The following is a 57,671-nucleotide window of genomic DNA, read 5'->3' on the forward strand; positions in this document are numbered from 1 at the left end:
CACCGAAAACTCAACGCATCGATCATTCTGTCGTGGGCGTTCGGCTACATCAATGTCCTGCTCGAGTTTTCTCCTCTTCTCCCGCCTGCGCTCAGAGATTGGAATAGATCCGATCCTCTGTGACTTATCTCCTCTTTTCTTTGTTGCGCGTCTGTAAGTCTTCTCGATGCCGCCATACTTCTTGATGGTGGATGACATTTCGTCAGGAGCGATCTCTTTCTCTTCCAGATAGGCGAGGACTTTCCCCCGCTTCAGCGCCAACTTTCGATCGCTATCGCTTTTCGCACCTGCGATATACGCCATTATTTCTACAAGCGGATTGGGTGGCTTTGCGCGACGTTTTGTTCTTACCCCCGCCTCCTGATAGAAAGCGGCAAGTTGACGAGAGTCAGATTGTAACCGCAGAAAAATTCGATATGCGCTAACCATCAGCTCAACCAGCCGCTGTCGATGTCCCTTTCTTTCCTGATCGTAGGCGTCCCGCGCGGCCGTCAACATCGCGACCAGATTAACTTTTGACTTCTTTCGACCCATCATTGGATTCTCCTCGGTTGGTGAGGAGGCAGTCATATTCGGTGCGCTGTCGCCCACGATTGTCAATCGCTGAAAATTTTGACAACTCCGTCAAATGCTCGGCTACGAAGAACGCTAGTTTGGGCAAGTGCTGCAGTTTGTCATGGGTAGTTGTCAGCGAGGCTCATCGCAAACTCAGTAGTTGTAAATAAGCGTAGTCGATACTGCCGTCGAGTCCCGGTGCATCCGGGCAGGACTTAGAATCGTTACGAACGCTATGGCCGATCGCTTGCTCTCTGCAGTTACCCGCGAGCAATACCGGTCAAACGAAATCGATCATGCGCGTATGTAGGACGGTAGCTGCTTCGCAGACTCTTCGGCGCATCGCGATCAGGGCATTTTGGAGACTACGATAAACGTTACTACGCCTCTGTCGCACGCTAATTTTCTTGTAGAAAATCAGAGTTCTCCGTAGCCGCAACGCACGCTGCGTGCACGCTTCTTATGCCTGTGCCGCGCACGGACTGTACCGATATTCAAGCGACAACTATGATGGGTGGATTAGCCATAATCGTAGGGTCGCAGATATAGCGTCACCAATGAAGCTTTTCCAAGCTTCATATGAACTATCTATGTCTTCTTATCTCTACTCATTTCTATCCCCTGATACATGCATCAAATAAGCAGATATGGAATCTCCAATATAGACAGTAGCGCATTCGCGCTTCCTGAGAATTGTAAATCAACGCTGTCCACTCTCATCAAGAGGTTCAGCGATGAAGTATTTTCTCGGACGCAGTCTGCTGCCATCGCAGATTGAAGCTCTTCATAATTGGGTCGTGCGGAAAGGCCGCTTTCACGAACGAAACTGGCATCTGAACTTTATGTTCAAGCAGCTTCCCGGGAAGGAAAAAGCAATAAAGGCAATCATGCGGGATGAAGTCGAGCGGGTGTATTCAATCCTGCTGACTCGGGAGGTAAGGCGGCCGCATTCGCAGCTGGCGGAGCGTCAGATGCCAATCTTCGTAGGTTGTCCCGATCTGCCCGTTCCGAAGCGCGACAAGGTCACCCGTAGGCTTGTCGTTGCCAATGATGGATGGCATTTCAACGGCGTCCTTGTGCTGTCCTCCTTTAGCCGCGGTAAGTTTGATCCGGGCATTGATTTCGAACGGTTGCAGGATCTCTTCTGTCCAGCTGAGCGACCATTGGAGCGCATTTGCGCAACCCGGATCGAGTACGGTTCAATGGTCGACTATTCGATGAAGGCGTTGATAGCGGGGCGTATCGGCTGGGATGACATTTTAATCCTGCCCAAGTCGCAATCGGAGTTTTAGACCGGGCGTAGGAGCGGACGCGCGGGGCTGCCATACCCGTCATCTTGAATGCGAACCATCCTCACCGAAATAGCGAGTTCTCTTAAAGAGAACTCGCGGACGACGCGGTGCGGCAGCTCAACTTGATTGTGTAAATGCTCCTCACCAACGAGCATCACGCTTGCTGCTTTGGAGGACATGGAATGAAGAGGACGTTCAAAGACAAGTTCGAAGGGCTCAACGGCCGGATAGTGGATACTTGGAAGCGGAAAAACGGAGATAGAGTCTTGCTGAGTATTCAGCGATATCACGGCAAAAAGGGAGCAGACTTGCGGATCTGGTGCCGGACCGAGAAGGACTTCCACCCGTCGAAGAGGGGCCTCAGAATCTATTGCAACGAGCTGCAAAGCCTATTCGCGGCGGTCGCAAGATTGCGCGAATTGGCTGATGACGACGAATTCTAGGCGGCCCCCACGTATGTGGATCCCTTCGTTTGGCTTGGTACGGATTCCCTAGGAGCTCCACATTGACCAGCCTCGCGCAGCTCGTGATGGCGTCATCGGCTTTCCGAAACGACGTCATGTTCGTCCGGCTCGATTTCCTGATGGCACAAGTTTTCCGCCGACGTGATTCCTCACTGGTTTGACCGCAAGCCCAGACCATGCCCAGGTAAAATGAAGGCACGATCTAAAGGGCGACGAGGCGAAGCCCGTTTCGGTCGGGTTTTGCTCGCCATATCAGCGGTTCCCGCAATTCCGCCGTTTGCTTGGAAAAACTTGGGTAGCTCATCAGGATCGATTTTGCTTGCGACGGCGAATTCCAGTGCCCGAGTCCATCGGCTCCGCATACGAACGTCTGGCTGTACGCACGTTGCGTCAATGATGATCCGTAATGGATGCCAGCCTGCTCGTACTGGCGTCATGAGCACGCTTGGAGAGATTTCACTGAGGCGTGGCAGCAGGTTTTCGTCTGAGAAATAGTCATAGGCGCGCAGTACCGACCGTAGGTACCGATAGTCGGCAAACCGGCGTTTACTCTTTGACGCTCGGCGGGCTGCGTTTCGAACCTTTGCGATTCGCTCGACAATTTTCTGCTCCGACGTTTTGAACTTCATCCGCACAACTCCTGAGGCGATGCTCTAAATTAGCGTCGAGCGTATCGCTTTCGCCTAGGGTTCCGGAGACAGTCTCACAAAAGCGAAGATCCTCCGGCGATGAGTGCGGCGATACATGAGGCGAAAAACCAGAGAGATTCGTTGGTCGGCGGCTAATCGAACGCGTGATGAGAAATGCCGCGGATTTCAGCTGCGGAGTTGCCCGGATCAAACGCATTGTGCTCGGTTTCGGCTGGTTGCCCGCAAGGGAAAGGAGAGGATGCTCAGCCCACGTTTCAAGCAATCCGCTTGGTATCCTCGAATTCCCCGCGTGGAACGTCGTCGGGTCTCTGTCATCCCGGTGCACGGCCCTGTGCAACAATACCCGCCCCTGACAAGGTCCGGGGCCTCGTTGAGCGAAATAGAAGCTCAGGCGTATGCTGAGGCGAAGTTTCAAGCGAACTTCGCCGGAAATTGTATCGCAAACTGCTTCTTCTTGAAAGTCAGAGAAACAGTAGTTTCTCAGCTGAGCGCGAGACGTTTTCGAACAAGCGGGAATGGCAAAGCCTCCCGTGGATACTCTGCGCACCGATCGTCGACAAGCCCGCATGCGCCACTCTCTATCAGATTGGTTTCCGCAGAGACCTCGCTGGCCCGATGAATGGGCGCGTTTAGCACCATCGGTGGTGGAAATGAAACTTGTAAAGAGCCCGACCGTGACCGGTGTCTCGGGCAGAGCGATGCTCTGAACTTTGGAGATTTGTGATGGGTGAAAATTCGAAAATAGAGTGGTGCGATCACACATTCAATCCGTGGATTGGCTGCCAAAAAGTCTCGCCAGGATGTGACCATTGTTACGCTGAAGCAATGATGGATCACCGATATAGAAAGGTTCGATGGGGCGCGCACGGCGAGCGCAAACGGACGTCAGAACAAAATTGGAAAAAGCCTGTCCAGTGGAATGCGCAAGCCCGCACGTTTAGAAAGGAGCACGGCCGTCCACCGCGAGTATTCTGCGCTTCGCTCGCCGACGTCTTTGACAATCAGGTTGATTCTTCTTGGCGTAACGACTTGTTCGCCTTGATCCGCAAATGCAATAAATTGGATTGGCTGGTGCTTACGAAAAGACCAGAGAATATAGAAAAAATGCTGCCGTCCGATTGGCGCCATGGGTATTCCAACGTGTGGCTCGGAACAACGGCCGAAGATCAGGCACGGTTTGATTCTCGGTGGAAGCGTCTAAAGAGGGTGCCTGCCGTTATTCGCTTCATTTCCTATGAGCCTGCGCTTGGGCCTGTGCGGTTGCCGTCCAGCGGATCTTTGCCGGATTGGCTGATATCTGGGGGAGAAAGCGGTGCGCACGCCCGTACATTGAGGCCGCAATGGGTTCGCGATGTTATCGCCGATTGTCGCCGCTTTGATGTTGCGGCATTTCACAAGCAGTGGGGATCGTATCATAGTAACCCGCTTGTGGTGGAGGACGGCATGACAGCTCGCGAAGCCCGAGAAATCGATGCAGAAGGAAAAGGCGGCGGTTTGGTCGATGGCAAACTCGTTCGTGAATTCCCAGATCCGAATTGAACCCGATTAGTCCTTAGCCGCTCGTCACGTGACGGTCTGTCGCCCGGCAAGGGCTCGCAAACCGCAACTGATAAGGAAAGTTGTCTTTTCTTATCAGTTCGGCAGCCTTTGCTTGGATAGAATTCGGCGTTTTTTCAGATCATGAATTTGGCCGGGCCGCGCAACTGAAAGGCGGAGCACCGTTAGACTGCTTCGCCTTTCACTGCACTCGCGGCTATCTAATCATCCGCGGGAGGGCGCGCAGCTCTTGATGACTTCCTGGATTTGCGGTGCGTACAGCGGAATCTTGATGAAGAGTTCGCCTTTGTCCGTTGGGATCGATGCGAAGATTCGCCAAGAAGTCTCGTCCGACAACGAAGCGCCAATAACTTCGCTTATACTTAGAGCATTTTCCGATCACGTTGCGTCGTAACCAGCTGCGACGAGATAATTTTGACATTCCTCGGGGGAGAAGCGTTTGAGAGCGTTGGCGATTGCTTGCCAGAGATCGGGCATGGTGCGCGCTGCCGCGGCCCGCAACAGCGCCTTCAATTTGGAGAAGGCCATTTCGATCGGGTTGAAGTCTGGACTGTAGGGCGGGAGATAGAGAAGGCTTGCTCCGACCGCCTGGATGGCCTCTCGAATGCCATGGACCCTGTGAGCGGGCAAGTTGTCCATGATAACGGTATCGCCCGGCCGCAGCGATGGGGCGAGCGATTGTTCGACGTAGGCCAGGAAAGCGTCGCCATCCATTGGACCGTCCAGAACAAGCGGCGCGATCAGACCGTCGGAGCGCAATCCAGCGGTGAATGTCGTCGTCTTCCAATGTCCGTGTGGGACAGCTGCACGACATCGCTCGCCGCGCGGCGAGCGCCCGTAAAGCCGCGCCATTTTGGTGTTGGCGCTGGTTTCGTCGATGAAGACGAGGCGGTCAGGATCAAGATCGATTTGCCCTTTGAACCACTCCTCACGAGCGGCATTTATATCGCCGCGCCGTTGCTCGGCGGCGTGCGCTGTCTTTTTTTAAGTGTGATCTTTCTGCGCTGGAAGAAACGCCAGAGCGACGCGATGCCGGCCGATATTCCGCGATGTTTCAACAGCTCGCGTAACTCGGCGAGCGTGATATCCGGATTCGCTGTCACCGCGTCCAAAATCAATTGTGCATGTGCTTCGATGCGCTGCGATTTGCGGTCACCGCCCTGGCGTTTAGGAACGATACCGCCAACTTCCTTGAGGCGACTGCGCCAGCGAATCGCGCTGGCCGCGCTGACACCAAAGCGCTCGGCAGCCTGTCGACAGGACAAGCCGCCGTCGATCGCGGCTACCACCCTTTGGCGAAGATCAACCGAAAGCGCCCTGGTCATGCATGCTGACCTCCTTCGCCAGCATGCAGCTTGAATCTGACTCGCGCCGTTTTGGGAATCCCCACCCGATTCATTCCGGTCGGAAAATGCTTAGCTCATTCCGGAAGCCGTTCGCTGGCAAGAACCAGCCTGGGGTCGGGGCGTCATCATTGACGCGGACTTGGCCAATGACCGCGTTGTCCGGCCTTCCGCCCAAGGTTGGCAGCTCCACGGTGGGTTTGCCGGCTTCATCGACGATCAATGCGGTAATAGAGAGACGCGAGGCGGCACAGACGATCTTCACTTCTGCGATGACGCCGGACCCGCCTTGCCTCGAAAACGCCGTCAGAGTCCGCTTGTCGTTCATTTGGTCGAGCTTGGAAGAGACGGACCATTCGGTTTCATGCTTGTTTGCATACTCGGGACCCTTCGTTGCCGCGATTTGGCGCAATTCCTCTAACCGCGCTTGCGCGGCTTTCTGGCTGGCCGCCGCTTGGTCGATCAGAACTTGCTTCTTTGTCAGTTCAATCGCTTCGAGGCGAAGGCGATCCTCGGTCTTCTTGTTGTCTAGTCTCCGCAGCTCGTCCTGTTTTGCCGCAATCTCGGTCTGAAGCGTCTGGTCCGCTTGATCGAGCAGAGCTTTCAAGGTTGGCCGCTCCTCCGCCATGGTCAACATCAGAAAGTTTTCGGACGATTTGTCCGTTCTGGTGGTGTCGATCCGCGTCGAGCCGATGCACCGGAGCTGGAATTGCCGTTGTTGTGGCCTTTCGCTGGTCGGAGCCCAGTGGCCGTCGGAATCGGAATGTGCGAGGTCGAAACAATCGGCATTCAGATTGGGGATGAGAATCCGCTTGACCGCAGCCAGAGCGTGAGCGTTCGTGGCGGCCAGCTTCTGCAGGCAAACTCGAAGGTTGGCCTCTGCTTTCGCCGCCGTTTCGTTGTCGATTTCCGAGGTGAATTGAGGCGCACGGGCTTCGGGAGGAAGGTGGCCAATAATCCACTGCTTGCCCGAATGATCCGGATCTAAATCGTCGATTGATTTCCAGTAGCCGGTCTCGACTTCGTCATGCGAGAACAACGGGTGGTTCAAAGATAGCGTCGGATGAGGCGAGGGTACCAATCACAGTCCTTGATCGGATCCGGACTGATGGACCGAGATAGAACGGCTCTGCGGTCTGAGTTGACGCTGACCGAGAATTGTCGGCTTCCCTGACGATCCCATTCGATGGTGGCGGCGAAGTGCCTCCGGTATCGGCCTTTGACTCGACAGTCGTCTGGTCGACTGGCGGAATCTGCCTGGTGAATGATCTGGCATCGACGGCCGCAAAGCGGAGATGGCCTCGCCCATTCTGATCGAAACTGGCAGACCAGACGTAGCCGCTGCCGCCGTGAATCCAGAAGACCGCCAGGCTATTCTGCGCGGATCGCCGGAAATCTCCGAAAAAGTCGAACGGAATTCGGTCGCGCGGCAGTCGGCCGGCGGCTGCAAGCTGAAGCTCTGGTTCGGTCAGCGGCGTCAGAGTGAGCTCGCCGAACGTTGCAATGACGGCCTTGGCGGCCGTGGCAGGATCGGTCGCGCGCCGGACGTCGGCCGGCCCGTACTTGGCCGCGAGGCGCACAATCTCGGCTTCAGCGTCGGGTTCGCTCAAGAAGCCAGGCTTCAAGAACCGATTGATGTAAACCGCCGTGCCGTCTGCTGCATGGAGGATCGAGGTTGCGGCCGTAACTGGCTCCTTCGGGCCGGGTTCTCGCTTGGCCTTTTGGCACCAGGTAAATCCTGGGAACGCATTGCTGTCTTGGCAGTCGTACTGAGCATAAGCCGAGCTTTGGAACGCGACTTTCGTGCCTAGCGCAAGGCCGTCGACGGCATAGGCGGAGGGCTTGGGGAGGGGAACGAGGCCTTCCGGTGGTGGCGAACCGTTGGCCGATCGGCAACGGTTGCGGATTTCGGCAAGCCTCGGATCAGTCGGCTGCAGGTTTGGGATGATCAGGGAAAGGCTGGAGCCGCTGCTCTGGAGCGCTTTGTCGATGCAGACGAGCTCGGTCGTTGGTAGCCGCTCCCGACGGGATTGATTGGCCCCTGGCCGATGACCGAATTTATGGTCCGGTCGAACCGACGAACGAGGTCAGGCGGCAATTGTGCATGCGCGGTAGCCGGCGGAACGGCTAAAGCCAGGGCAAAAAGTCCAAATAGCCTACGGAGGAAAACTCGAGAATTCACAGACATCGATACGCCTTTCTAAATACATCACCGTGCCGCAATGCAGGATTGGAGGGTGGTGCCACTTGGAATGTTCGGACAACCCTTCGACAGCGTCCGATGTGGAAAGCGAAACGGCGTGAAGCGCAGTCGGGAATATCTAATTTTCGGATATTATCCGTTTTTTAGATTATCCGGAAGCGGGATTATCTGTTCGCCCCACTGTTCGGTGGGCGGACCCATGTCACGTACCTTGCAGTCGACGCGGCACGACGCGCTTCGGCTGTTTCTGATTGAAAAGAGAAAGAAGGCCGGCCTCACGCAGGCCGCTGTTGCCGCGAAGCTAAAGCGGTACCAGTCATTTGTTGCCTCGATTGAGACCGGCCAGAGGAAGGTAGACGTTGTGCAATTGATTGCTCTTGCCGAAGCAATTGGTTTCGATCCTCGGGAAGCCATCAAGCGCATGATGGCGAACAAGGACGATTGATTCAGTACTAGTACTCTTCAGCCAACATTAACGTGATCACGCGCTCCGTGACCGTCGGGTCCGCTGGATTGGGCGAGTGTCCGGTCATTGACAGGTTGTAGTAGTCAATCTTGAAAAAGACTCTGGCTCCTTCGAAATCAAAGGCGCCAAAATCATGCTCACTGTGCGGGTCATTTTCGGTACAGAAGTCGTCGAATACGGCGATGGTCTGGACCAGCCGCAGGACTGCTTCAGCGCCGAGCGAGGCAATCCCGGCCGTCATGACGGCGCCTCCACCTAGCAGATGGCGGCGTAGGTCATCATTGAGCGCGCGAATCCGCGCCTTGTCGTTAGACATGGCTTGCTCCTATCAGATGCAAGATTTTGGGATGTGAGATGAAAGAATGGCGTGGCCGAAGCCGCGCCATTGGAGAGCGATCTAGTTCAAAGTTTCGTGGCCGACGGACTTAGAAGTGCAACGGCTCGGTGGTGCCTGTAGAACCGCGGTACTTTCGGATAGTCACGGTAGCGGAGGGTTAGGAGGTCATCTTTCCGCTCCACGACGACCGCCTCTGCCCAGCCGTGCTCCTGGGATTCCTGGGCGACCACGAGATGCCCGGGTCCGATGGTCTCCCAGCTTTCGGGAGGTCCCTTCTGAGCCGGCAAGGGCCCGTCCACCTTGCCACACGGCACAGCGTCCGCCTCCACCGCTATCCACGAGACGAGCTCGCTGTAGAGGGCTTGGCGGATCTCGGGCACGGCGCCGCGGCCGGCCAGCGGAAGTTTGCCAACGGGAAGCGGCTGGACCCAGCTGATCAGATCGGCGGACCGCATTTCATAGAGACACAAGTTCATTTCCGCCGCGGCACTGACCAGCTGATCCTCGTTCCGGCTCAGGTACCTCGCGCCCCGCGGTTTGAGGCGCTCGTCAAAGCCGAGAATGACATAGACTTTGGCACTCGTTCTTGTCGCCTCGGCTGTCACCTTTGGGCCCGCTTTTGTATTGGCGGTTCGTGCAGTCGGCGAGACCGCAGTTGCGAGCTCATCGTACAGCTCGCGTTTGATGAACGGCAGGAAGGCCTTGCCCTGAGCATGAAGGCGGCCAACCGGGATCTTGGAGGCGATCTCGATTAGCTTGGGCCGATTGACGTTGCAGACCGCCAGCTTCAACACCAGTGCGGCTTTCCTCGCCAGGTTGGCGTGTTTCCCTGGAAATCGGCCGGCCTTCGGCTTACCGGCCGGATCCAGGCCGTAGACAATGACCGTGGGGCTCAAAGGGGCGGACGGTTTGGAAGATTTAGGCTTGGTCATCAGGGCCTCCCTCAAAAGCAGAAGGGCCCCGATTAGGGGCCCTTGCTGCGACGACCGATCCATTCTGGCTCCGGGAAGGCCCGGACAATCTAGGTTTTGGCATCTGTCTGTCTCCTCGTTCTGAAGATCACGAGACATAAATATTCAGTCTCGCAGAAGTATATTCTGTCAATTTTGCGAAAATATCAATCAAATCAATACTTTATTTTAGTCTATATAACTTCTATTTATACAATAATTACTTCATCTTTAAGGCATTTCTGCCGCAAATACTATAGACATTACACGAATTGTGCTCGCAAGACTTACGATCATCAATATTGTTGCCGTTGCAGATGTTTAGGCCGCTGCCGGCGCAGTACTGCCAAAGCGCATGTTGAATAAAACGCGGAAAATTCGCGGGAAAGCTGGCATCGAATTGCCGCGCGTCGATCTCGGCCGCGACGCGCCGCAAGATATCGGCGCAGCCGTTCTCGCCGTAGCAGCGTTGGCCGTAACCGTGGCTCGCGCCAAACCTTGCCAGGATCCCGGTGCGGACGAGCAGATGATGGACAAGGCGGTCGATGACGACCATCTGGCTGCCGACATCAAACCAGTCGGGCCGGCGTTTTCGGTCGGCCATCAGCACCGATGAAAGCGTCATGGTGAGGACCTTGTCCGATACGCCGAATACCTGGCGCATCGGTCCGATCAGCGACTCTTGTGCGGACAAATTGCCAAGGTCGGTCGCGGTTGCGAGCTGGTCATCGATCCACCCGAAGAGATTTGATCCAGCTAGATCTCTGATGAAAAGGAAGAAGCTGAATGCGGTTTGGTTGAGGCGGCCGTTTCTCAAGGGATGAGTAGGGACTGGACACCCGCGAAAGTGACGCCGGTGACTACATGTTCGCTTGGTCTTATCGTACCGGCAGCCCTCGTAAGTCCAGTAGCTCCTCAGGAGCGAACAGGCCGAATCGTGGCCAATCTCAGCATTGATCTGATGCCACGTGATACTGCCGTGAGCCGCAAGATAAGACGCAGCGGCACCGTCGGAGATTCCCTGAAAGTTGAAGGTCTCGACCATCCAGTCGAACAGGGCTGGTGTATCCTTGGATCGGACGATTTGACGTAAGGCGGGATCAGGTGAAGCGACGGTCACTTGGCCTGATCTCGACCATCTGGCGGTCTCTCGTGCGATCGCTTCGACGAGCCTTATCGCGAAAGCAGTGGGGTCCTCGCGCGGCTTGTTCCGCACCAAGACCGGACTCGTCGATTTTCCTAGATCAGGGATACCAGTCTCCTTTGTGCATCACTGTCGCCGTCGATATATCGCTGCGTTGTCTGAATCGAAGAGTGGCCTGCCAGGAGTTGGACATCCCTGAGCGAGCCGCCGGCTTCATGGACCAAACGAGCTGCGCGCGTGATGAAAGTTCGACGTCCGGAATGAGATGAGCAGCCGTCTAGTCCGGTTGCGCGGAACACGCGATTAAACCAGACCACGATGCTTAGCGGCGTCATAGGACCGCCGCGCTCGGATCGAATGACCGGTCCTTCACCCTGCGATCTCTTGCGCCAAACGATCAGCGCCTTACGCAAGTCGCTTTGAATCGGGACGCGGCGACCATGTCTTTTCTTCGCGATGGCGTCTCGTAGCTCGATCGTTGCGCCGATGTCACCATCGGCGGTCTCGACCATATCCCAAGTCAACTTGGCGATTTCAGCCGCGCGCAAGCCAGCCTTCAGCGACAATAAGACGATAACGCGATTTCTATCCGGGTGTCTCGTCGTTTCGGCGAAGAGAACTAAGTCTCGCGCCGCTTGAGCAGAGAGAATTTTGGCTTGCTTGCCTGCCATCTCGATCAAACCGACTGACGAGATTCTAATCGCTCAGCCTTTCAATGCAACAAAATATAATCTTATCAGTTCAGCTTCGATTTGCGGATGCATTCACGAAGCTGCCAGTCGCGTCGATTGCCGGATCGAATCCGACTGGTAGTCCTCTTCGCCTTGCAAGAGTCTGGCTTCCTATTGTCTGAAGACATTGGAAGGAAAACATGGCTCTGCTTCGGTCCTGAGGCTAAGCACCTGGACGAGGGGCTGGCCGAAGACAAATTGCAAGAACTCGCGGGGCATCGGATTGAACTCAAGCTGAAGAGATCGGAAATGTCGCGTTCAATCGAGTTGTCCAAGCTCTATCGTGCCAATCTTGATATGAGCGTCGTGGAGAGCAGCTGGAGTGGAGTAGGAGCGATCATTGACTATATAGTAGGAGGCGCTCTACGCTTAGTGGGTCCCGAATTCGAGCGTGGCTTGATAGTCGAGCACCTCGATCGGTCCACATCAGAGGAAAAGTGTTACGTGTGGTTCTCGCTAGGCGACAAGACTCAAAAAGAGCCGTTCATGGTGGACCTCGCACAGCCAATAATCAAAGAGAGCGGACACTGGTTATTTCCGATATGCGCTCCGGTCCCACCATCATTGCACGAACGATCCTTCGCAACCTTCTTGGGAGTTCCTCTGAATTAATCCGAGCGTAATGGTGCGTTGTCTTCGAAATAACCTGCCATCGGAAAATCGTGATAAGCGATCCGCTCGCCATTTCTGTGGGCGGGCGGATCGTCATCTGCGGTCATTATAGGCTAATCGACCTGAATACATGATCGCCGGCTCTAACACGGTTCGGCTGCCGACTCTTCAGTCAAAACTGCAGAAACCCTTAAGCTGCTTTTCTCTCTATATCAGTAGCTCGTTAATGGTCCCAGTCTCAGAGACACAGCCAGAGCTACGAGATTCGCTGGGCGTCGCTGCCCACACCCGCGTCTTGCGGCTTCAACTTTCCGACGACGGTCCAAGAGCCGGCAGAGATCAGCCTTCGACACCGATAAGGGAGAAAATCGGTGTCGCTTATGCACTAACGAAGCGTATCGGCTTTACTTAGCCGGGCGCCGGAGCCGATGAGAAATGTGTTGAATGCAAGAGAGAGCATAGCATGGCACATTCATGCAAAGATCGACCGCAGTGGGTGTGGAAGCAGGTGTACCCGATCTTGGTTCATGAGGAGGGCAACGACTCTGCGGGCTCGCGACAGAGCGACGTAAAGGTCAGTTACGAAGCTTGAGTTGTAGTCGCTGAACAGAAGGAGGGCGCCATCAGCCTCAAGGCCCTTGAATGAGGCGACGTTCATGATCCGAATCTTGTCTTTGCCGAGTGCGCCGGGCTCTTGCGTAAACTGAAAACAACGGGGCTTCGGTAGTTTTTCAGCCCAATCATCCTTCGCAAAAAATAACGCAATTTCATAGGGTTTTGGCTTCGGTTCTCTTTGACTGAACCGAAGGCGCAGTTTTCCTGACTCAACAGACCAGCCCGCGTGACCAGCCGCGGTCATCATCCGATGCTGATATTTTCCTGTCGCGATGGGGATATTGATCTGCCTTGCGAGACGGCAGACGAGGCTCACATCCGCAGCGTTTGGATGTGGCTCGTCACTCAGATCTGCCAAATTTCTTTGCAGTGATCGTTCTGACTGTTCAGCAACCGTCTCTCCCCGGGCCGGATAGACACTACCAGCATCGAGCAAATAGCGTCGGACGCTATCTTGCCATGCCTCGGTGAGACGTACTGGCACGGTTAAGTTTCGGAACGGCGAGGTCTGTAGATCCCGTGGCCCTCCGACCAGCGCGACCATTCCTGTATCGTAACCGGCCTGGAGGATTCGTCCCATTACATTTGCTGTAGCTCCGCGCTCTTCGCCGCTACGAAACCCATGAGCGAGAACCATTCCGTGGTTCTGCAGTCGAATCTCAGGCTCCGGACTCTGGGGTCGGAAGACCCTCAGCACTTTATAGATTTCGGCAGCGTTGCGGCAGTTTCTGGAGAGGTCAATGACGGGATTGTCGACCGAATAGCGTGACCTGTATGGCAATAGCGCTTGATGATCATCGTGGAAAACGTAGAGAATACTGCGTTCGTGATTTTCCAGCGCAGCATCGAGAAGAGGCCACCATTCCTCGCGGAAATCTTGCCCCTCGTCGACGATAATGGCGGCGTACGTGATGCCTTGATGCACGATTTCGTCGAATGCTCGGAAAAGGGTTTCGGTGTCGGGTTCCTGGTAGTGCGTCCACGACAGGGGGGCTTCGTCCATATAAGGCACGAAGCGAGCCACCCAATCTTGAAACGAGGTCACGTCGACATCTGTTCCCAATACTAACGTGCGTAGATGCTCCGCTAACGTCGGGTTATGGCACATCAAGAGTGTCTTGACGCCGCCGCGCGCGAGACGGATTGCTTTCTCGGTTGCGACAAGTGTCTTGCCTGACCCTGCACAGCCAGAAATTCGAACCCGATTGATCAATCGGAGTTGATTGATAGCGCGATATTGTTCCGACGTAAGCTCTTCAATGGCTCGGTTCAGCTGGGCCATCCGTCTGCGGATGCTTTCGGAGAATTTCCGACTATTGTTGTCGGCCGGTGACTCAACCGTGACCGGTTCTTTCTTCGCCTTTAGCGGGGAAGAGCTTGTCTGTGTTAGCTTGGTTTTGGACTTGCTGCGCGACGAAGGTGAAGTTTTTGGAGGGAAGGGGGGACGATCTTTCGGCTTTGATCTGTAAGTTGGATCCAGGGCCCGCATGATGCGATCCATCAAACGATTTTCGGCCTCGTCTTCATCACAGTTTGTCAAGTCGGCGCATTGAATTGGGCCCAATATGCCAGCGTCCGTCAACGAACCGATCCGAACGGGAATGATACGATCTTCGCGCGACGCGGGGTCTTGCGCATATCGCGCTGTCCATTCACCTAGCGTGAAGGCCGATCCGAAGTAATGATCTGAAAGAACCGCGATTGTTCGTTGACAGGTACGGTGCGCACGATCCATGTGCTCAACGAAATTGCCTCGGAAATCCCAATCTTGAAAGTAGACTTTGTAGCCGTGTTCTTCAATGACGTAGGCGATCCATTTCGCGCTTTCCCGGTCGGCGCGGTTGAAGCTGATAAAGAAATCTCGAAGCTCCCTGGGCTCGACCATTCGGTGTTCCTACCAACAAACGATCAAACCTAAACCATTCACGACGGTTGATCCAGCTTAGCCGGTGGCCGCGATCGTGACAGGGGAAAAACCAAGATCTGGCATAGCTTATGACCAATTACGCGCCGTTCATCCCGTTGATGCGCGCACTGATAAGGTTTTCGCAGAAAGCTTATCAGTGGAGGCGGCGGAGTTGATTTGCGTTACATTTGAGTGACGCATATCCGGACGGAAACGGTAGGCGATTTGGCGGCGCAGCCCGTTAGTTTTGAGTGGGATCGGCTCGAGCGGCAGGCCGAGCGAAAATTGGCCGCTAGTGATGTTGTGAGTGTATTTGAGTTCAAGCCCCCCACGAACGTAAGTTCCGCGAACGCTGGCGTGTCTTAAGCGACGAGTTGGGCTGCGTCTTTTTTCGCGCCGCGTTCGATGATCGCGAGCGCTCCGTGGTTGAAATGCCAGGGCAGGATAATGCAGAGGGTGCCGCTTTTCATGGATGAACTATCGCGCTTACTGGGTCGGGTGACAGCCGGCATTAGACCAGAGTATATCCGCTTGCCCATCGATGGTGGGCCGGCCGTCTATCGTGAGCGCGTTTATTGTTATGAGCTCTACCATCAAATGCGGTTGGAATGGCCTGACGATGGACCGTTTCGATTGAATGGCGAAGTCGATAAGGCGGGCCACCCTCGTCTCGGCCCGCTGGGCGCAAGCCGATATAAGCCCGACTTATTGGTCCATGGCCCAGGGAATATGGGATTCAATCACGCGGTTATTGAAGTCAAATCAATGATGGCGAACGCTACTGGAATTAAAAAGGATCTCAATACACTCCGACTTTTTCGCCGCGTGGTCGGCTACGAGCGGTCAATCTCCTTGATCTACGGAGAGCCGCCGATGGATCGGGTCATTGAGCGCGTCAACAATGCGGCAGTGGGATTACCGGAATTGCCGCACATCGAGGTGTGGGTGCATTGCGGCCTTGGCGAACCAGCAGAGCACTTGTTTAGTCTAGGGCGTCCGTAGCGTGAGGCTCTCGGCGTGACGATCAGGTGTGGCGTCGCAGTGGGTGGTCTGCGAGCTGGCGCGAGTGGGGCGCGGCGGTTGGCGGCGCGGCAGCGGAGGGCGTGAACAAGGTCGTCTCCGCGATCCAAAGCCTGATCGGCTTCTTCGGTTCGGCCATCGACAAGGGCATGAGTCTTGGCAGCGCAATCAAGGGCATCTTTACCGGCGGCGGCAAGAGCCCGGTGAATGCGAGCCCGGCCCCGATTGCCGGTGCTCGCGCCTTGGGTGGTCCCGTGACCTTTGGCAAACCGTACCTTGTCGGCGAACGTGGCCCCGAGCTTTTTGTGCCCGGCATCTCTGGCCGCATCGAGTCCAACGACAAGCTGCGGCGCCTGACCTCGGATGGCGCGTCGGCTGTTGCGAGTTCTAGCGAGGGCAGCACGGCCGACGGCCCGACCACGATCACTAATAACTGGACGATCAACGGAGCCAATGATCCGCGGGCAGTAGCAAGCCAAGTCGATCGCCAATTCGGTGAGTTGATTCGGCGGCTCTAGTCTGAGCAGCGGGAGCTCCTGAGCGATTAGGGTCATCGCCGGTCGCGCCGACTATATGATGATGCATCCTCCGCGCAATCGCATCTTCGGGACGCAAATCCCCAGACAATTGAACAAGGATGTTGCCTCAGAGCGGGAAAAAACCTAGACAAAACAACCCTCGATTGCTTCGTTCGATTTCAGAGCAACGCATTATGCCCTATCGACCGCCCCGTTACGATCGCCTCATTCTTGCGCTCGACGACGATGAGCTTGAGACGTTTGTCACAGAGTGGGCCAAGAAGAAGCCGGAATATCTGTCTGTGCAGTTATTCAGAGGCACCGGCGATATGGGGCGTGATGTCGTTGGCTTCCATACAAAGGAGCGCCACGAAGGATCCTGGCACAACTACCAATGCAAGCAGTATGGAAAGACCCTCCAAACAGGAGTGGGCCTGAATGAAATAGGAAAGCTACTTTATTATAGCTTCAAGGGCGAGTTCACACGTCCAACCGCCTATTTCTTCGTAGCACCGCGGGGGGTGAATCGAAACCTGAAGAAGCTCATCGCTAATCCCAACCTGTTCCGCGATGAACTGTTCGCAACGTGGGACGAACATTGCGCCACGAAGATTATCGACAAGAAAACGATCCCACTCGATGCTGACTTGAAGGCGTTCATCGAGGAGTGGGACTTTTCTTGTATCACCGCGATTTCGCTCGATGAAATTCTCGCCGATCCCGTGATCAGACCTGCGCTATACGTATATTTTGGCGCCGATCCCGGCCCACCGCCGGCTGGGCAAGTACCGGTAACAATCGAGTCTCGCGAGATGCCTTACATTGGCGAACTACTCGCAGCATACGGCGAACGTGAAGCGACCGTATTTGCGGATTACGCTAGCCTGAAGGCGCACGCTAGTCATGATGAGCACCTGATGCTCCAACGGGAACGCTTCTTCGATGCCGACGCGTTTACGCGCTTCTACCGCGACAACACGATGGATGAGGAAATTAAGTTACTTAGGCGAGAAGTCCGGCATGGGGTAATCGATGTGCACCGTGCTCATCATCAAGATTCACTAGCTCGTGCGAATGCCGTCATGGTTCAAGCAGCAAACCTCCAACCTTCGGGCGCTTTGGCCAAGTATGCTGGCCCTCCAGTAAGGCAAGGCATTTGCCATCAATTCGTAAACGAAGGTGAGATCAAATGGCTGAAATCGTGAGCGATGACGGACGCCGAGAGGTCACGCTTTTCAACAGCCCTCTGGAAACGGGGATTCGGGCAACTGTAGTGCTCGACGCTCTCTATCCAAAGGCATTCGACCTCGCGCATCTGACCTGGTTTGACCATCTTGTTGTTCACACGCAAGACATTGGCGGACCAGCGAGCTTACACCCTGATATTCCTCAGCGTACAGGTGAACTCCTGATACGGCGGCGAATTGTTGAAGATGGTTTGAAACTGATGCGGCAACTACACCTAATTGACGCGTCAACGACCCCGCAGGGCATAGTTTATCAAGCGCGCGAGGAAGCTACAGCAATTATTGACTCGATGAGGTCAACATATGCGCGCGCTCTTAAAGATCGAGCAAAATGGCTTGCCGAGTATTTATCCTCAGTTCCCGATGGGGCTGTTCGCGACTTGATCATCGAGCGCATCGGTCGTTGGACCGTGGAATTTCAACACCAGAACCCCTCCCCGAATTGACTTCAGGGTTGCACTTGCCGTGACATATCAAAACCTGACCCTCAATGAACTACTGTTCACAGGCACCGACACGTCTTCGGTCAGCTGGACATTGCAGCCGGGCCTCAATGTGCTCTACGGCGCTTCAAACGCAGGCAAATCGTTTGCGGTCAAGACCATTGATTTTTTGCTGGGTAGTTCACGCCTTCTTCCCGACATTTCTGAAAGGAGGACTTTTGACCGGGCTTGGCTCGCGATCAACGGAGCGGTTAGCGGGGATGTCACACTCATGCGCGCACTCGCCGGCGGAGCACTTGAATTGCATGGTGGAGATATCGATCTCATCAAGCAACGCAAGAGTAATGGCCGCCATCTATCTGCCCGACATGATCATGCGAGCCCTGACAACGTCTCGCAGTTTCTTTTAAATGAGATTGGCTTAGGTTCGAAGTTCATCGCGATTGATGTGAATGGAAAGAAGCGAAGTCTAAGCTTTCGCGATTTGGCGAGATTCTGCATCACCGACGAAACTGCAATTCAGGCAGAAACATCTCCGGCCGAATCCGGACAGTATGCCACCTCTACGGCAGAACGGAGTGTCTTCAAGCTACTGACAACAGGCGCTGACGATAGCGCGATCGTTCCTGTATTGGATCGAAAGTCCTTCCGAACATCCACAGCAGCGAAGTTGGAAGTTGTGGATGAAATGTTGAATGCAGTGAACGAGGAATTGACGGCAGATTATTCCCAGGCCGAGGAATTGCCTGCACAGTACGAACGGATTGAACGTACGTGGGCGGCCGCTCAAGAACAACTGCAACTTGCACAGCAATCAATACGATCGCATTTGGCAAGAAAGCGCGAAATCGCTCAGTCGATTTCACGATTTGAACAACGACGAGAACAAATCGCCATTAATCTTGGCCGTTTCGAGCAACTCGAAGAGGTTTACCGCTCGGATATCGAGCGTCTTGAGGCAGTTGAAGAAGCGGGATTTTTGTTGACCTTGGGAGAAGGCAAGGAGTGCCCGCTCTGTGGAGCTCCAGCAGACGCTCAAAAGCACGTTCACAGCTTACACGATATCCAGAACGCGACCGACGCTGCGAAGATCGAGATCGATAAAATCGATCGTCAGCGGGTTGATCTTGCCGAGACAGTCGCAAATTTGGGCGCAGAGGGCATACGGACACAGGCCAAATTAACTGAGTTGGATAGTGAGCTTCAGGCTACGGAAATGCAGCTGAATCAACTCGCACCGAAAGCCAACCAAGCCGAACAGCAATTGGCTGAGCTAATGTCCGTAAGAGACCAAGTTCGCAATGGCCTAACGCTGCTTGAGCAGCGTAAGAACCTTAGCTTACGGCGAGATGAATTAACCGCACTCAAGCCGACACCTAAAGCCGAGCGACCGCGACTTGGCGTGCCGACGTCGACCTCTCATGATTTCGCACAAGTCGTTAGCCGCGTCTTGGAAGCTTGGCAATTCCCTGGAAATCGTCACGTTTCGTTCGACGACGTTACGTACGATTTACGAATCGACGGCAAAAATCGCCGTGACAACGGCAAGGGCGTTCGAGCGATTACGCACGCCGCCTTCAAGGTTGCCCTATTGTTGTTCTGCCAAGAACGCGATCTTCCTCACCCGGGATTTGTTATTCTTGACACACCCTTACTAACTTATCGAGATCCAATTCATTCCGACGCAGGCGAGCTATCGCAAGACGAACAAGAGCTGGCCAATACTTCACTCAAGGATTTCTTTTACGAACACCTCGCTGAAGCTGGTCCGTCAAAGCAATTTATTGTCGTGGAAAACGTCGATGTCCCGGCATCTATTACTAGCAGCGCAAACATTGAGCGCTTCACGGGAGACTCTACCGCGGGCCGCGCTGGCCTATTCTGATCAATTGCCGCTATTGGACCGACGAGAACGGCATGGCGGCCCAGCGCAATGTCCACTGAACGCACTCCCCGAAAGCCAGAGACTTTCAGGCGGACAAGCGTCTTCCATAAGTATTGCGATATTGTGCGCTTTGTCGCTCGCGAACTATGACTTGACGCACTTTGCGTTGAAAGACCTTTCATATGGACTTGGACCCCGGCATTAACTTCATAATCGTGATTCCGGATGGCGATCCGACTCTAGCAACGCCGACTCAAGGCTTCGCGTGGAGCCTCGTTGAGATGAGATGGGCCATACGAGCCGCATCTCTCCTTCCAACTAATATCTTTGATTTAACCGACGAAGGCCGTGAAGTGCTCCTGGCCAAGCGTGTCTCGGGCATATCGCCTGTCAGTTGGTACGGTCAGTCGCCTCGCGCGATCCGGTCTATGCCCCTTCCTGCTTTCGCCCCCTTCACGGTTATCGTTCTGCCGGAATCCGAGAGCCCTCAAGACTATGAAGAGTGGGCCAAGTCCTCTCCCGTGCGGCCAACAATCGCTGCGAAATCCGGTGGTGACTTGTCGGACCTTTCATTCGACGCAGTTCAGGCTCAATTTCTGAAGATATGTGATCGCATCCCCGACATGATTAGCAAGCACTCGGTTGATGCCGCCAGAACGGCAATCTCGGAGTGGAAGCCTATGCCATCACGTAGTCTTGGTTATCAGGTTGGAGGACACAATACGATTGTCCCAAACCTGATCGCGCTCTCGGTTGCTGGATACGATGAAATGGTGTCGGGGCGATTTCAGGAAGTCGGTGCTAACCCGAAGCCGTATGTTGAACAGATCGTAAGGACGAGCAATAGCATCTTCGATGAACGTGCGAAGCTCGGCGAACGTGATATTCAACGTATATTCAGGCGCCCACCCGATCTGAATCTGTTTGCGCCAGCGTTCTATCCAGACTTCTTCACTACTCCGCTTCGGTTGGATATGGATAAAGCGCTGCGTCGAAGCACCCTCATCGTTCGACAAATGTTTGAACGTCAAACCGGATACGGCTTCAACTTGACGACGGAAGCTCAGAAGTCGGCTATGGTCGGGAATATCGTCCAGGGAAGCGATGGCCAGATTTCCGTCCAATCTCACCCTCTGACGTTGGCAAGGACCTCTGAACTAGATCTTAATACAGAGCTTATCTCAGCTTTGACCGCGTCGGAGTTTTCTGTCGGCGCACGCTTGCCCAATGAGATAAACCGGACCATCGGCAGCGTGCGGAGCTTTGCCCAACAGTATCGAAGCAAAGAACGAAGTCCGCGAAAGAGGTTACTTGCATTTCGTCAGGTGCAGGCACGTCTGGCGGGCGCTGTCCCCGCAGAGTTTATGAGTCTTATTAAGCGCAGCGAGTCCGGTATCCGGATTATATCCGACGCTCATCTTGAATGGCTCGACGTGGATGGCCTTCCACTGTTCATCAGAAAAAACTGTAGCCGCATTCCCGTCACGCCTGGCAATCTTTTCGTCGATCATCTTGCGAGCAAGAGACGGGTTCATCTTGCGCCGGGAGACTTCTCATCTGTACTCGTCTTGAGCGCTCTGAAGCGCGAGGACCCAATAGCCAGTCTTCTGGAGATGGCGTTCGGAGTCTTCGAGCCTCGATGGCGCGATAATCTTACCGTGATCTACAAGATAGTAACGAGTGAAGCCGAGCTTGTTGACGCCCTGAACGGATTCGAAGGCCCGATGGTAATTTTCGATGGTCATGGAAGCCACACAGCGGATGAGTCGGCTAAGCTTCATCTCGGCAACGAGGCGGTCGATGTGTGGGGCCTGCGGGATCGCATTCACAACATTGCGCCGATCGTCGTCTTAAGTGCATGCGATACACATGCCGCCGATCGCAATCACGCGACGACCGCGAATGGATTTATGAGCCTTGGGGCAAGAGCTGTGCTGTCGTCGGTCTTTCCATTAAACGCTGTCGATGCAGCGTCATTTGCCGCGAGGCTGGTGTACCGTGTAAGCGAGTTTATTCCCAGTGCAATCCGAGCGTTCGACCGAGCCATTACCTGGACAGAAGTCATCTCGGGTCTCATAAGAATGCAATTGCTGACAGACTATTTGAAGTTGTTGCTGGCCAAGAAATCTATCGATGAAGACGCGTACACCCGTATTCATGAGGAAGGAAATCACGCAATAAACGGTCGTGAGGCCGATCCATTTGGAGTGGTTCTCGATGAGCTAGAAAAGAGTGGGTTGAGCAGGAGCGCGCTCAAGCTTGAGTTGGAAACCGCCCTGGCAAATTCGAGTGCTTTGAGTTATCTGCTAGTTGGAAGGCCTGAAACAATTATCATTGATAATCGTGACCGCGTGGTTGGCCAGTTGAACGAGCTTAACTAGTCGATCGGGAAGCGCGCTCACGGTCAGGCATGACTAGCCAATCCAGGGTTGAGCGTTTCCATCACGGGTTGGCTCTAGCCGGTTCTGCCGTAGGTCTGATTCCCAAGGTCACGATCACCCGTAGGATTCCAGCGACCTACTTCGCGTGGGGTCGGACAATGCATGTTGGCCCTGTGGCAAATCCGCGACTATCATAAGCCCGGTGGCTTAGCTGGGTCAGGGCCGTTAATTCGGCGCAAACCGCAGAACTTTGGAGGGAAGTGTGACCGACCCGACCCTGCCGACGATCAAGCGGCTGTTCGCCCTGTCGGGCAATCGCTGCGCATTTCCCAATTGCCAGCATCCGATGGTCGTTGTGGAGTCGGCTGGGACTGTGACGGGAAAAAGTTGCCACATCAAGGGAAACAAGCCGGGCTCCAAGAGGTACGATCCGGCACAGAGCGAGACGGAGCGGCAGTCGTTCGAGAATCTGATATTGCTTTGCGGCTTCCACCACGACGTGATCGACGGCGACGATAGCACCTACACTGTCGAGCAACTCAGGGAAATGAAGCGGCGCCATGAGAGCACCGTTACTGCGGCAACACCGATCAGCGACCGCATGGCACGCGATGCGCTGTTGTTGATCGCCGGGGCTGGGTCGATGGTCGCGGTCACTTCGATAGCGCGAGAGGTAGGCGGCTTTGTCAGCGCGGTCGTCGATGCGTTCCGAGATGCAGGTAGATCGACTGCCCCGAGGCGGCCCGCGGACCGCCGCGACAAGCAGGTCGTCGTCAACGAGCGGGTTCAAGAGATTCTAGACACCCTACGTTATGGTCCGAAGGGGCACGTGATGTACATTATGGGACGCGAGCCGTCCTATGAGGTGATAGTCAAGTTAGCCGGAATCTTTCAAAAGGGCGGGTGTCGGGACGGCGGCGTGATGGCGCCGAAGTCTGGGGTGCCGACGCCGCAATATAGCGTCATGCTATTTCACCTGTCCGACCGAAGCCAAGTATCGAACGCGCTTCAAACGATACGGCAAGTTTTCGATAAGCTAGGTTTCACGTACAAGGTCAACGAGGACGCAGAAGTACTCCGCCGCGAGAATGGCGATGAACTAGTGAGGCTCGGCGTCGTTGTCGGCCACAGACGATAGCCGCTGATCGGAATTTTCTAGATCAATTTTGAACACGTTTGCAGAAACTAACGACGGAGCAGCGTTGCTATTTTTCTTGCTCCGCTATCCATATGATCGATGCGGCGGCAAAGGTGCTTCAAGACAGCATGCCGCCGCTACCATATCGGGGGTAGCGATCTCGCGATCTGACGAAAGATATTCGTGAAGCCGCCCTTCGCGCCAAGCTCGAAACTCGCCAAGAAAATCTAGCAACTGGCTGTGCAATTCCAAGAATTGACGATCAAACTCCTTGATCTGGATGGAATTTTTAGACAAACGCCGCACGGTGATCGACGGCGTTCTTTCGGCTGCTAAATTCTGATGGCCACAAGACGCAACAGTTTAGATCGCTTGGCGCACCTCCGATTCGGCCATGTGCCACTTCGTTCCGCCGTGCCGACCACCCACGACACGCCTTCAGAAGTCCACTCAGTCGCGTCTTGTACGTTTCGTTCTTCGTGGATGGAAGAATGCTTCTGCTGCTGCTTCGACCATCCCAGCACGGCCGTCGAAGCTCACCACAGAGCCATAGGCGCGCTCCGCCGCGCTCATTGAGTTGAAGTACTTCGAGTAGGCGTCGGGTCCTGAAACAAGCACCTCAAATATCGACGCAATAACGTCCTCAACGAACTGCCAAGAGCTTAGGGCGCTTCCAACAAACTCTTCTGTCTTTCCGATTGTTTGAGCATACGCGAGCCCGCGAAATCCTTGCGACGTGATCTTGTCACTCTTGCAAAGGTTACATTCGAATTCCGAACGTTGCCTATTCATCTACTTCTCCATTTGATTCTGCGTCGCCGAGCGCGATGCCAGACCACTTTACAAGTCTGGTCGGAGGTGAGACGACGGCGTTGCCGCCGGCTGCGAAACGGCGAGGCAATAGCTGCAGACGTCCGGCTCGCGACTAATAAGCTTTTCAGAATTTCATTATCAGTTGTCGGTGGATGGCTTGGCCAATGGCAGCGATGCCTTTGGCGGTTAACGCAACCAGTGACCCGTAGATGATCTTGTAAATTGGCCTCGTGGTCGTAATCGCCACCCTAAAATCAAACCAAGGGTCTTCCGTGAAAACAACGCAATCTAAAGTAAGCAAGAAAGAGAACCGTAGGCGCGCCGGCGTCAAAGTAAAGAAGCTACGCCGCGCGCAAGGCCTATCTGGAAGCGCGACGACAGCAAAGGAGAAACACGTAACCATGAAAACGGACACGGCAAACAAGTACTACGACGACCACTACGGGCTGAAGCTGAGCGACCTCTTCATCGAGTACCTCAAATCCAACGAGTTCATCCATATACATCTCGCAGACATGGCTACACTCTATGCTGGAGGCCCAAAGGGGGTCCGCAAACTCATCGACGCCGTGCTAATGCAAATGTGCGGCATCACTTTTGTCACGATCATTGCGGCTGCCGAGCAAAACACGACCGTGCTGAAGGCCGAAGTTAAATACGACTACGCGCGCCCGCCGAATCTGGACGTCGTCGAGGAGATACAAAAATGCCTGGACGAAGTCTGAGCGAAGCGGAAGCCTGATCATGGGGCACTTCATATAGTAAGCACAGAGCAGGACGGGTCGTCGAATGGGCGCGCACGCCGAACAGTCGATTTACCGATTCCGCGGCGCCTCTTCCTTCGACGTCACGCGGTTCGGCAACGCCGACTTTGCCGGTGGCACGCGAAGTCGACGGCGTGCGCCGCCGCCAGCGCCCTGTCCAGCGCCTGACGCTATGATCGCTGGCGCTGAAGGCAGCGCGATCGACGCATTCGGTGCCGGTCAGGCCGAGGAGCAATGCCTTTTCTACATGGGCCTATCCACGCCCGCGACCGCCTATTCCTCTATGCGCCGACCGAGAAGACCAACGGCCACAACAGGCCGCTTTTGCCATTCCTTGACGGCCTTGGCGGGCATTTGACACGCCGTTCGGTTGTCCCCGCTCGACCGCTCCCGGTGACGGTCGCAATCGGCGACTGATAAGCTTTTGAGAGAAAGCTTATCAGTTGCACTCTTCGCAGCGTCTAGGCGGCCTTTCCCTCTAACATTGGAGGTTCGTCGATAGCCTCGATCTCCGGCATTGCTTGCCCCATAATACCGTGAAGATCGCCAACCATGCCGGCCGTCGACTCGATCATGGCGCTGACCTGGGCCTCTCGCTTAGCCCAGGCCTTCACCATGAACTTGCGCTCTTTATCGATATCTTCTCGCATGTCTTTGAAGCGCTCGACGATGGCTTCGATTCGCTGCTTGAACCGCGAACCGGTCAGATACTGATAGACTTGATCAGCCTTGGACTGCTGGCCAGCCTGCGTTGTGCGTGCGGTGGCGATCTCCAAGAGACCCTGACGTAGGGTCAGAGCGACCGGCACCGCACACCGCGGATGGGCTACGTAGACGCCATCAATCAAATCGAACGTCTCGACTTCTTTGGGTAGTGCTGTAGAGATTATCAAAGCGACATCGGCTTTAGCTGCGCGCTTGTTGTCGCGCAGTTTCGGCAGCCAGCTATCCGACCAATTCTTTGTGTTCTTTAGCTCCCAAAGGATGATGCCGGCCGGTGATCCGATCTGGCCGTTGATCGTGTGAACGATGTCGCCACCAGTTTCGCCCTTGGCTACCGGCTCAATGAGATCCAGCGGAAATTTGCCCCGGAGCAGATTCTCAAGCTCAAGCTCAAAGGCCTCGCCCTGCGTCTGTTGCGAGCCTTGCTCAAGCTTCCGCTTCAATTCCTCGACCGTGCGTCCCAAAGAGTCGATCTGAGCGTCTTTCTGCGATACTTGCGACTTTAGTTCATCGGTCACATCTTTGCGTGCCCTGGCGACGAGATCGGCTTGGCTAGCCTGGACGCGCTTCTCAATCGTGACCTCCAGCTCGCGTGTCTTTTCGTCTAGTTCGCGCTGCTTCCGAAGCGCGTCGGCCTGAGCTTGCTGCGCTTCAGCGAGCTTTATGTTGCGCGCGTTTAGGAGTTGCTCATTCTCAGCCAGGCGCTGCTCCATCGCGCGCAAATCGTCCGCCATCTGTTCGCGCGCCTTCTTGGCCTCGGCAGCGACAACTTGCTTACGTTCGGCATCGAGACGCTGCTTAACCTGCTCATCAACGCCGGCTCTTGCCTGCGCGACTTCGTTCTGTTGTTGGCGAAGTTCGTCAGCTTTGCGAGCAAACTCAGCCTCTTTCGCGACAAGCTTCCTCTGAAGGTCGCGTCGCTCCGCTTCCAGCAAGGGAGCCGCGAGCGACTCAGTCAGCGGGATCTGATGACTGCACTTTGGGCAGACGACGTGGGGTTCATGAAGATGCCCGGCCATCTCAGCAATTCCTGTTCACTATTCGTTCTATTGTGAATGAGGGCGGGCCGGCGGTCAATAGCAACTCCAAATGATCCCCAGGAAGGTCCATCCAGGTGACGGACGTGCCCGTATCGGTCGTCCGGACATTATGAATGTGTGCTGATCATAGGGCGAGAATCGCGATCGGTACTGGGCTGTTGGACAGCCTCAGAACCACGCTGGGGCTTTGGCTCTAGCGGCGCCCGACCAGCGGGAACGTCGGTCATTTCCTAGAGCCCACCCGCCAGGCGCGTGTTGCTTTGGTCACGTTGGACTTAAGGCGAAGATCGTTCAAATGGGACCGTAGTGGCACGGGTGGGTTAACTAAACTGTTGCGCGAGGGGCCAAATTCCGGAATCCTAACCGCTTTCAAATAGATCTTTGCGGGTGACACATGGGAATTTCAGCGAAGGTTTCCGCACGCTTATCAGCGCAACTCAAGAAATACCAAAAAGTGCTCGAGGCAGCGAAGCAGCGAGATATCGGTGAAGCTGATACGGTCACGATTATTACAGATTTTCTTTCCGATGCCTTGGGCTACGACAAATACAAGGAAGTCTCGAGCGAGCACGCGATACGCGGGACTTATGTTGACCGCGTCGTGACAGTCGATGGCAAGAAGCGCTTCTTGATCGAGGCAAAAGCGATCGGCGTTGAGCTCAAGGATGCTCACGTCAAGCAGGCCATTGACTACGCAGCAAATGAGGGTGTCTCTTGGGTCGTTCTCTCGAATGGAGCGATATGGCGCCTCTATAATTTGAGATTCGGGAAGCCAATCGAGAAGACGCTGGTATTCGAGATCGACGTCTTAGCTTGCGACTGCAAGAATGACGACATCATCAGCTGCTTCGGTAGTCTCAGTTCCGAAGGTTATTCGAAGGATACGTTGACGGAGCTGCTCAACGAAAAGCAGACGAGCAGCAAATATACCGTCGCAGCTGTATTGCGAACCGACAAGATGGTGGAAGCGATCCGTAAAGAGGTTCGTCGGTTATCTGGCATTAGGCTGGACCCGGTATATCTGTCTTCGCTGATAGAAAATGAAATCGTGAAACGTGAACTCATCGACAGCGAGGAGGCCGGAGCCGCAGCAGCCTACGTGAGGAAGCTTCAGAAAACAGCCGATCGAGAAAAGGATGACGTTGGGACTAAAGCGGCTGTTGTCCCGCCAACTCCTCCCGTCACGGAAGCGCCGCCTCCCGTTTAGCCATCAGATTGGTGCATGCCAAGGGGCGCTCGCCGGTGTCCAGGCGCTTGATCCATTGAGGGCAGACGTAGCGTTGTTACGAATTTCTAGCTCGTGGACCGCGCAGCATAAACCTCCGTAGCAATCCGGATACGGAGACACTGAGAGTCTATCCACAATCGGCCTTTGGTCTAATTTCCTAGCGGAAGGGAGATGACGCGCCCCATTTCTCGCTATAGTTATTCGCAACCAGAAGAGGAGCCGGGATCAAGACGGTGGTATGGCGAGCCTAAAGCGAACGCAACATTTGCGGAGCGCGGTCCCGGCCGGCTCTAGATGTGCGGCGAGGCAGAAATAAGCTTTCACGCGTCGGACCAGTTTCTAAAGTGACTTACAGGGGAGCAATTAGCTTGGGGAGCGTCGACGCGCGGCCGAAAGGCGCAGATCAAGAAACCCGGTCGGCTGTAGTAAGGCTGTTTGATGATACGCGGCGCAGACTAGTCGAGACAGGGACTCGCAATCGCCTTGTTCATGTCAATCGCGCGAACACGCGCGGAAACGTACTGAACATTGTGAACGAACGTTCCGATGATGTTCATGCCTTGCTATCCAGTGGCAAGACCATGCGCTTCTTCGCGCTCGGAAAAGATAAGGTCGAAGATAGCCGCGAAGTCGTCCTTGTTGACGCTATGCAGCAAGGGTCTGACGAAGATCGCTACACCGATTCATGGCTTGAAACGCGACTCGGCCCCGATGCACTGCAGAAAAAGCTGCTGAAGATAGCGCGGGAAGCCCAAACGGCAGAGGAGGAATCCGGCGTTAACGTCCTGTACCTCGCGATGGGTTTTTTGACCTGGTATGAGGATAAGGCTTCGAAGGTGCCCCGTGAAGCGCCACTCGTTCTCCTTCCAGTCGAACTCGTACGCAATGCGAGGACCTCGACTTTCGACCTGCGAGTGAGAGATGAAGACGCTCTGACGAACTTGCCGCTGCAGCAGCGGTTGAGGGACGATTTCGGAATCGAGCTTCCCGAACTTGAAATCGAAGAAGACTGGAAGCCGTCCGACTATTTTACTGAAGTGCAACAAGTGACCAGCTCGCGGGAGCGCTGGAAGCTCGACCCCGATGCCATGCAGTTGGGATTTTTCAGCTTCAGCAAGCTGCTGATGTACCGTGATCTGGCCATTGAGGCGTGGCCCGACGACGCATTGGCGGCCCATGAGCTTACTCGTGGTCTACTCTATGAGGGTTTTGAACCCGAGGAACCGCTATTTACTTCAAATGATAAGCTGGACGAGGTCCTGCCGCCAGAAAAGCTCTTCCATGTGGTCGATGCAGATGCGTCGCAAGCCAAGGTGATCGAGGAGGTGCGGTCTGGCCGGAATCTGGTCGTCCAGGGGCCGCCCGGAACGGGCAAATCTCAGACAATTACGAACATTATTGCGGCGGCGGCCAAGGAAGGTAAGCGAGTCCTATTTCTTGCCGAAAAGATGGCTGCACTCTCTGTGGTGCACGATCGCCTCGTGAAGGTCGGGCTACGTGATGTATGCCTTGAGCTGCATTCGAGAAGCGTAAATAAGAAAGCTGTCCTTGGCGAACTAGCGCGAACCTTAGCGCAAGCCAGCGTCGTGCCAGGAGTGCCGGGGGCGCCAACCGCCTTGAGGGAAAGCCGTGACCGACTGAACAAGCTTGCAGAAGCGTTGCACCGCCCGATCGGAGCTACTGGAGAGACGGCCTACAGCGTGCTTGGTCGGCAATCCCAGTTTATTGGGAGAGGTATCTCGCCTCCAAATCTGGAGGTCGAAAGCCTGCGTTCGATGTCGCGGCAGCAAGAGATGGATTTGCTAACGACGATCCAAGAATATGGCGCGCTCCTCGCGGAAGAGGGACGAGCAACTCCTCATCCCTTCGAGGGCACAGGCAACCTTCACCTTCAGCCGGTGGACCTAGCTCGTCTGACTGCTACGCTGACGGACGCTCAAGTCGCCGTGAAGTCGCTTGCAACATCATTGCGCGCGCCCGTCGACGCACTTGCATTGCCGATTGCCACAGCCCTCGATGCTGTTGCTCCGTTGGCCGATGTACTCGGGCGGCTCGAAGGACTGCCCCATAACACAGCCGACATTGCGCAGAAGGTGCTCGACGCACCAGACATTCCTCGCCTTCACCAAGCCTTGCGAGCCGGCATGGCGTGGCGGCAAGCGCTCGATCAAGCGTCAGAAGTATTCGTTGAAACCGCCTTCAGCGTTTCTTTTAACCATCTACGCGCTCCTCTCGCAGCGGGTATTCGTTCATTCTTTGCCCGCTGGGGTGGTCGCTATCGAGGCGCATCACGAGAACTTGCCGGCCTATTGCGCGGAGGCTTACCCAAAACCGCGACCGAGAGAGTTGCGCGGATCGATCAGTTGATTACGGTGACTTCGCTGAAATCGGAATGGGAAAACGATCGTGAATATTGCAGTCATATTCTCGGTGATGCCTGGCGTGGAGAGAAATCCGACTTTGGGAAATTGATCACTATTGCCGAATGGTGTGAGAGACTTTCCAAAGCCCCAATTCCTGTGGATTCGGACAAGTCGATCGCACTAGCTGCTAAAGTTGATGCCCTAATTGCGATGCGACGGACACTGAGAGAGGCGGCGCAAACTGCACGCTCGGCATTGCAAGCCATTGTGAAACTGCTCGATCTGAATCTTGCTAGTATCGGTGATGTCGGCCTTGAGCATACGGACCTCGGTGCTGTCGCGGCACACTTTGGCGCAATGGCCGCAGCCACCGGTCGATATGCGTCGTGGACCCAATTAGCGCGACGTCGCGAGGCGCTCGCTTCAGCGGGATTGTCCAGGCTTGAGGAGCGGATGCGATCTGGGGAGATAGATGGAGCCGCTGCAGCAATCGAACTACGGTACGCCCGTGCCGAACGCCTCTGGAAGATCGCTCTAGAAGAGAACCCCGACCTTCGTGGCATCGGCCTGGAAAGGCGCCATGACCTGGTTGGCGCTTTCGCAGCGCTAGAGCGTCAGCAGCTCAGGGACAATGTAACCACGATCCTAGCTGGACATCTCGCACAGGTGCCTCAAGGCGCCATGGGGGAGATGAAAGTCCTTCGTGGCGAGATCGGGAAAAAGCGCGGCCATATGGCACTGCGACGATTGGTCGAAAAGGCCGGCACGGCGATACAACGCATTAAGCCCGTTTTGTTGATGAGCCCAATATCTGTCGCTCAATACTTGCCGCCGGGCACGATCTCGTTTGACCTTCTGGTTATCGATGAGGCTTCGCAAGTCCGCCCAGAGGACGCGCTTGGAGCGATCGCTCGAGCTACGCAAATCGTGGTGGTGGGCGACAAGAAGCAGTTGCCGCCATCTTCCTTCTTCGATCGGGTGTTGTCAGACGAAGAGGATGACAAAGAAGGCGATGATGAATATGTCGGCCCGGACTTGCTGGAAGGCGCGGCAACGATTGGCAGTATGGAGAGTATCCTGACTCTTTGCGAGGCACGCGGCCTCGCCGGTAGAATGCTGAAATGGCATTATCGATCACGTGATCCATCGCTTATCGAGGTTTCGAATCGAGAGTTTTACGACAATGATCTCGTTCTGCCACCGTCACCCCTACAGAAAGATCCGGCTTACGGCCTGTGCTTTACCCGGGTCGATGGCGTTTACGACAAGGGCGGAAAGCGGGACAACCGCAAAGAAGGCGAGTCCATCGTTGATCGAATAGCGGAGCACGCGAGAGCAAATCCATCACAGTCCCTCGGAGTAGTCACGTTTTCGTTTGCGCAGCGAAATCTCATCACGGAGCTTTTGGAGCTTCATCGTCGCCAAGATGCCACGCTAGATCAATTTCTGCGCGAGGGACAATCGGAAGACCTGTTCGTCAAGAACATCGAGAACGTGCAGGGCGATGAGCGCGACGTCATTCTTGTTAGTGTTGGATACGGCCCAGTTATCGCCGGCGCAAGGTTGAACAGCATGTCGTTCGGCCCGGTTAACGGCGAAGGCGGCGAACGACGTCTCAATGTGTTGTTCACCCGCGCTCGAATCCGCTGCGAGGTGTTTGCATCCTTCGATCCTGGCGACATTGATTTGAATCGTACCTCGAGAGAAGGTCCGCGAATCCTCAAGCGCTTTCTTGATTTTGCGAAGAATGGACGCCTGGAAGTAGACTCGCCGACGGGCCTCGACGCAGATTCACCTTTCGAGGAAGATGTTGCTGACGTTATCCGGGGGTACGGCTTCCTCGCAGACGCGCAGGTTGGATCTGCTGGTTTCCGAATCGATCTGGGTATTCGCCACCCTGACAGGCCGGGTAGCTACATCCTCGCCGTCGAGTGTGATGGCGCAACTTACCATAGCGCTCTTTGGGCCAGAGAACGGGACCGCCTACGTCAGGACGTGCTTGAACACCTCGGTTGGGGCTTTCACCGTATTTGGAGTACCGACTGGTTCTATAATCGCCACTTTGAGATAGAACGACTGCGCACGGCGCTTTCTGAAGCGCGGGATAGGGCCGGCCAGGGACTGCGAGTGGGAGGAGTAAATCAGGCGCGATCGACAGAACCAACCGAAAGGGAAGCTGCACCGATTTTTGTTCCCGAGGTTGTTGTTCGGCAGATGCCTCCATATCAGCGGGCGGTCTTTCGCGTCAGCACTTCGAACGAGCCGCATGAGGCGCCTGTTTCTATGTTGGCGAATTTGGTTCGAAAGATCGTGGATACCGAAGGACCGATCCATGTGGAAGAAGTCGCTCGGCGCTTAGCCTCCTGCTTCGGCAAGGAGAAGGCGGGATCGCGAATATTAACCGCGACTGAAACAGCTTTGTCGGTCGCCCGAACGGGAAGTGTCGATCTGCTTACCGATGGAATATTCTGGTACACGCGAGGTCAGTCGGATGCGCCTCCGGTTCGCGACCGCTCTGCAGAAAGCGGTGCAACCCTTAAGGCTGCGTGCATCTCTGTTCTGGAAATACAAGCCGCGTTCAAGATAGCCCGTGAGGATAACGGCGGGGGTGAAGACGAGGAGCTTATCAGAACAGTGGCTCGGCTACTTGGTTTCAAGCGGGTGGGAGCGGATTTGCAGGCGCGATTAGCCGAGGGTTTAGCTTGAGCGGAACATCACCTCGATGGAGGTAAGAATTAGTCGCAAGCTGGGAAAGCTTGTTGCGTTTCTAATAATTTTGTCGGGATCGACGCAGGGGCGAAATGAATATCAACCTAAAGGGACGATCGCTTGAGCTTTATTTCATCGATGGCCGGCCCGATGGAATGTTAACGGCTGAGGTCTTCAACTGGACCGGTCATGTGCTGATGACACCGCGAACCCAGATTACCGCTGCACTTGCACGGAAGGAGACCAAATTTACCGGAGTGTATCTGCTGCTCGGCGAACAGGATGGCGAACCGAAAGCGTACATCGGAGAGGGAGAAGACATCAGTGATCGGATTCGGAACCACGACACCAGGAAGGATTGGTGGAGTTCAGCGGTTCTCGTGACGTCGACCTCGAACAGCCTGAATAAGGCTCACGTCAAATATTTGGAAGCACGGCTCATCGAGGAAGCTCGAACGATCAATCGCATCAGCCTCGACAACGGCACTACGCCTACTCGACCTGGTTTGTCCGAGGCCGCCCAGGCGAATATGGAGTCATTCCTAGATTATCTAATGATGGTCCTTCCGGCGCTTCGGGTTGATATGTTCATCAAGAACACGCGCGAAAACGATCGCCCTTTGGCCTCTATCTCTCCAACCAAGAACAGCGTGGTTTTTGAGTTGAATAGTCAATACGCCGGTATCCAAGCCGCTGCATTTCTTCAAGACGGGGACTTCGTTGTTGAGAAGGGTTCCTTGACCCGAGGATCCTGGGTCGGCCAGGGGTCTGAGGGGACCACGTACGGTCGGTTGTATGCCGAGCTGGTTAAGACGGGTGTGATCGTGCCTCAGGGCCAGAACCGAGTCTTCGTTGAAAGCTATGCGTTCAAAAGCCCTAGCGCGGCGGCTGCTGTCGTTACTGGGCGTCCTGCGAATGGCACGATCGAGTGGAAGGTCAAAGGACAAGGTAAGACCTACAAGGACTGGGAGGCTGACCAGCTCGCTCTACAATCGGCCTCATCGCCTGCGTGATGACGGTTACGGGGATCCTGACGATTGCAAGCGCCTTCAGGCTGCCGCCCGGCGTGGGTCGATGCGCGCGTGCCCAGTCGAGCAGGTGCGCCAACGTCCGCTGACAAGCGCGCTATTCAAGACGGGATCGACGAACCGCATTGGTGAGCCTGGCCAGCAAGGGCCGCGCCAACTCGGCTGCGTGAAGGTCTGCCGGCCTCGCCCCACTTGGGTCGGCAGGAATTGCCAAGGCGGAGCTTTAGCTCTTATCCAATGCTACATCTATCGCTTGCGCTGATCGTATGCAACAATCATAAGTTAATCGATGCAACGAGGGGGAAGGGGCGGCGGGTGCTGTCGAAAATCATTTCAATTAAGAATGTCGGCCGTTTTAGAAATTCAGCAGGCTCGCCGAATCCGCAACTTGCAAAGCATACGTTCATTTCGGGAGCCAACGGCTTCGGCAAGACAACGATATGTTCTGTGCTTCGGTCGCTCCACACGGGCGATGGCGACCATATTGTCGGCCGGAAAACGACGGGCGTTGCGGACGACATCAGCATCGAATTGCTATTCGATGGGGCGCCGGTGCGCTTCAACAAAAAGGGCTGGAGCGAACCTAAGCCGATGTTCGCCATCTTTGATGGTGTGTTCGTCGGGGAAAACGTGCACGCGGGTGAAGTAGTCGACGTTGCGCAGAAGCGCAATCTCTACCGCATTATCGTGGGAGAGGCGGGGGTAAAGCTCGCAACCAAGGATGCTGAACTCAGTGGCGCTAGCCGGAACCTCACGGCTGAAATAACCAGCTCAACAAAAGGGCTCCAACCCTTCCTTGCTTCAGGCATGAAGGTGGATGAGTTCCTCGCAATGGCGCCGGACGCCAATATCGACGTTCAGATTGAAGCCCAGCAGACGGAAGTAACAGCGCTTCAACAGGCGGAGACGCTCAAGAAGCGAGCGCAACTTGACGAGTTGCCGGTGCCCGCCATGCCCGACGGGCTTGCAGCGCTTCTCCAAACTACGTTCGACGATATTGCGGCTGACGCCGAAGCCCTTGTCGAAAGGCATCTTGCCGTACACGGTATGTCAGAGGGCGGCGGCAACTGGATCTCCAGCGGCCTTGATCACGCCGCCAACAACTGCCCATTTTGCGGCCAAAGCATTGAAGGGCTCCCCTTAGTTGTGGCGTTCAAGGCGGTCTTTAGCGAACGCTATAGGAACCTCCGGGCGGAAATAGTCGGTTTCCGCGGAGCTGTTGCCCGGCAGCTAGGCGAGGCAGCTCTTGGCAGACTGGCAGCGGTGGCAGAGAAAAACAATGCCAGCGTCGAATTCTGGAAGCAGTACGTGAGCTGCGAGTGGGCGGGGGTGGCCGTGCCAGCCGATCTTGCAGCGGCCGCAGCCGACCTTCAGTCAAACGCACTCTCCCTGTTGGACGCGAAAGAACGCGCGCTGCTCGACCGGGTCGAACCAAGCGCTGCCTACAGCGACGCTTTGAAGGCGTATGTCGGGGCACTTGAGCAGCTGGCCAAAGCAAACGCGCAGGTGCAGGAGGCCAACCGCCTCATTGCTGAGCGCAAGGCTGGGCTTAATGCAGATGCGCTGTCATCGGCGTTAAATCAACTAGCGGTTTTGAGGTCTCAAAAGGCGAGGCACGAGCCGGCTGTTGACGAGCTGTGCCGAGCGCACTGCGATTTGGTGTTGGAAAAGAAGGAGGTTGACGACGAACGCACGGAAATTAGAGCGCAGCTCGATGAGCACACCAAAAGTGTCCTAAAACCCTATCAAAACCGTATCAACAGCCTGCTCTCGGACTTCAATGCTGGGTTCACAATTGCCGAGACCTCACATGCGTACCCTGGGGGAGTTGCGAGCTCGAGCTACCAACTCGTCATAAACGGGACGCCGATTGACATCGGCAACGCGAAGACGCCGCTCGACCAGCCAAGCTTCAAGAACACGTTGAGCGCGGGTGACCGCACGACGCTGGCGCTGGCCTTCTTCTTCGCCCATTTGGAGGCAGACCCGAGTCTAAAAGATAAGATCGTCGTTTTCGACGATCCGTTCACCAGCCAGGACAACTTTAGGCGCGGGCAGACCGTTCATGCCATCAGAAAGCTCGCGGGCAGTTGCCGGCAGCTGCTGGTGCTGTCACACGACGCCACCTTTCTCAAGCAAATATGGGGCAAATCGCCCGCGTCCGAACGAGTGAGCTTGACGCTGGCCGACCATCGTGACCTTGGCTCAAAGCTGCACGAAATTGACCTTGAGAAGGCCTGTCAGGGACGCACAGCGACGGACATCGACGATTTACAGCTGTTCTTGTCGACGGGGGCGGGCGGTCTCCTTGACGTCGTCCGCAAGATGCGGGTCGTTTTGGAAACGTACTTGCGGACGACGTATCCGAACTGCTTTCGCGAGAATGAATGGCTAGGCGACATGGTGGGCAAGATTCGCGACGGTGGGGCTTCGCACCCTGCTGCGGCCCTTTATGACGAGCTAGACCAGATCAACGACTACTCCGCTCAATATCATCACGGCGAAAACATGAGCGATAGCACGCCCGATCAAATCGACAGCACCGCGCTGACCGGTTACGTGCGCCGCACGTTGAAAATCGTCAATGCGCTGCAGGCATAGGGTAGACGATAGACATGATAGATCCCGTCACAGCTCTGGCCTTTTCCGTCTACGAGAACAAAGGGGTTTACGCGCTTCTGCTCGGCTCCGGCGTGTCGCGCGCAGCGTATGTCCCGACGGGCTGGGAAGTGACACTGGATCTGATCAAGAGGGTTGCGGCCCTCGAAGGCGTAACCAACCAGCCTGATTGGGCCAAGTGGTATGCCGACAAGTACGGTATCGAGGCTAACTACTCGACCCTTCTCGATCAGCTCGCCAGCACGCCAGATGAGCGGCGATCAATCCTGCACTCGTACATCGAGCCCACCGAGGAAGAAATTGCTGAAGGTCGCAAGGTGCCGACACGCGCACACCACGCCATAGCTCGGCTTGTGCGCGCGGGCTTCGTCCGTGTCATCATCACGACCAACTTCGACCGGTTGATGGAAAACGCGTTGAGAGAGGCTGGCATTGAGCCGACCGTCATTCAATCAGATGACGATCTGAAGGGGGCCGTCCCGCTGATCCATAGCCGCTGCTACTTGGTCAAGGTCCATGGCGATTACTTGGATACGCGCATTCGCAATACCGACCAGGAGTTAAGCGCCTACTCGCCGCCAATGGACGCCCTGCTGGACCGCATTATTGACGAACACGGCGTCATCATTTCCGGTTGGTCCGGGGACTGGGATGCGGCGTTGCGAGGCGCCATCACGCGGGCGCCCAACCGGCGCTATCCTTTGTTTTTCGCCGCACGTGGCAAGCCATCGCAGATTGCCGCCGACCTGGTGCAGCAGCGGGCCGGCAGAATCATCACGATCGAAAACGCGGACAGCTTCTTTTGTGATCTCGAAGGCAAACTGTCGGCCCAGGCGGAGCTGCAGCGCGAGAACCCGCTTAGCATCGGGCTGATGGTTGCTAGCGCCAAGAAATACCTTGGCCGACCGGAATTTCGCATCCAGCTTGACGAGCTCATCGGTAACGTGGCTTCGCGTCTCGCGAAGGCCTTGAAGGAAAAGGAGTTTGACCCCAGTGGCGGATGGTCGCCGCAACGCTATGCGCAGACCGTCGCCCGATACGAGGCGTTGAGCGAACCGCTCGCAAGAATGCTTGGCGTGCTCGGTCGATGGGGTAGCGGTAGCGAATTTGCCCAAACCGTCGAGTACATTGCGCGCTTTTCGCAAGCCGAGCCGGTTGGTGGCCTGACCGCGTTGATCTATCTGCGTACCTATCCTGCTGTCTTGCTCTTCTATGCGTATGGCATTGGGATGCTAAAGGCCCGCAGATACGGCGATCTATTCAAGCTGTTTGCGACCGTGGTGTCTCGCGAGCGAGAGCCACATCCCCTTGTCAAACAATTGCTTCTCGGCTCTTGGGAGGGCGGCGGGACCGAGTTATGGCAGACCCTGGAGGGACTAGAGAGGAGAAAGACACCACTGAGCGACCACCTCCACGACGTTCTGCCCGGCTGGTGCACGGATTTCATATTCGTGGGCGCCGAGTTCACCAGCTTGTTCGAAGAGTTCGAGCTGCTGGCCTCGCTGGCTCACCTGACGTTGGCCATCTCGCAGGAGGAACTACAAGCCGCGCTAAGCAAAACAAGAGGTCGTGACTTTGCCTGGAGCCCAATGGGTCGTGCCGGTTGGGACGGACAAACCAGGCGGCAGGTCTTCGAAAGTTGGAACGTGCCCGAGACAAACGCGGCGATCCTAAAGGCCGGGTTCGCGAACAAGTCGGCTGACTACTACAAGCTGGCGATCGACAGCCTCGGCCGGCTCGCGGAAAACATGGGCTGGCGGTAGTCGGGACGGATCGCAAAATCGCATTCGCGCTTTTGCTGCGCTACCGATGTTCGGGTGGCACGCAGCGTGCAACGTGCGCCCACGATCTGTCAAAGACGGCTCCTCACAGAAGCCGTCCTTGTTGCCTTGGCAATCAGTCCGCGTAACGCCGCATGAAACCGTCGGTCGACTGATAAGGATTGGTCGCAAAGCTTATCAGTTCGGCCCGAGGAGGCCGACCGGTCTCGGACGATAGGAGAACCACCGCGTGTCGGTCGGATGCCGTCAGAGGGGAGCCGCCACGCTGGCGACATTGTCGCTGGTGTCCTTGATGGTGCTCTTGGCATCCCCCTCTCGTTGTGTTGACACAGTCGCCCTAGCGCCTTCGCCGCCGTCCGAGACTGTGTGACGGAGTGTTCCCCGGTAGAAGTAATCGCGGCACCGAGGAAGCTGGTCGGCCGCAAATTCAAACTCGCTCACTAACGGGCTGAATCGCCCTTTTGCGGCTTCGACTGAGATATCCATCTCTTTTGCTTGTGCTTTCTCAAGCAAGCAGCACGGCTCAACGTCAAAGCGCGGACGCTCCCTGGACGTATCCTGAGCCGACGCAGCGGCTTCGAATGCCGGCGAGGGCGAGGTTTGCTCATGGTCTCTGAGAAAACTCGATGTGTCGAGGTCGAGTACTAATTTGACTGTCCGACCCGATTCAAAATGATCTTGGACATGCCGGGACAAGAGGCCTGAATTGAACCATGCGCGACCGGCTCATTGATGTGCTGGCCGGAGCGAACAACCGTAACGTGCGGTTTAATCGGCCTGCAGAACTAAAATCCAACTATTCGATGTTGGATGTGCAGACTGGGCGTGTGGTCAGAATGCGGGCCCATAACGAGAGGTGTCCCGATGAACTCCATCTTGCCCAACGAATCGTTCGATGACCGCCCGTTGTTTTCGGGACTTAGGGTTCTCGATAATGCCAGCTTCATCGCTGGTCCCACCGCAACAGTCGATTCCGGCCAGCGCGAATGCTCCGCACGAAAACGAGAACTGTTCGGAGTTAGAGCCATGATTGGAATCAGGACTTCTATTATTGCAGCGATTATGTCATTTGGCGTGATAGGCTCTGCAAGCGCCCAGTGCCCGACGTGGGCGAATGCAAATCCGGCTTTGTTTGACTCGCAATACCCCAATAGGAGTGTGTTGAACGGCTGCGAGCTAACGCCGGCAGGCAGAATGGACCTGGAACTGCCAGGCGGCGCGGCTCCCAGGTTAGGGCCTGACAGTGTTTATGGGGCGATGCTGGGCATTGCTCAACACCACAGCTTTCGGCACCGCCCGCGGTAAGGATCTGAAGATAAACCCGCCGCTCGCGAACGCTGCCGCGATTAAAAAGCCGAGTCTCATACGGAAATCCCTTTCAGATGCTCGGCATCTTCGCCGGATGCTAACGCGGGACGGTCCGGGAGCGCGTCAAAGCGGACATTGGCAGGAACGCGAAGGTCTGCGTGGCGACCGTCGACAGAAGGTCCGCCACCTCCAAGTTGACGGATCGCCGATCTTAACTACGGCGCCCAGCCTGGACCAACGCCTCGCTATCCCCGATGCCACCTTCGTGCAGGCGTCGGCGATGATGTTTTGCAGGCGCGCGCACTGACGGGAGGGCGAAGGAGCCGCGAGCACGCCGTGCCCGCCGATCGTCTCGCAGAGTGTTCTGGCAGCTAGCTGGGGTACCATTCGAGCTTCATTTCAGTGGGAGGTGATGGTGCGGTCGGAGCGCGAAGCCCGAGCGCGTACAACGGGCGGAGTGACCTCCCTGGGCGGCGTCGGATCCCCGTGGCCATGGACCGTGCCGGCGTGGGCCGCGCTGCTGGTGGTGATCGTGGCGTCGTTCAGGCCCGCGGTCCTTGCTCGGCGGGCGGTGTTCGCGACGGGAACTGGCGCGGAGCCCTAGAGGCATTGAGCACATGCAACTCTAGCACTCCTGTGCGGGTCCCCACCAGCATCCGGTTCCCTGTGGTCTCGGCTACCGCGGGATTGCTCGGATCGACCAGCAGCGCCGCGGGGCCCGGGAAGCAGCCGCCCGTTACACCCTACCACGTCGCCGTATTGAACGCAGCGTTTTGCATCACGTCAGGATTGGCTGTCACTGGCGTTCAAATCTGCCCCCCGTATTGCCGCATCTGAGAATGTTAACGTGATGGCGCCATTGCCGATGACGATCCGATGTCGATTAATCGGTCGCGCCAGATGGCTTTCCCGGCTTGCTCGACGAGAGGGGCTGTGGGCGGGCCGGGCCTTACATAGCCCGAGCCGTCCACAACCCCGGAGAATGGGGCGGGGACCGCGGCGTCGTCGAGCGGGCCCTGGGCGACCAACCGTTCGGCAGCCCTCCGTCTGAGCGCCCTCAGCAGACGTTGCACAATCGAATGCTGTCTCTTTCCAAACTCCTCGGGGTATTTCTCGCGCAGCCGGCCGACGATTGCGAGCGCCGTCAGCTGCGGCTGCTCTGCGAGCCACGCTTCGATCGCGGCAATATGCGGGTCGAGCTTGGACGGCATGCGAACTCTGGTCTTATAGGGCCGACGATTTCGCCGGTGCGTGGCACGCGGCTCGCCGACCATCGCGGTCTTGCCGAGCGTCTTCGAGGGTCGCCGCGGTCGCTGGCAGGATGCTAGTGTGAGCGGGTTGCGGGCCGCGCGCCTGTCCGGTTCGATGATCGACGCGATTGCCTAATTCCTCTTGGGTCGCGCGAATCTCCGCCAACAGCGCGACCGGATCGAGCGAGCGATACTGATCGCGGAGCCGTTTCTTCACGGCCGCGGTCACCTTGGGATGCGTCAAGGCACGCTCATAAGGCGTCGATGGGAGATGATAGCGGTTGCTCACTTCAGCCCCTTCGCGACGATACCAAGGGAGGCCAACTCGCAGTAGCGAGTCGATCCGTCCCTCCAATGCGCGCGCCAGTCGCGCCTTGGTCGGACCTTTGAACACGATTAAGGTGCGGGCAAAGGCGGCGGAGTTGATGACAATCCGTCTCATACCTTATGATCCGCCGCTTGCGTCGCATAACAGTTCTTTCAGAACTTCACCGCCGTTCGCAGACCGAATACCGAGGCATCCTTGAGGCGGACGCCCTGCATGTTGCCAAGCGTGCCCGTTGCGCGACCTCTCGGGTGACATGCGAACTGTTAATTTGGCTGCAGCGTGATCCCGCCGCGGACTTCGTGCTGCTAGACCGCAGTGATTAGCTGACTCGGATGTACCCGCTGGCCACGCCGGCCCATAGACCGCCTGGAAGTCGCGATCGAGGGCCTGCGCCCGAGGCAGCTGAAAGAGCCGGCAACGTCGACGCCACTCGCGTCGAGTTGCCTGCTGAGGCGCCTCATCACTCCGGCCGGCATGGAACGATCGTCATGGGCGTGAACGCGTACACCGCGAGGCCGTCTTGATTGTACATCGTCCATTTCATGTTCACCGTGCCTTGCGGCTTGCTCTTAGAAGGCGTGAGACTTTCGATCTCACCCTCGATATGCAGCACGTCACCGGCACGGACCGGGGCCAGCCAGCGGACGCCCCCACCAATGCCGACGATCGGATGATCTCCGAAGGGGCGCGTTTCAACTAGCAACCTCATACCAATCGAGGCCGTGTGCCATCCCGAAGCAGCAAGACCCTTGAAAAAGGTTTTTGCCGCGGCGTCTTCGTCGAGATGCATCGGTTGCGGGTCGAATTCGGCTGCAAAGCGCTTCATTTCGGGGGCGGTGATCCGAGCTTCACCGCTCTTGAACTTCATCCCGACAGCGAGATCGTCAAACCACGCGATCGTCTTCATGGGTTGATCTCCTTGAGCTACACGTTTGGACGCTTGCACGAACCGTCATGCAAATCTTTCATGGAAGCACGTGACTTGGTTGCAGTTGTACCGGTGGCGATAGCCGCGATAGAGCGCATTTTGTCAGAATGTCCGGCGGCGACCGCCTCGGACACCGTGGCGTGGCGAAGGTCCCGATAAAAGCGTCAAAATGATCTTGGGCGCGCCAGCCTTCCTCGATAAAAGTCCTACCTCCAAATGAACCGATGCGCGACAGCTCATTAGCTGCGCCGGCCGTGGTCAATATCATGAGCCGGATTTAATCAGTCTGAGGAATTAAAATCCAACTATTCGATGTTGGATTTACAGACAGCGCACGTGGTCAGAATACGGGGCCTGCAATCGGAGAGGTGTCCCGATGAACTCCTTCCTGCCAAACGAATTATTCGACGACCGCCCGTTTTTTCGCCCTACCGATTGCAGAAGGTCAGAGTGCACCCTGATCGCTGAATGCTCCGACGACGACGTCTTTGATTGGCCTGGCTACCGGATCACGGTCGTCGAGCTTTCAAAGCGCGAAGTCGACCTAGTGCAATCTTGCGCTGACCAATCCAAAGGTATTGCGAACGCCATCGTACAATGGAGATCACCTGCGCGCCTGCGCAGAGTAAGGGCGAGCCAATAAGGCCCCCACCTCGCAGAGGAGAACTGCCCATGCAATTCATGATTCTGTTCAGCCGCCATCCGGATAAGGCAACAACCCCTGCCCCTACCGAGATCAGGGAAGCGGAGTTCGAGAAAGTGCGCGGTTTCTATACCGAGGGGCTGGTTCAGCAGGTCTGGCTGCGGGGCGACGCTGGAGGAGCCTGTATGATCGTGGAAGCGCACGCGATCGATGATATCGCCCAGAAGCTTGGTGAGTTGCCGCTCGTTCGCGCTGGCTTCTTGCAGTCCCCGCTGATCGTGCCGCTAAAGCCTTATTCCGGCTTTGCGCCGCACTCGTGAGGAGTGCACAATGAAAGCGGTCGTCCTTAGGGAATTCGGTGGTCTCGAGAACTTGTCTCTGGATGACCTTCCTATCCCTCGTGTCAGTCGAGGGTCAGTTCTAATTCGTGCCGCCGCTGCGTCGGTCAATCCGGTCGATGTCAGCATCCGAAAGGGGTCCCCGTTCAGCCCGTCTCTTCCCGGGACCATCGGATGTGACGTCGCCGGAGTTGTGGAGGCCGTGGGCGAAGACGTGAGGGAATTTGCCCCAGGCGACGAGGTGTTCGGTTGCGTTGGCGGTGTTCGCGGTTCAGGCGGAACGCTCGCCCAGTACGTGCTCGCGGATGCCAGGTTGTTGGCGCAAAAGAAGAACTCTTTCCATGAAAGAGGCGGCTGCGCTGCCCCTCGTTGCGATCACGGCCCACGAAGGACTAACTCGTGGCGGCGTTTCGCCCGCACACCGCGTCCTGGTCCACGGTGGTACAGGTGGAGTCGGTCACGTGGCCATACAGCTCGCCGCGGCGTATGGCGCAAAGGTTTTTACCACGGTATCGGCGGGATCGCGCGCGACTGCATTGCGCATGGGTGCCATCGACGCGATCGACTATCGGGCTGAAACGGTGGAGGCTTACGTCAGGCGCGTCACTGGCGATGCCGGTTTCGACATCGTATTCGACACAATCGGCGGTCAACATCTCGAACAGTCATTCCGGGCTGCAAGAAATGGCGGGCAGGTCGTTTCCACCATGGCCCTGACCACGGTCAATCTCAAGGCGATGCATCTGAAAGGGTTGTCTCTGCACGTCATATTCATGCTGTTGCCACTGTTGACAGGAGAAGGCCGCGAGCGACACGGCGCAATCTTGCGTGATGTTGCTGCGTTGGCCGACGCCGGCCATCTTCAACCACTCGTCGACGAAACTCGCTTCACTCTTGCGGCCGCGACTGACGCCTACCAATATCTCGAATCGAGGGAGGCGACGGGCAAGGTCGTCATCGACATTGCGGAGGCAGCCTGATGGACGCGCACGACCCGGCTACACCGAACGCAGAACGTCAGGCGAGCGACACCCCGTCCGACATACCCGCGCTGTCCAGAGGCCCCCTGAAGTGAACAAGGCGACCGCTCATGACCAACGTTCTGGTGCTAGAAACCCACGCAGACGCATACGCAGCCAATTTGCGTGAACGATTTAGCGATCTGGAGATTCAGGTCGCGCGATCTCCAGCTGACGATCATGTCGACTATGGCAAGGTCGAGGTTCTAATCGCCTTCGGCTTGGGTGTCACGGAAGCGCTGTTCACGCGGATGCCGAACTTGAAATGGGTGCAATCGTTGGCGACCGGCGTCGATTACTTTTTGCGCAATAAAACCCTGGCTCAGGACGTTCTTCTGACTAGCGGTCGCGGTATCCACGGGCCAGCTTTGCGCGAGACCGTCCTGCATCTGATGCTCTCGATCAGCCATGACAGTAACGGCCTCGTCCGTGACAAAACTTCTCGCCGCTGGGATCGTCGCGCGTGGCCCTTACTAGCCGGCAAAACCGCAGTTGTGGTCGGCACTGGCATCGCGGGCGCCGCGATCGGTTACTTGTTGAAAGCCATGGACGTGCGGGTGATCGGCGTGAGCCAGACGCCTCGAGCGGTTCCCGGATTTGACGAGGTCGTGCCGCGACGAGAATTGCCAAAAGTTGCCGCAGCAGCGGATTACGTCATCAACGTGCTGCCTGGCGACGTGGCGAACCGCAAGATCATCGACGGTAACGTTTTTGCCCATATGAAGCCCAGCGCTTATTTCATTAATGTCGGACGAGGGGATACGGTCGACGAGCAGGCGCTGATCAGAGCTCTCAGGGAACGCGATATCGCAGGCGCAGGACTTGATGTGTTCACTACCGAGCCGTTGCCGGACGAAAGCCCGCTATGGGACCTTCCCCATGTCTTCATGAGCCCGCATATTGGAGGCCTGTTTGAGGAGTATCAGCAGATGGCCATGCCACTGATTATCCGCAACATGACCGCCTATCTTGCCGATCGCGTCGATCAGATGACGAACGTCATCGATCGCTCGGGGAAGGCCACATGACCGCATGATTGATCCACAAGTCGAGTACTCCACCGAGCTGCACCGACGCCGGCATGCGGTTCCTGGGTAACGAAGGCGCGACATTGGTGCGGATGTGATACAGGACTAAACGCAGGGGCCAAGTCGATATGAAGGTCGACCTGGCCGTTTTTCCTGTTTCGGACGTCGAACGCGCCAAACGCTTCTACCAACAGACTGGTAACAGAATCGCTTGCCATCGGGCGCTGCGTTAACTGGGCAGGTCGGGACGCATTTGAAAAATGCAACCGGCCATCGCAGGGGCGCGCGGGCTTACATCTCGTCCAGAGATACCGCTGCGTGCCAACGGACCGCGATCGAGTTTTCCAAATGGCGGCAGAAAGAGCGTGCAGACATTGGCGGAGATATTCGCCGCCGCGGAGTCGGGCTTCAATATCCTCGTGGACAATGCTGGAGCAGCCTGAGCTCATCCTTTATTGTTAAGCGTCGCCTAAGCGCTCCACCTCGCGCGCACTGCAAATCGGTTTAAAAATGGCTCAGGAGGAAGTCACGTTCGCTGCCCGAACTCAACCGGATAGTTGACATCCTCAATACGAAAACCGCAGCAGCAATAGAGCTTCTGAGTCGCCTACCGATGTGGAAACGGAGGTTTAGGTCTCTCACCCGCGTTGTTCCTGAGCGATGTGCTTATGAAAGTGCAAGCAACAGAGCGCAGCACGCCAATCCGCCAGAGAGCCTCTCAAGAAGTTTTTGTCGGGAAATAGCCATCACCACGCAGGACGTTGCGAGCATCAGGATCGAGTACCGAGTTGGGACGCTTGCCCGGGCAGGGCGCCAGCGGTGGTGCACTTTCATTCCGAACCGCAGCCTAACGTTGGACACGTCCTTCTAAATCCTGTCACACCGTGATTTCGGCGGCCGCTGTGTTCGTTGCAATTTTTGCCGAATGGATCCGTTGCCAGGAGCACTTTGCTCTCTCTGCATTTCAAGCTGGCGGTGTCGAGTTCAAGCTGCTTATTCCTCGACCGAAATTTAATCTGGCGGCCAGATTAAAATCCAACAAGTTTATGTTGGATGTGCAGATAGCGACGTGTTGAGAATGCGGCTCCATAGATGAGAGGTGCCGCGATGAAATCCATCTTGCCGAACGCAGTGTTTGATGAGCGCCCGCTGTTTTCGGGACTTAGGGTTCTCGATATCGCCAGTTTCATCGCTGGCCCTACTGCTACGACCGTGCTGTCGGATTTTGGTGCCGAAGTGGTCAAGGTAGAAGCACCCGGGATGGGGGATCCGTATCGACACACATACTTGAGCCCGCCAAATCCATCTTCGAAAGAAAACTATGCATGGCAGCTCACCAATCGCAACAAGCGAAGCTTGGTGGTGGATTTGAAGAACCCACATTCGGCGGAGGTTTTGGCTCGCCTAGTAAAGTGGGCCGACGTTCTCGTGACGAATTTTCCTCCTCGGGTGCGACAAAGGCTGGGTTTGAACTACGAAGATGTATCTTTGCTCAATCCACGTCTCATCTACGCCGATATCACCGGATATGGTGAGGTGGGACCGGAAGCGGACAAGCCCGGATACGACACGACTGCGTATTGGGCGCGTTCGGGTTTGATGCATGTCACTCGCCAAGCGTCTAGTCCGCCCGCCTTGCCGGTGCCAGGGATTGGCGACCATGCCACTGCGATCTCCCTCTACGCCGGAATCGTGAGCGGGCTTTATCGGCGCGAGCGCACCGGCAAGGGCTGCAATGTCCGCACCTCCTTGATCGCCAACGGCGTGTGGGCGACAGCCATGTGGTTGCAGGCCGCGCTGCAGGGCGCGAAGTTCAGCCACGAAATAGATCGACGCCGTCCCCCGAATGCACTCTTCAACAGTTACCGAAGCCAGGACAGTCGCTGGATCCTGCTCGCGTTCGTCCAGGAAGACAAGAACTGGCCCGTTTTTGCTCGGGCTATCGAGCGCTCCGACATGCTGTCGGATCCGAGGTTCGCTGATGCGGAGCGTCGTCACGCTAACTCCGGCGCCTTGGTGGCTGAGATCGATCGTGTGTTCGGCGGGCACCCGCTCGCGCATTGGAGGTCGGTTCTCGATGCCGCTCACCTGCCTTATGGAGCCGTGCAGGTCTGGGATGAAATCGTGAAAGATCCACAATTGCTGGCCAACCACATCCTCGTTCCGATAGCGGAAGGCGGCGGAGTGACAATGACGGTGGACAGCCCAGTGGTCATCAAGGAGTCGCCTAAGGTCGCGCCCCGCACGGCTCCCGCACTGGGCGAACACACCGACGAGGTACTGGAGGAACTAGGCTTCGATGCAGCTCAGATCGATGAGCTGCGCGCCGCCGGCGCAATCCCGCATGCCCCGCAAAGCAGCAGACTTCATGAATAAGTGAGCATCTGACAAACAAAGGAGAAAGAACATGTCAATAGTGACGAAACCCACCGCGACCGAAAAGGCGATCTTCCATTGGGATGATCCGCTGCGGTTGGACTTGCAACTGACCGACGTCGAAAGGGAAGTCCAACGGAAAGCATTCGAATACGCGCAGGGGAGTCTTCTGCCTCGCGCGCTCGAAGCACATAGGACGGAGAATTATGAGGACATCCCATCCCTGGTGAAGGAATTGGGCAGCAACGGGTTTTTAGGTATCAACCTGCACGGCTTCGGCTTCCGCGGCCTGAACCATGTCTGTTACGGCCTTGTGTCCCGCGAGCTCGAGCGGGTCGATTCCGCCTATAGAACCGTATACAGCGTTCAATCCAGCCTGGCGACCGAAGCAATCTATCTGAACGGATCAGAGGAACAGAAGGCAAGATTCCTTCCGGGTTTGGCCAGAGGTGAATTGATCGCGTGTTTTGGTCTAACCGAACCAAATCACGGCTCGGACCCAGGGTCGATGGAAACCAGGGCAACGAAGGTGTCTGGGGGCTATCAACTCAATGGACACAAGAAATGGATCGGCCTCGCAACCATTGCAGATATTCTGGTTATTTGGGCGAGGGACGAAGAGGGCATTGTCCGAGGATTTATCGTCGAAAATGGCACTCCCGGACTAAGCGCGGAGAATATTCATGGAAAGTTTTCCTTACGCGCCGCTCCGACATGCGAGTTCCGATTGGATCAAGTGTTCGTTCCCGAGACGAATGTACTTCCGAAAGCCAAGGGGTTGTCGGCGCCGTTTATGTCGCTGAACAAAGCACGATTTAGTATCGCCTGGGGAGTGATCGGTGCCGCCGAGGCATGCTGGAAAATTGCGAGAGACTACACCTTGCAACGGAAGCAATTTGGCCGACCATTGGCTGCAAACCAACTCATTCAGCGGAAGTTGGCAGATATGGAAACGCAGGTTGCCTTGATGTCGCAGGCATGCCTGAGAGTCGCAAGATTGCTCGATGAGGGTGAGTGCGCGCACGAGGTGATCAGCCTGGTCAAGCGCTACTGCGCCAAGACAGCACTTGAGATCGCATTGACGGCACGAGACATGCTCGGAGCCAATGGCATCATCGACGAGCATCACGTCATTCGGCACGTGCTGAACTTGATGGCCGTAAATACCTACGAGGGTACTGACGATGTCCACGCGCTAATCCTGGGCCGCGCTCAAACCGGGATATCCGCCTTTACCTGAGCGTGGTCGTACCGCCAACACGTATGCATACCGTGCAAGCAAAGGACGCGCGCACCCGGCGCGTCCAGTGCCACCGCCTTGTAAGTACCGAAGGGCCTCCGCGCAGCATTAGGCCCGCGGAATGAAGATTCACAATCGATGAGAGAACCTATGATGTCCAACAGCAGGGAAGTTCGAAAGATAGCAGTCGTCGGTACGGGAGTTATCGGCGCGAGCTGGGCCGCCCTGTACCTGGCGCGTGGCTTCAACGTCGTCGCGACCGATCCGGCTCCCAATGCGGAGGCCGATCTGCGTCAATATGTTGACGCCGCCTGGAAAGCGCTCGAGGTTCTCGGACTTTCGCAAAATGCCTCGAAAGATCGTCTTGAATTCACTGGCGATATGAAGCGCGCACTGGCGGACGCGGACTTTGTCCAGGAGAGCGGGCCAGAACGCCCGGATTTCAAGATCAAGCTGTTTGCGGAAATCGACGCGGCTACTCCTCCCGATTCGGTGATTGCATCGAGTTCGTCCGGGCTGACGATGAGCATCATCCAGTCTGCGTGCAAGCATCCAGAACGCTGTGTCATTGGGCACCCCTTCAATCCTCCTCACATGATTCCGTTGGTCGAGGTCGTCGCGGGCGCCAAAACCTCACCCGAAACCGTGCATCGAGCACTCGAGTTTTACAGATCGATCGGCAAAAAGGCGATCCATGTCCGAAAGGAGATGGTTGGACACGTTGCGAACCGTATCCAAGGCGCGCTGTATCGCGAGGTCGTTTACCTGATCGAGCAAGGCGTGCTCGATGTGGCTGATGCCGACGCTGCTGTAAGCTGGGGACCTGGGCTGCGTTGGGGCGTAATGGGACCCAACATGCTGTTTCACCTTGGTGGCGGTCAAGGTGGTATTCAACATTTCATGGATCACCTCTCTGGCCCGATCTCGACCTGGTGGAAAGATCTCGGGACGATCACGGAGTTTACCCCGGAGATCAGGCAAACAATCATCAGCGGAGTCCTCAAGGAAGCCGGTAGCCGCCCCTTAGAGGAACTTGAGCGCGAACGTGACACCATGCTGCTGGAATTACTTGCCGCACGCGCGAATGCTGCTCGCCGCGAAAGAAGCCAAGCGTCTTTAGCTCCAAAAGAAGAAGTTCAATGACGGCAACCAAACTCTTGTCGGCTGGATTGATCGCTGCCTTCATTTTCGCAATCTCCGCCGACGCTCACGAACACTCCGTGACCGAGCCACATGTCGTCACGAAAGGCAATGCGAGGGCCTTCTCCACCGGCCATTGGATTAGCCGCAATGCTCGCATTCCAATACCGCACGCAAGTGAACTTGCTGCACCGCCCGACGACGAGCCCGGCGGCGTTTGCGACGACGGCGACAATCCAAGGATATGTTGAAGAAGGCGTGCAGAAGAAGGAGATCGCCAGTCTCCAGCCTCGGGAGTGACGTGCGCATTTGCTGGAAAGTGAGCCGCAAGCGGTCGCTTCTTCGATCCGATCGCCACGATTTTCGAGGCCCCGTCGGGCAAGGCAAACAGCGTCGGGTCCGTCAACCCGGAGCTGATCCCGCATTGGGGGTATCCGAGGTGAAAGCTAACTCGCTGCATTCGATGGGCTCGATAACCGCCGAGTGTGGTCTCAACCGTCTCACTGCGCTTGCCGAGCTGGCCGTTTCGGTTCACGACGCCGGCCGAGGGCGGTGGCCAAGTCGATGAAGGTGCGCACGGCCGCAGAAGGCTCGGCCGCGCGGAATGCTACCGCCAGCTCCACCTTCTCAGGAAAATCTGCGAGTGGTCGGAATACAATCTCAGGGAAGCCCAACGCGCGCATGGATTCAGGTCCCAGCACCACGCCGTAACCGCCGGCGGCCATGGTGAGCGCCGTTACGAAATCGCAGACGTCATGGACCATCGTGACCGTGAAACTGCCAACGGTCGCCAGTCGTTCCAGGTAGCTTCCGAAGCCTAAGCTTTCAGTCAGCTGAGGGACGAGAAAGGGTTCATTGCCCAAGTCGGAGGCTCTTAGCGTGCGCTTGCGCGCAAGCGGATGATCGGCGGCGAGTGCAAGGCAAAGAGCTTCGCGATGAATCACTTGGGCCGCCAGCCCCGCCGCATAACTCGGTCGGGGTCGTATTAGCGCAACATCCAGGCGACCTTCGGCGAGCGCGTCGAGCTGCCGCGGTGTCTCCATGTCGGTTAGGCGAAGCTGCACCGCAGGGCGACTGCGCCGGTATTCCCGCAGCAGGCTTTGGAGAGTACGGTTCATGGCCGCCGACGTCACGTACCCGACTTCGATCTGACCAAGCTCGCCGCGCGCCGCAAGGCGCCCGACCTGCTCAGCCCTTTCCAGCTGGCGGACGGCGGCAACGGCTTCCGATAAGAAGAGCTGCCCCGCCTCGGTAAGTGACACCGCCGCCCGCTTCCGGCGATTCAGAAGACGAGCGCCGAATGCCTCCTCCAATCCCTTGATCTGTAAGCTCACCGCAGATTGCGCCACGTTCAGCCTGTCCGCGGCGCGCGCGAAGTGGAGCTCTTCCGCGACGGCGATGAAATAGCGGAGCTGGCGAGCGTCAAGCATGTGCGATTTAATCAGTCTCCTCGATCAAAATCAAACGACCTCTTGTGCAAGCAAGGTCGCGGTTTCCAGTCACAAGTTCGGTGCTCTCAAGGCCCGCTGGAAAGCTCTCGAAAGCCGCGCCACCGGTCGAAGCTGGCTGATTCATTCCAATCTCGTCGGTCGAACGCGCCGTTAGCGCGATAGTGGGATGTAGAGTAGAGCAATTTGATCAGTTTATCCGATTAAAATCCAACAATTCAATGTTGGATGTGCAGATAACGCGTGTGGTCAAAATGCGAGACGTTCAAACAAGAGATCTGCCAGCGCCAGCTCGAGATGGCCGTGAGCCTGGCATTAAGCCGAGACGCGATAGCGCCCGACAATCTTTGTGTCCACACCCACCGAATTCGAGCAACAGGAGTTCAGCTATGAAACGAACAGATGTCCAACGTCGCGCGTTCGCAATGCCGCTGACGAGCCCGGCCTACCCGATCGGACCATACCGATTTTATCATCGCGAGTTCATGATCATCACCTATCGAACCGATCCCGGGAAGTTACGCGCGCTTGTGCCTGAGCCGCTGGAGGTCGACGCGCCGGTGGTCAAGTTCGAGTTCATCCGGATGCCGGACTCCACCGGGTTCGGCGACTACACAGAAAGCGGGCAGGTGATCCCGGTAACGTTTGAAGGCCGGAAGGGGAACTACACTCATTGCATGTTCCTGGACGATCATCCGCCGATTGCCGGCGGGCGCGAACTTTGGGGATTTCCCAAGAAACTCGCGAAACCGACGCTGCAGGCTGAGCTCGATACGCTCGTGGGTACGCTCAACTACGGGCCGGTCCGGGTGGCGACCGGGACAATGGGATACAAGCACCGGATGACTGACCTTGCGGCTGTGAAAGCCTCATTGGTCGCGCCGAACTTCCTCCTCAAGATTATCCCGCACGTCGATGGAACGCCGCGCATTTGCGAGTTGGTCGAATTTAGTCTGGAAGATATCGACCTTAAGGGGGCGTGGTCCGGTCCAGCCGGCCTTACCCTGGCCTCCCACGCACTTGCTCCGGTGGCCGAATTACCGGTGCTTGAAGTCCTTTCCGCGACCCATCTCATTGCTGACTTGACGCTCGGCCTCGGCAAGGTCGTGCACGACTATCTGGCGGACACCTCTCATCGAAGGGAAAACAGACCAGACAAACCTGCGGTCGCGCAGACCGACCTACTCGAGCCAGCTCGCTAGTAGAGTTAGCCCCGACCTTGGTGAAAGGCCATGTTTGACGACGGACGGATGAAGATCGAGTTGCAGGGCGCGGGGCGTGCACTGCTCTTTGGACTACGGCTATGGGTCTCGGTCTGCCTCGCGATGTATATCGCATTCTGGCTGCAGCTCGACGAACCATCCTGGGCGGGCACAGCGGCGGCTATCGTCTGTCAGCCGACGCTCGGGGCCTCGTTGCGAAAGAGCTGGTTCCGCCTGATTGGTACCGTCGTTGGCGGTATAGCCATCGTCGGGCTGACCGGCTGTTTCCCGCAGGACCGCGTGTTCTTCTTCGTCAGTCTGGCACTATGGGGTGGAGCGTGTGCATTCATCTCTACAGTCTTGCCGAACTTTGCATCGTACGCCGCAGCTTTGGCGGGATATACCGCGGCCATCATCGCCGGCAATCAGCTTGGTGCCGTCGGTGGCTTGAACGGCGACGCATTCGTGCTTGCGTTAACCCGGGTGACAGAGATTGGCATCGGCATTGTCTCCGCCGGGGTCGTTCTTGCCGGCACGGACTTGGGCGCCGCACGCCGACGATTGGCGACGCTCGTCGCCGGCCTAGCCAACGGGATAGCGACAAACTTCATAAGAACCTTGCAGGCAGCCGGGCCGAGCCTGTTGGATATGCGGTCCAGTCGGCGGGATTTCCTCCGACGTGTCGTTGCCCTCGATCCTATAATCGATCAGGCGGTCGGGGAATCGTCCGAGATCCGCTATCACTCGCCCGTGCTGCTGCAGGCAGTCGATGGTCTGCTCGCCGTCATATCGGGGTGGCGTGCGATCGCCAATCACCTTCGCTGGCTGCCACATGATCAGGCCACGAGAGAGATGGCAATCGTGCTCCAAAGCCTTCCGCCCAAGCTAAGTTCGTTGCTCAATCAATCAGACCCCGCCCGCTGGGCGGCCAATCCTGTCGTTCTGCGTTCGGTCTGCGAAGCAGGAATCAACGAGCTAGTTGCCTTGGACGTCAAGACGCCGTCGCTGCGTCTGCTCGCAGATAAGGTAGCCGCAGCACTGGCAGGTATCGCCGACGCGCTCAACGGTTTGGCTTTGCTTGCCGGCGATCCCACGTTGCCTGTTCGCCGTTCTCGGGGAGCCTTCCACCTTCATGTCCCGGATTGGTTGCCTGCTTTGGTAAGCGGCGCGCGCACACTGCTGACGATTCTCGTCGCTGCCGCATTCTGGATACTCATCGCGTGGCCGGCTGGTGCAGAGGCCATCACCTTCGCTGCTATTTCCAGCATCCTGTTTGCTGGACGGGCGGATCAGGCTTACTTCAATGCCAGCGGCTTCGTGAAAGGAATATGCATCGCCGCCATGGCCGCAGCGGTCATCAATTTTGCCGTGCTGCCGAACCACGAGACGTTTGCTGCTTTCTGTCTCTCGATTGGCCTGTGGCTCGTCCCTTCGGGTGCCGCAGCGACACGATGGCCGAGTATCGAATTCAACTACATGGCCTCGTATTTCGTACCGCTGCTCGCGCCTACGAACCAGTTGAGCTATGATACTGTGCAGTTTTACAACGATACGCTGGCAATTCTTTCCGGCGCCGGTACAGCGGCCTTGTTCTTCTGCATCATACCGCCGCTGACGCCGGGTTTTCGAGCGCGCCGTCTGCTGGCATTGACTCTGGCTGACCTGCGTCATCTGGCGCGGGGACGGGCGTTCCACGATTGGGCGGGGCGCGTACACAGCCGGCTTTCCGCCATGCCAGGGGAGGCGACACCCCGGCAGCGCGCCCACCTGCTGGCTGCACTGTCACTTGGGACCGAAATCGTGCAGCTGCGTTCGATTGCCGCCCCGTTCGGTGTCAGTGTTGTCCTTAGAGACGCGGTCTCCGCGATTGCGGAAGGCAGGAGTTCGGTCGCCGTCACGGAGTTCCAGCGCCTCGATGAGCGGCTCGCCGCCCGCGCGGCCGACCCTGCGGCTTTGCGGGCGCGAAGCAGCATCATCGAGATCTCCGAGGTGCTGAACCAGCATGCCGTATATTTCGACGCGGTGAAGACATGAAATTCACTGAGGTGAGTCTCTTCGGAGTCTATGTCGCTCCGATTTCCCTGATGATGTCCGCCGCTTGGCTGGTGGTCGTCGCATTGCGCCGAGTCGCCGATCGGTTCGGATTGCTACGCAATGTCTGGCACCCGACGCTGGTCGTCGCAGCGACCTACAGCATCGTTTTGTGGTTTATCGTGCTGACAGCTGCAGGGTGGCGGTAGCCGTGTCACATATCGAAGCGCAAGTGACATCCGAGTTACCTGAATCGGGTCGTGACATCGACTGGCCGCGGCGACCCGATGACCGGCCGCACAGTGCCGGTCAGACTATCCTGCGGTTCGTCCTTACACTCGTCCTCGTCGGACTGGGGATCTGCGCGGGACACGCGATGTGGGGCATCTATATGGACACGCCCTGGACCCGCGATGGCACGGTCCGCGCCTATGTCGTGGCGATGGCGCCTGAAGTCGCGGGCCGCATTGTCGCGTTCCCTGTAGCTGACAATCAATATGTCCATAAGGGCGATCTGCTGCTGACGATCGAGCCAACAGATTACACGATCATGGTCCAACAGGCCGAGGCGGCGGTCGATCAGGCGCGCGCAAACGCCGAGAATGCCGAACGCGAAGCAATGCGGCGCCAGCACCTATCAGATCTCGCGACGTCTGAAGAGCAAAGAGAGTCCTACAGTGCGGCCGCGCTCACCGCGAAGGCAAATTACCGGCAAGCTCTGGCGAAGTTGACGCAGGCGCGGGTGAACCTGGGGCGAACCTCGATCCGCTCGCCGGTGAATGGGTATGTGGCCAACTTGACGACGCAGCTCGGCGACTACGCGACGGCCGGCAAGCAGATCATTTCTTTGGTAGATGCCGACTCGTTCTGGGTAGATGGCTATTTCGAGGAGACTTATCTCGGCCGCATCCACGTAGGGAATTCCGCCTGGGTAAAGCTGATAGGCCGTTCCGAGCCGTTGCAGGGACATGTCGAAAGTATCGCCCGCGGCATCGCCGTGGCGAACGCCGAGGCGGGTCCTTCAGGTCTGGCCAAGGTGAATCCGATTTACACCTGGGTACGGTTGGCACAACGGATTCCGGTACGCATCCATATCGACCGTGTGCCTGCCGGCATCGACCTGGTGGCCGGTCTGACTGCCACGATCGAAATCGACTCGAAATAGCCGATCCGGGCCGGGACGCCGCGGCCAAAACCGTTTGATGCAAACATGGACCACGAGCCAATGCCGATCGAAATTTCAGAGCCGCCAGTGGGTTGTTGGCAAGACCTGCACGTCATTTGCTGCGGACATGATTTAGCGGCTCGCCTTAAAGGTCTCCCATCGCGCCTCCCGCTCCCTCTGGTATTTGGCCGCTTGCTTGGCGATCAGATCCGCACGACGGAGCGGCTTTCCGCAGGAATCGCAGACTGGGCCGAGACCAGCCGGGTTGCCGCAGCTGCGGTGGGTAAAATTCACGGCCCGGCCTTCCTTCGGCGACTTGACCCAGGTCTCACCCCAGGCACGCAGCGCCAGCAGCACCGGGTAGAAGGCTTCGCCCTTCTCGGTCAGATGATATTGGTGGCGCAGTGGCCTCTTGTTGTAGACGCGCCGCTCTACCAGTCCGTCTGCTTCCAGTTTCTTCAGGCGAGTCGCGACCATTTGCGGCGTGGCCTCGGTTTGGGCCTGGAGCTCCTCGAAGTGGTGACTGCCCATGAACAGCTCGCGCAGCACCAGCACCGTCCAGTGGTCGCCCACCAAGGCCTCGGAGCGCGCCACGGGACAGAGCGTTTGGTCAGCCGCGTTGTCCTTCATCTTTCTCATCACGTTTTCTTCATCGCTCTTGTTACTATGATTTTCATAGCAAGATAACTAGGCATGGATGGAAATTCAATGGGCCAGCGAGGCGGCCCCAGGAGATGACCGATGCCCGAGACCACCTATCCGCGCGAGAGGACCGCGCTCCTCTTCGTCGACCCCTACAACGATTTCCTGTCCGAGGGTGGCAAGGTCTTTCCACGCATCCAGCCCATCGCTGATGAGGTCGGACTTCTCAATAACCTGCGCCAGCTAGACGGTGCGATCCGTGTAGCGGGGATCCAGGTGGTGATCGTTCCACACCGACGTTGGGAGCCGGGCGACTACGAGGACTGGGACCATCCCAACCCGACCCAGCAATCGATCATGCATCGCCACAGCTTCGCGCGCGGCGAATGGGGCGGCGAATGGCATCCTGACTTCGCGCCGAAGCCTGGCGACCTCGTCGCTCGTGAGCATTGGGGACAAAGCGGCTTCGCCAATACCGACCTGGATTTCCTGCTGAAGCAGAAGGGCATTACGCACGTGATCGTAGTCGGACTGCTCGCCAATACGTGCATCGAATCCACCGCCCGGTTCGCCATGGAGCTCGGCTATCACGTTACTTTGGTGCGGGACGCGACTGCTGCGTTCTCGCACGAAATGATGCATGCCGCCCACGAGCTGAACGGCCCCACCTATGCGCACAGCATTGTTGGCACCCAGCAACTCATCGAGGCACTGCCCAAGGCGTGATCGGACCCTCCTTCATCAGGCATTCTTCGCTATGTCAGAGAAAGCTTCCTTTACGGAGACACAAGGATTCTCGCGGCGTCAGGTCTTCCTAATGGCCCTGAGCTGCGCGCTCGCCGTCTCGACCATCTACTACCACCAACCGCTGCTGCCGCAGATGGCCTCGGCATTTGGCGTCACCGTGTCACACGGAAGCCTCATCGGCACGTTGACACAGCTCGGATATGCAATGGGCCTGCTGCTATTCGTGCCGCTCGGCGACGGCATCCAACCGCGAAAGCTGGCGTCGCTGGCGATTAGCGCGAACGCAGTTGCGCTCATCGCCTGCGCAGTGGCG

General features: G+C 56.7%; 49 protein-coding genes (1 of these 49 running past the window's edge). 31 read left to right on the forward strand and 18 right to left on the reverse strand.

Annotation, left to right across the window (positions count from 1 at the left end):
* Window positions 1-537, reverse strand: a 537-nt coding sequence (locus H8B02_RS04280; protein ID WP_229165015.1) for a hypothetical protein, incomplete at its 3' end; no start/stop codon positions are given.
* A 752-nt stretch (window positions 538-1,289) separates the two neighbouring features.
* Between H8B02_RS04280 and H8B02_RS04285 the strand changes: the two genes are divergently transcribed.
* Together H8B02_RS04285 and H8B02_RS04290 are read left to right on the forward strand one after the other, a co-directional pair.
* On the forward strand, window positions 1,290-1,847 hold the full coding sequence (locus tag H8B02_RS04285) for a hypothetical protein (protein WP_229165016.1): 558 nt from the start codon (window positions 1,290-1,292) through the stop codon (window positions 1,845-1,847).
* Between the two features lie 182 nt (window positions 1,848-2,029).
* On the forward strand, window positions 2,030-2,290 hold the full coding sequence (locus tag H8B02_RS04290) for a PC4/YdbC family ssDNA-binding protein (RefSeq protein ID WP_229165017.1): 261 nt from the start codon (window positions 2,030-2,032) through the stop codon (window positions 2,288-2,290).
* Window positions 2,291-2,460: 170 nt separating this feature from the next.
* Here the strand turns inward: H8B02_RS04290 and H8B02_RS04295 are convergent, their stop codons facing one another.
* Window positions 2,461-2,940 carry a hypothetical protein gene (locus H8B02_RS04295; protein WP_229165018.1) on the reverse strand — a complete coding sequence of 160 codons (480 nt, stop codon included), beginning with the start codon at window positions 2,938-2,940 and terminating at the stop codon, window positions 2,461-2,463.
* Window positions 2,941-3,684: 744 nt separating this feature from the next.
* On the opposite strand from H8B02_RS04295, the gene H8B02_RS04300 reads away from it, so the two are divergent.
* Window positions 3,685-4,500 (forward strand): DUF5131 family protein, encoded by an 816-nt coding sequence (locus tag H8B02_RS04300; RefSeq protein WP_229165019.1) that lies wholly within the window; start codon window positions 3,685-3,687, stop codon window positions 4,498-4,500.
* A gap of 396 nt (window positions 4,501-4,896) precedes the next feature.
* On the opposite strand, the gene H8B02_RS04305 is transcribed toward H8B02_RS04300, so the two are convergent.
* The 3 genes from H8B02_RS04305 to H8B02_RS04315 all read right to left on the reverse strand — a co-directional run bounded on the left by H8B02_RS04305 (window position 4,897) and on the right by H8B02_RS04315 (window position 7,471).
* Window positions 4,897-5,843, reverse strand: a protein-coding gene (locus H8B02_RS04305; protein WP_229165020.1) for an IS630 family transposase whose coding sequence is annotated in 2 segments (ribosomal slippage) — window positions 4,897-5,504 and window positions 5,504-5,843 — 948 coding nt in all. Because the reading frame shifts where the segments join, the coding sequence is not laid out codon by codon here.
* Between the two features lie 70 nt (window positions 5,844-5,913).
* Entirely contained in the window at window positions 5,914-6,900 is a 987-nt protein-coding gene (locus H8B02_RS04310) for a hypothetical protein (protein WP_229165021.1), read from the reverse strand.
* Window positions 6,887-7,471, reverse strand: a complete 585-nt coding sequence (locus H8B02_RS04315) for a hypothetical protein (RefSeq protein ID WP_229165022.1) — start codon at window positions 7,469-7,471, stop codon at window positions 6,887-6,889. Before H8B02_RS04315 ends, H8B02_RS04310 begins: the two co-directional genes overlap by 14 nt.
* Before the next feature lie 792 nt (window positions 7,472-8,263).
* Between H8B02_RS04315 and H8B02_RS04320 the strand changes: the two genes are divergently transcribed.
* The gene (locus H8B02_RS04320; RefSeq protein WP_229165023.1) at window positions 8,264-8,509 is read left to right on the forward strand and encodes a helix-turn-helix domain-containing protein; all 246 of its coding nucleotides are present in this window, start codon (window positions 8,264-8,266) and stop codon (window positions 8,507-8,509) included.
* A 7-nt stretch (window positions 8,510-8,516) separates the two neighbouring features.
* On the opposite strand, the gene H8B02_RS04325 is transcribed toward H8B02_RS04320, so the two are convergent.
* The 5 genes from H8B02_RS04325 to H8B02_RS04345 all read right to left on the reverse strand — a co-directional run bounded on the left by H8B02_RS04325 (window position 8,517) and on the right by H8B02_RS04345 (window position 14,804).
* Window positions 8,517-8,846 (reverse strand): DUF3768 domain-containing protein, encoded by a 330-nt coding sequence (locus H8B02_RS04325; RefSeq protein ID WP_229165024.1) that lies wholly within the window; start codon window positions 8,844-8,846, stop codon window positions 8,517-8,519.
* A gap of 86 nt (window positions 8,847-8,932) precedes the next feature.
* The gene (locus H8B02_RS04330; RefSeq protein WP_229165025.1) at window positions 8,933-9,799 is read right to left on the reverse strand and encodes a hypothetical protein; all 867 of its coding nucleotides are present in this window, start codon (window positions 9,797-9,799) and stop codon (window positions 8,933-8,935) included.
* A gap of 238 nt (window positions 9,800-10,037) precedes the next feature.
* The gene (locus H8B02_RS04335; RefSeq protein WP_229165026.1) at window positions 10,038-10,937 is read right to left on the reverse strand and encodes a hypothetical protein; all 900 of its coding nucleotides are present in this window, start codon (window positions 10,935-10,937) and stop codon (window positions 10,038-10,040) included.
* Between the two features lie 119 nt (window positions 10,938-11,056).
* Window positions 11,057-11,632: a tyrosine-type recombinase/integrase gene (locus tag H8B02_RS04340; RefSeq protein ID WP_229165027.1), complete on the reverse strand. Its 576-nt coding sequence runs from the start codon at window positions 11,630-11,632 to the stop codon at window positions 11,057-11,059.
* 1,144 nt (window positions 11,633-12,776) lie between these two features.
* Window positions 12,777-14,804 carry a TIR domain-containing protein gene (locus H8B02_RS04345; protein WP_229165028.1) on the reverse strand — a complete coding sequence of 676 codons (2,028 nt, stop codon included), beginning with the start codon at window positions 14,802-14,804 and terminating at the stop codon, window positions 12,777-12,779.
* A 489-nt stretch (window positions 14,805-15,293) separates the two neighbouring features.
* Between H8B02_RS04345 and H8B02_RS04350 the strand changes: the two genes are divergently transcribed.
* From H8B02_RS04350 to H8B02_RS04380, 7 genes are all read left to right on the forward strand, one after another.
* Window positions 15,294-15,827, forward strand: coding sequence for a methionyl-tRNA formyltransferase-like protein (locus H8B02_RS04350; protein ID WP_229165029.1), 534 nt, complete (start codon window positions 15,294-15,296; stop codon window positions 15,825-15,827).
* A 101-nt stretch (window positions 15,828-15,928) separates the two neighbouring features.
* Complete coding sequence (locus tag H8B02_RS04355) at window positions 15,929-16,363, forward strand: hypothetical protein (protein ID WP_229165030.1); 435 nt, start codon at window positions 15,929-15,931, stop codon at window positions 16,361-16,363.
* A gap of 194 nt (window positions 16,364-16,557) precedes the next feature.
* Window positions 16,558-17,568 (forward strand): ABC-three component system protein, encoded by a 1,011-nt coding sequence (locus H8B02_RS04360; protein ID WP_229165031.1) that lies wholly within the window; start codon window positions 16,558-16,560, stop codon window positions 17,566-17,568.
* Window positions 17,553-18,056, forward strand: a complete 504-nt coding sequence (locus H8B02_RS04365; protein ID WP_229165032.1) for an ABC-three component system middle component 2 — start codon at window positions 17,553-17,555, stop codon at window positions 18,054-18,056. Before H8B02_RS04360 ends, H8B02_RS04365 begins: the two co-directional genes overlap by 16 nt.
* A 19-nt stretch (window positions 18,057-18,075) precedes the next feature.
* Complete coding sequence (locus H8B02_RS04370; RefSeq protein ID WP_229165033.1) at window positions 18,076-19,938, forward strand: coiled-coil domain-containing protein; 1,863 nt, start codon at window positions 18,076-18,078, stop codon at window positions 19,936-19,938.
* A 182-nt stretch (window positions 19,939-20,120) separates the two neighbouring features.
* The gene (locus tag H8B02_RS04375) at window positions 20,121-22,319 is read left to right on the forward strand and encodes a CHAT domain-containing protein (RefSeq protein WP_229165034.1); all 2,199 of its coding nucleotides are present in this window, start codon (window positions 20,121-20,123) and stop codon (window positions 22,317-22,319) included.
* Between the two features lie 262 nt (window positions 22,320-22,581).
* On the forward strand, window positions 22,582-23,457 hold the full coding sequence (locus tag H8B02_RS04380; RefSeq protein WP_229165035.1) for a hypothetical protein: 876 nt from the start codon (window positions 22,582-22,584) through the stop codon (window positions 23,455-23,457).
* A gap of 450 nt (window positions 23,458-23,907) precedes the next feature.
* On the opposite strand, the gene H8B02_RS04385 is transcribed toward H8B02_RS04380, so the two are convergent.
* Complete coding sequence (locus H8B02_RS04385) at window positions 23,908-24,249, reverse strand: hypothetical protein (protein ID WP_229165036.1); 342 nt, start codon at window positions 24,247-24,249, stop codon at window positions 23,908-23,910.
* Window positions 24,250-24,671: 422 nt separating this feature from the next.
* Between H8B02_RS04385 and H8B02_RS04390 the strand changes: the two genes are divergently transcribed.
* Window positions 24,672-24,995, forward strand: coding sequence for a hypothetical protein (locus tag H8B02_RS04390; protein WP_229165037.1), 324 nt, complete (start codon window positions 24,672-24,674; stop codon window positions 24,993-24,995).
* A 500-nt stretch (window positions 24,996-25,495) separates the two neighbouring features.
* On the opposite strand, the gene H8B02_RS04395 is transcribed toward H8B02_RS04390, so the two are convergent.
* Entirely contained in the window at window positions 25,496-26,776 is a 1,281-nt protein-coding gene (locus H8B02_RS04395) for a DUF2130 domain-containing protein (protein WP_229165038.1), read from the reverse strand.
* A gap of 415 nt (window positions 26,777-27,191) precedes the next feature.
* Between H8B02_RS04395 and H8B02_RS04400 the strand changes: the two genes are divergently transcribed.
* The 5 genes from H8B02_RS04400 (at window position 27,192) to H8B02_RS04420 (ending at window position 38,507) form a co-directional block, all read left to right on the forward strand.
* A complete protein-coding gene (locus H8B02_RS04400; RefSeq protein ID WP_229165039.1) occupies window positions 27,192-28,004 on the forward strand; it encodes a type I restriction enzyme HsdR N-terminal domain-containing protein in 813 nt (270 codons plus the stop codon).
* A 389-nt stretch (window positions 28,005-28,393) separates the two neighbouring features.
* Complete coding sequence (locus H8B02_RS04405) at window positions 28,394-33,094, forward strand: DUF3320 domain-containing protein (RefSeq protein WP_229165040.1); 4,701 nt, start codon at window positions 28,394-28,396, stop codon at window positions 33,092-33,094.
* Between the two features lie 95 nt (window positions 33,095-33,189).
* Window positions 33,190-34,110 carry a GIY-YIG nuclease family protein gene (locus H8B02_RS04410; protein WP_229165041.1) on the forward strand — a complete coding sequence of 307 codons (921 nt, stop codon included), beginning with the start codon at window positions 33,190-33,192 and terminating at the stop codon, window positions 34,108-34,110.
* A gap of 330 nt (window positions 34,111-34,440) precedes the next feature.
* Entirely contained in the window at window positions 34,441-36,726 is a 2,286-nt protein-coding gene (locus H8B02_RS04415; protein ID WP_229165042.1) for an AAA family ATPase, read from the forward strand.
* Between the two features lie 14 nt (window positions 36,727-36,740).
* A complete protein-coding gene (locus tag H8B02_RS04420) occupies window positions 36,741-38,507 on the forward strand; it encodes an SIR2 family protein (protein ID WP_229165043.1) in 1,767 nt (588 codons plus the stop codon).
* A gap of 264 nt (window positions 38,508-38,771) precedes the next feature.
* On the opposite strand, the gene H8B02_RS04425 is transcribed toward H8B02_RS04420, so the two are convergent.
* From H8B02_RS04425 to H8B02_RS04440, 4 genes are all read right to left on the reverse strand, one after another.
* Window positions 38,772-39,038, reverse strand: a complete 267-nt coding sequence (locus H8B02_RS04425) for a hypothetical protein (RefSeq protein ID WP_229165044.1) — start codon at window positions 39,036-39,038, stop codon at window positions 38,772-38,774.
* Window positions 39,039-40,675: 1,637 nt separating this feature from the next.
* A complete protein-coding gene (locus H8B02_RS04430; RefSeq protein ID WP_229165045.1) occupies window positions 40,676-41,044 on the reverse strand; it encodes a hypothetical protein in 369 nt (122 codons plus the stop codon).
* Between the two features lie 13 nt (window positions 41,045-41,057).
* Window positions 41,058-41,525 (reverse strand): hypothetical protein, encoded by a 468-nt coding sequence (locus tag H8B02_RS04435; RefSeq protein ID WP_229165046.1) that lies wholly within the window; start codon window positions 41,523-41,525, stop codon window positions 41,058-41,060.
* 346 nt (window positions 41,526-41,871) lie between these two features.
* Entirely contained in the window at window positions 41,872-42,318 is a 447-nt protein-coding gene (locus H8B02_RS04440; protein ID WP_229165047.1) for a MaoC family dehydratase, read from the reverse strand.
* 693 nt (window positions 42,319-43,011) lie between these two features.
* Between H8B02_RS04440 and H8B02_RS04445 the strand changes: the two genes are divergently transcribed.
* The 8 genes from H8B02_RS04445 to H8B02_RS04480 all read left to right on the forward strand — a co-directional run bounded on the left by H8B02_RS04445 (window position 43,012) and on the right by H8B02_RS04480 (window position 50,374).
* Entirely contained in the window at window positions 43,012-43,302 is a 291-nt protein-coding gene (locus H8B02_RS04445; protein WP_229165048.1) for a hypothetical protein, read from the forward strand.
* 10 nt (window positions 43,303-43,312) lie between these two features.
* Window positions 43,313-43,897, forward strand: a complete 585-nt coding sequence (locus H8B02_RS48385; protein ID WP_229165049.1) for an alcohol dehydrogenase catalytic domain-containing protein — start codon at window positions 43,313-43,315, stop codon at window positions 43,895-43,897.
* Window positions 43,782-44,300, forward strand: coding sequence for a zinc-binding dehydrogenase (locus H8B02_RS04455; RefSeq protein WP_229165050.1), 519 nt, complete (start codon window positions 43,782-43,784; stop codon window positions 44,298-44,300). The genes H8B02_RS48385 and H8B02_RS04455 overlap by 116 nt, the downstream gene beginning before the upstream one ends.
* A gap of 110 nt (window positions 44,301-44,410) precedes the next feature.
* Complete coding sequence (locus H8B02_RS04460) at window positions 44,411-45,367, forward strand: D-2-hydroxyacid dehydrogenase (protein ID WP_229165051.1); 957 nt, start codon at window positions 44,411-44,413, stop codon at window positions 45,365-45,367.
* Between the two features lie 1,107 nt (window positions 45,368-46,474).
* Window positions 46,475-47,743: a CaiB/BaiF CoA transferase family protein gene (locus H8B02_RS04465; protein WP_229165052.1), complete on the forward strand. Its 1,269-nt coding sequence runs from the start codon at window positions 46,475-46,477 to the stop codon at window positions 47,741-47,743.
* 31 nt (window positions 47,744-47,774) lie between these two features.
* Entirely contained in the window at window positions 47,775-48,983 is a 1,209-nt protein-coding gene (locus H8B02_RS04470; protein ID WP_229165053.1) for an acyl-CoA dehydrogenase family protein, read from the forward strand.
* Window positions 48,984-49,133: 150 nt separating this feature from the next.
* A complete protein-coding gene (locus H8B02_RS04475; RefSeq protein WP_229165054.1) occupies window positions 49,134-50,126 on the forward strand; it encodes a 3-hydroxyacyl-CoA dehydrogenase NAD-binding domain-containing protein in 993 nt (330 codons plus the stop codon).
* Entirely contained in the window at window positions 50,123-50,374 is a 252-nt protein-coding gene (locus tag H8B02_RS04480) for a hypothetical protein (protein ID WP_229165055.1), read from the forward strand. Before H8B02_RS04475 ends, H8B02_RS04480 begins: the two co-directional genes overlap by 4 nt.
* A 249-nt stretch (window positions 50,375-50,623) precedes the next feature.
* Here the strand turns inward: H8B02_RS04480 and H8B02_RS04485 are convergent, their stop codons facing one another.
* Complete coding sequence (locus tag H8B02_RS04485; protein ID WP_229165056.1) at window positions 50,624-51,553, reverse strand: LysR substrate-binding domain-containing protein; 930 nt, start codon at window positions 51,551-51,553, stop codon at window positions 50,624-50,626.
* A 407-nt stretch (window positions 51,554-51,960) separates the two neighbouring features.
* On the opposite strand from H8B02_RS04485, the gene H8B02_RS04490 reads away from it, so the two are divergent.
* From H8B02_RS04490 to H8B02_RS04505, 4 genes are read left to right on the forward strand one after another with little or no spacing between them, the layout of a single operon-like run.
* Window positions 51,961-52,773 carry an acetoacetate decarboxylase gene (locus H8B02_RS04490; protein ID WP_229165057.1) on the forward strand — a complete coding sequence of 271 codons (813 nt, stop codon included), beginning with the start codon at window positions 51,961-51,963 and terminating at the stop codon, window positions 52,771-52,773.
* A gap of 30 nt (window positions 52,774-52,803) precedes the next feature.
* A complete protein-coding gene (locus tag H8B02_RS04495; protein WP_229165058.1) occupies window positions 52,804-54,807 on the forward strand; it encodes an FUSC family protein in 2,004 nt (667 codons plus the stop codon).
* On the forward strand, window positions 54,804-55,013 hold the full coding sequence (locus H8B02_RS04500) for a DUF1656 domain-containing protein (RefSeq protein ID WP_229165059.1): 210 nt from the start codon (window positions 54,804-54,806) through the stop codon (window positions 55,011-55,013). Before H8B02_RS04495 ends, H8B02_RS04500 begins: the two co-directional genes overlap by 4 nt.
* Window positions 55,014-55,015: 2 nt before the next feature.
* Complete coding sequence (locus tag H8B02_RS04505; RefSeq protein ID WP_229165060.1) at window positions 55,016-55,969, forward strand: efflux RND transporter periplasmic adaptor subunit; 954 nt, start codon at window positions 55,016-55,018, stop codon at window positions 55,967-55,969.
* Between the two features lie 132 nt (window positions 55,970-56,101).
* On the opposite strand, the gene H8B02_RS04510 is transcribed toward H8B02_RS04505, so the two are convergent.
* Complete coding sequence (locus H8B02_RS04510) at window positions 56,102-56,599, reverse strand: winged helix-turn-helix transcriptional regulator (RefSeq protein WP_229165082.1); 498 nt, start codon at window positions 56,597-56,599, stop codon at window positions 56,102-56,104.
* A gap of 111 nt (window positions 56,600-56,710) precedes the next feature.
* Between H8B02_RS04510 and H8B02_RS04515 the strand changes: the two genes are divergently transcribed.
* Window positions 56,711-57,337: a cysteine hydrolase family protein gene (locus tag H8B02_RS04515; RefSeq protein ID WP_229165061.1), complete on the forward strand. Its 627-nt coding sequence runs from the start codon at window positions 56,711-56,713 to the stop codon at window positions 57,335-57,337.
* A gap of 91 nt (window positions 57,338-57,428) precedes the next feature.
* Window positions 57,429-57,671: the 5' end (the start) of an MFS transporter gene (locus H8B02_RS04520; protein WP_229165062.1), read on the forward strand. Its footprint extends 912 nt past the window's final position; only the first 243 of its 1,155 coding nucleotides appear in the window; it begins with the start codon at window positions 57,429-57,431; the stop codon falls past the right edge of the window.

The organism is Bradyrhizobium altum, assembly GCF_020889705.1.
In the GTDB taxonomy this organism is placed as follows: domain Bacteria; phylum Pseudomonadota; class Alphaproteobacteria; order Rhizobiales; family Xanthobacteraceae; genus Bradyrhizobium; species Bradyrhizobium altum.

Excerpts from the sequence above, each read along its gene's own strand:
- H8B02_RS04285 (WP_229165016.1), top strand. The coding sequence starts at position 1,290 with ATGAAGTATTTTCTCGGACGCAGTCTGCTGCCATCGCAGATTGAAGCT.
- H8B02_RS04290 (WP_229165017.1), top strand. The coding sequence starts at position 2,030 with ATGAAGAGGACGTTCAAAGACAAGTTCGAAGGGCTCAACGGCCGGATA.
- H8B02_RS04295 (WP_229165018.1), bottom strand. The coding sequence starts at position 2,940 with ATGAAGTTCAAAACGTCGGAGCAGAAAATTGTCGAGCGAATCGCAAAG.
- H8B02_RS04300 (WP_229165019.1), top strand. The coding sequence starts at position 3,685 with ATGGGTGAAAATTCGAAAATAGAGTGGTGCGATCACACATTCAATCCG.
- H8B02_RS04320 (WP_229165023.1), top strand. The coding sequence starts at position 8,264 with ATGTCACGTACCTTGCAGTCGACGCGGCACGACGCGCTTCGGCTGTTT.
- H8B02_RS04325 (WP_229165024.1), bottom strand. The coding sequence starts at position 8,846 with ATGTCTAACGACAAGGCGCGGATTCGCGCGCTCAATGATGACCTACGC.
- H8B02_RS04330 (WP_229165025.1), bottom strand. The coding sequence starts at position 9,799 with ATGACCAAGCCTAAATCTTCCAAACCGTCCGCCCCTTTGAGCCCCACG.
- H8B02_RS04340 (WP_229165027.1), bottom strand. The coding sequence starts at position 11,632 with ATGGCAGGCAAGCAAGCCAAAATTCTCTCTGCTCAAGCGGCGCGAGAC.
- H8B02_RS04345 (WP_229165028.1), bottom strand. The coding sequence starts at position 14,804 with ATGGTCGAGCCCAGGGAGCTTCGAGATTTCTTTATCAGCTTCAACCGC.
- H8B02_RS04350 (WP_229165029.1), top strand. The coding sequence starts at position 15,294 with ATGGATGAACTATCGCGCTTACTGGGTCGGGTGACAGCCGGCATTAGA.
- H8B02_RS04360 (WP_229165031.1), top strand. The coding sequence starts at position 16,558 with ATGCCCTATCGACCGCCCCGTTACGATCGCCTCATTCTTGCGCTCGAC.
- H8B02_RS04365 (WP_229165032.1), top strand. The coding sequence starts at position 17,553 with ATGGCTGAAATCGTGAGCGATGACGGACGCCGAGAGGTCACGCTTTTC.
- H8B02_RS04375 (WP_229165034.1), top strand. The coding sequence starts at position 20,121 with ATGGACTTGGACCCCGGCATTAACTTCATAATCGTGATTCCGGATGGC.
- H8B02_RS04385 (WP_229165036.1), bottom strand. The coding sequence starts at position 24,249 with ATGAATAGGCAACGTTCGGAATTCGAATGTAACCTTTGCAAGAGTGAC.
- H8B02_RS04390 (WP_229165037.1), top strand. The coding sequence starts at position 24,672 with ATGAAAACGGACACGGCAAACAAGTACTACGACGACCACTACGGGCTG.
- H8B02_RS04395 (WP_229165038.1), bottom strand. The coding sequence starts at position 26,776 with ATGGCCGGGCATCTTCATGAACCCCACGTCGTCTGCCCAAAGTGCAGT.
- H8B02_RS04400 (WP_229165039.1), top strand. The coding sequence starts at position 27,192 with ATGGGAATTTCAGCGAAGGTTTCCGCACGCTTATCAGCGCAACTCAAG.
- H8B02_RS04410 (WP_229165041.1), top strand. The coding sequence starts at position 33,190 with ATGAATATCAACCTAAAGGGACGATCGCTTGAGCTTTATTTCATCGAT.
- H8B02_RS04420 (WP_229165043.1), top strand. The coding sequence starts at position 36,741 with ATGATAGATCCCGTCACAGCTCTGGCCTTTTCCGTCTACGAGAACAAA.
- H8B02_RS04430 (WP_229165045.1), bottom strand. The coding sequence starts at position 41,044 with ATGCCGTCCAAGCTCGACCCGCATATTGCCGCGATCGAAGCGTGGCTC.
- H8B02_RS04435 (WP_229165046.1), bottom strand. The coding sequence starts at position 41,525 with ATGAGACGGATTGTCATCAACTCCGCCGCCTTTGCCCGCACCTTAATC.
- H8B02_RS04440 (WP_229165047.1), bottom strand. The coding sequence starts at position 42,318 with ATGAAGACGATCGCGTGGTTTGACGATCTCGCTGTCGGGATGAAGTTC.
- H8B02_RS04445 (WP_229165048.1), top strand. The coding sequence starts at position 43,012 with ATGCAATTCATGATTCTGTTCAGCCGCCATCCGGATAAGGCAACAACC.
- H8B02_RS48385 (WP_229165049.1), top strand. The coding sequence starts at position 43,313 with ATGAAAGCGGTCGTCCTTAGGGAATTCGGTGGTCTCGAGAACTTGTCT.
- H8B02_RS04460 (WP_229165051.1), top strand. The coding sequence starts at position 44,411 with ATGACCAACGTTCTGGTGCTAGAAACCCACGCAGACGCATACGCAGCC.
- H8B02_RS04465 (WP_229165052.1), top strand. The coding sequence starts at position 46,475 with ATGAAATCCATCTTGCCGAACGCAGTGTTTGATGAGCGCCCGCTGTTT.
- H8B02_RS04470 (WP_229165053.1), top strand. The coding sequence starts at position 47,775 with ATGTCAATAGTGACGAAACCCACCGCGACCGAAAAGGCGATCTTCCAT.
- H8B02_RS04475 (WP_229165054.1), top strand. The coding sequence starts at position 49,134 with ATGATGTCCAACAGCAGGGAAGTTCGAAAGATAGCAGTCGTCGGTACG.
- H8B02_RS04480 (WP_229165055.1), top strand. The coding sequence starts at position 50,123 with ATGACGGCAACCAAACTCTTGTCGGCTGGATTGATCGCTGCCTTCATT.
- H8B02_RS04485 (WP_229165056.1), bottom strand. The coding sequence starts at position 51,553 with ATGCTTGACGCTCGCCAGCTCCGCTATTTCATCGCCGTCGCGGAAGAG.
- H8B02_RS04490 (WP_229165057.1), top strand. The coding sequence starts at position 51,961 with ATGAAACGAACAGATGTCCAACGTCGCGCGTTCGCAATGCCGCTGACG.
- H8B02_RS04495 (WP_229165058.1), top strand. The coding sequence starts at position 52,804 with ATGTTTGACGACGGACGGATGAAGATCGAGTTGCAGGGCGCGGGGCGT.
- H8B02_RS04500 (WP_229165059.1), top strand. The coding sequence starts at position 54,804 with ATGAAATTCACTGAGGTGAGTCTCTTCGGAGTCTATGTCGCTCCGATT.
- H8B02_RS04510 (WP_229165082.1), bottom strand. The coding sequence starts at position 56,599 with ATGAAGGACAACGCGGCTGACCAAACGCTCTGTCCCGTGGCGCGCTCC.
- H8B02_RS04515 (WP_229165061.1), top strand. The coding sequence starts at position 56,711 with ATGCCCGAGACCACCTATCCGCGCGAGAGGACCGCGCTCCTCTTCGTC.